This window comes from Gordonia aichiensis NBRC 108223 (genome assembly GCF_000332975.1).
Classification (GTDB): Bacteria; Actinomycetota; Actinomycetes; order Mycobacteriales; family Mycobacteriaceae; genus Gordonia; species Gordonia aichiensis.
This window is the reverse complement of record NZ_BANR01000007.1, coordinates 114,205-171,875: the sequence shown is the minus strand read 5'-3', so window position 1 is coordinate 171,875 and position 57,671 is coordinate 114,205. Positions and strand designations below refer to the sequence as shown.

Genomic DNA, 57,671 nt, shown 5'->3' with positions numbered 1-57,671 from the left:
AGAGTCTGCCCTCGGTCCGCTGCACGCGGGTGCAGAGTCGGCAAGAAGGGCGTAGCGCAACGGTTTTGGGCGAGATTTAACATCGAGAACACCGTCTTCGCGATGTGTGGAAACCCGGCTTGCGTCGGTGACCCAACTCACATTTGGGTGGGTTCTTTCCTCTGATCGTTGGACTTGCCGCAATCGTTTCGTTACCGTCAGTCGAGCACAACGGATCACGAATCGGTCACGAACGGTAACGAGACCGACATCGGGAACGCAGCAACAAGGATTGAGGTGGGCGACTTGGCGGAACGCGGAGCTCCGGGCAGGTCGACGTCGGCGGTCGGCACCGTGACAAGACGACGCGGCGCTGCGTACGACGAGATCCCCGCCGAGGAGATGACCGCGATCATCCCGATCGACGATCTCGACTCCTACGATCCCTGGACCGCCGACGACCAACAGTCGTGGTCTCCGTCGAGCTGGGAGCCGTATTACCGGCCCACCCGCTCCGAACTCACGCAAGACATCCTGATCCCCGAGGGCGGCTTCGAGGCGTACGCCGACGACCCCTTCGACAGTGAGGGCGCGGAGTTCGATTCGTTCGCCGCCGAGGCAGGTCTCACCGACAGCGGCGAGATCGATCTACGCCCCGTCGAGAAGCCGTTCCGCCAGATTTCCGAGCCCGGCCGCACGCGCACCCGTGGTAAGCATCGTGTCGCCGCACCGCCGACCGCCCTGCGCGGTGGCCGTGCCGCACTCATCGCCATGGCCGCCGGCGCAGCGGTCGCCGCGGGAGCCCACGCGGGCACCACCGAAGAAGCGCCAGCACCCACCTCCACGCCCACCAACGCCGCAAATGTCGACGCCGCAGCACCGGCCCCCGATCCGGGGCCGGGTGTCGCAGCGCCCGAGCAGTCCACGCAGGACATGAGCGTCTTCACCTCCCAGCTCGCCGAGGGCGAGCAACTCGTCAAGAACGAGGCTGCACGCAAGGCAGCTGAGAGCGTGCCGTTTTATGTGTCCCCCATCCCGCTCGGCGAGTACCAGTTCACCTCGGGTTTCGCGATGCGCTGGGGCAGCATGCACGGCGGCGTCGACTTCGCCGCTCCGCTCGGTACGCCCATCCACGCGGCCACCGATGGGGTCATCAAAGAAGCCGGACCGGCGTCGGGCTTCGGCAACTGGATTCAGGTCCAGGCGCCTGACGGCACCATCACCGTCTACGGCCACATGTTCTCGTCCGGCGTGCTGGTGCAGAAGGGCATGACCGTCAGGGCAGGACAGCTCATCGGTCTCGTCGGTTCCGACGGCCAGTCGACCGGTCCGCACTGCCACTTCGAGGTCTGGAAGAACGGCACCACCAAGATCGATCCGGCCCCCTGGCTCGCCGAGCACGGCGTCCGGATGTCGGCGTATACGGGCTAGGGACGCTCCAACCGGGTTCCACCCAGCTGCGGGCCGCCCACCCCATGGTCCGGCACGCCCGTACAGCGCACGCCCGAATAGATCAGAGTTTCTCTCCGGGAATCCCGCCTGCCGTCAGCAGCGTGACGCGCCCGGTGTTGCCGCCGTAGTCGATGACCACGCGTTCGGTGGCACCGCTCCCCTCTTTGCCGACGACCTTTCCCATGCCGTACTTGGGATGGTTGTGCCGATCGCCCACGTCGAGATGGATCTGCTTGTTGCGACCGCGATTGGGATCGGTCGAGTACTGCGAGCGGCCAAGCGTGCGCGACGATCCGCCGTCTGAACGTCCGAAAACGCCTCCGCTGGAACCGAATCCGCGCACGCCACGCTTCGGCTCGGTACGTCGCCAATCGATCAGGTGCTGCGGAATCTCTTGCAGGAAGCGTGATTCGGGGTTCGAGACAGGTTGCCCCCACGAGGCACGCGTCATCGACCGGGTCAGGTAGAGCCGCTCCTTGGCGCGCGTGATACCCACATACGCGAGTCGACGCTCCTCGCTCAACTCGGCGGGATCGCCGAGCGCACGCATGTGCGGGAAATGCCCGTCCTCCCAACCGGTCACGAAGACGACCGGGAACTCCAGTCCTTTGGCGGTGTGCAGGGTCATCAGAGTGACGACGCCGTCACCCTCGTCGGGCACCTGGTCGGCGTCGGCGACGAGCGCAACCTTTTCGAGGAACGCCGCGAGCGATCCGGGCTCGGGTTCGCCGTCGGTGCCGCCCGCCTCCTCGTCGATGTCGACGTCGTCGTCGACCTCATCCGCGGCAGCCGCCTCCATGCTGAATTCGGCTGCGACGGAGATCAGTTCGTTGAGGTTGTCGAGTCGCGCGGCGTCCTGCGGGTCGCTGGAGCCCTCCAGTTCGGCGCGGTAGCCGCTGCGATCGATGATTGCTGCCACCAGCTCGCCGATATCGGCACCCTCCTCCGTCGCGTCGGAGACCGTCGCGACGTCGGCCGCCTCATCGTCGGCCTGCCCGAAGGTGGTCAGGAAGTCGCGCCGCAAGCCCTCGATCAGCTCGACGAACCCGCTGATCTGTTTGACCGCACGCGAATTGAGCAACGGCACCTTACCCTCGGCGCCGTCGAGCAGCGCTTGGTAGAAGCTGGCACCGGTGTTCTCGGCATGTACCGCGACGCACGCCTCGGCGCGGTCGCCGATCCCGCGTCGCGGGGTGTTGAGGATGCGGCGCAGGCTCACCGAGTCGTCGGGGTTGGCGACGGTGCGCAGATAGGCCACGACGTCGCGGACCTCCTTCCGCTCATAGAACCTGGTCCCGCCGACCACCTTGTACGGAATCCCGTGCCGCACGAAGACTTCTTCGATCGGTCGCGAACCGGTGTTGGTGCGGTAGAACACGGCGATGTCGGAGTACTTGTACGACTCCGACACCCCGCCGATCGTGTGGTCGGTGAGCCGCTCGATCTCGGTGCCGATGAACATCGACTCGTCACGATCGGAATCCGAGACGTACCCGACGATCAGTTCGCCATCACCGGAATCGGTCCACAGTCGCTTCTCCCGACGGTTCGGGTTACGTGCGATCACCGCATTCGCCGCGGACAGAATGGTTTGCGTCGAACGGTAATTCTGTTCGAGCAGAATGGTTTCGGCGTTCGGGAAGTCGCGCTCGAACTCCTCGATGTTGCGGATCGTCGCGCCTCGGAAGGCGTAGATCGACTGATCCGCATCACCGACGACGCACAACTCCGACGGCTCGACGGTCTGCCTGCCGGCCCCTGGTGCCCCCTGCTCCTCGGCGGCGTCGTCGGATCCGCTGCCGAGTACGAGTTCACGGACCAGCACGTACTGCGCATGGTTGGTGTCCTGGTACTCGTCGACGAGGACGTGACGGAAGCGTCGACGGTAGTACTCGGCGACCTCGGGGTGCCGCTTGAGTAGTCCGACGGTCTCACCGATCAGGTCGTCGAAGTCGAAGGCGTTCGCGGTGCGCAGTCTGCGTTGGTACTCCGCGTAGATCGTCGCGATCGCCTGCTCGGTGGGATCGCCCTCGGCCGTCGCGGCGATCGCCTCGTCGGGCGTGACCAGTTCGTTCTTGTAGTTCGAGATGACCACGGAGACGCCGCGCGGGGCGAACTTCTTCGGGTCGAGGTCGAGATCTTTGATGATCATGCCGAGCAGCCGCTTGGAGTCGTCGGCGTCGTAGATCGAGAAGTTGGAGTTGCGGCCCTCCAGAAGCGCCGACTGGGCACGCAGGATGCGCACACACGTCGAGTGGAACGTGGAGATCCACATGAAGTTGGCCCGCGGGCCCACCAGACCGATCACGCGCTCACGCATCTCGGCCGCGGCCTTGTTGGTGAAGGTGATCGCAAGCACCTGGCCGGGCGCGACGTCGCGCTCGGCGAGTAGGTAGGCGATGCGGCGCGTGAGCACCGCGGTCTTGCCCGACCCCGCGCCCGCGACGATGAGCAGCGGTGATCCGCTGTGCAACACAGCGGCGCGCTGCTGCGGGTTGAGGCCTGCCAGCAGGCGCGCGGTCGCGTCGTCGGGGCGTGCTGCCGGGGCGCCGGCCACGGGGCTGCGGCTACCGGCGTGAGGAGTGGGGCGGGTAGAACTAGTCATCGAGAGTCCAGGTTACCCGGAGCCACCGACACCTCAGCCGCCGAGGAGACGTGCGTCGACGACCTCGCCCACACGCCCGGCCCCCGTGTGCAGCGCGAGCCCCGGAGTCAGCGGCCGGACGTCGAGTTCGGTCCCGTGACCGTCGAGCTGCACATACACGACGTGCAGCCCCGCGGTGACCGGCACCGTGACCGGCGCCCCACCGTCGAGCGAAAGGCGCACCTGCCCAGCCGAATTCGCACAGTACCCCAGTGCGATCGTCCACCGCCACTGGATCAGCGGACCGTCGAGCCGCAGGCGACGCGGAGCGTCGAGTTCCGGTCGCGCGCAGGAACCGCGTCCGGCGGCGATCGATCGACGCGGGGTCACCGCGCCGGGTGTCGCATTGCCCGAGTTGTCGAGGACGACGAGACGGTCGGTGTGGTCGCCGAACTCGGGACGATCCCGGAGCCTGCCGAACGTATGGCTGATCTGGTTCTCGGGGTAGGCCACCGGCAGAAGCACCTCGAGCGGCAGCGCCTGATCGAACATCGTCGTGTCCTTGTTCGCAGCCAGCGCCCGCTTGGCGTTGGCGAGGTAGGCGCCGGTCGGGTCGTCGCTCCACGACGTCGAGTACGCCGCGGTGGAGATGATCGACGACGCGACGGCAAACGCCACGGCCATCACCCCGGCGAGCAGGAGCGGCGACGCTCCCGCCTCGCGCGCATGTCGTGCGCCCGCAGTGTCGACCGCACGCGCCCGCGTCATTTCCCGCGTCGGTGACGCCACCAGCAGTACAAAGGCCAGAGCCATGACGAGCGCGGCGTCGGGCAGGTAGCGCATCGTCTGCGCGAGCTCGAGAGCGGTGTTGGCGCTCGAGCGGTTCCACATGGGCGGGATCTGCACGACCACCACGTACAGACCGACCGCCACGAGGACTCCGAGCGCGCCGACCCGCGTCCGGATCGCCCAGATGGCGAACCCGGCGACCACGACCCAGCCTGCGACGATCATCCAGATCGACGGGAATCCCATCGGCGGGCTTGGCACCCAGCGCTCCCACTCCCACGGCCCGCCGACCAGCGAGGGGATGACTGCTTTGTTGATCGAGCGCCACACCAGTTGCGCGGTCTGCGACAGCGAGTGCGTCCCCGCCGTGGCATCCGAGACCGAGAAGTAGAGGATCACCCACACCACGAAGACCACTGCCAGCGGCGTCCACAGTGCGCGACCGCGTACGAACGCGACGACCAACGGCGTTCGCGGGACGGCCGGTTCCCTGGCGCCATCGGCAGTTAGGCCGGCCCCCTCGTCGAGCCTCTCGGTGTCGCCGTCGACCTTCCCGGTGCCCACGTCAGGCTTTGCGGTGCCGTCGAAGCGCGCGACCAGCACGGCGGCGATGAAGGCCACGGGCAGGATGAACAGCGACTTCTCGAAGAACGCCAGTGCCACCACGAAGATCACCGTCGACCTGATCACGACGAGCCTGCGTGACGAGGCGGGGACACGTCCGGTGCACAGCAGCACGGCGTCGGCGACGATCCACGCCATCGCCGCCTGCATCGGCAGCGAGTTGAGACCCGCGGCCCACCAGATGTATGCGGGCACCGTCAGCGGGGTGAACAGATAGAACGCAAGGGCGGTCAGCGCACCCACCTCGATCGCGGGCCGACGCAGCCCCACCCGCTGACCGGCTGTTCCCAGCACCACGCGGATCATCCGCCACACCGACAGCGACGCGAGTCCCTGGAGGATCACCAGCGTGATCGCGGGAACCACCCAGTTGACCGGTGCCGCGAGCGTGGAGAGACCTGCGACAAGGAACGCAGCAGGCATGAAGTGACCGTCGTGGCTGTGACCGAGGTACTCCCACGACCACACCGGAACTGTCGATGCCCGCCCGATGAGGACGAGATCGTCCCAGTAGAAGTTGCCGGTGGCCACCAGCCACGCCCGGACCACCAGGTGCGCGACGATCAGCACGATCGCCGTCACGACCGTGAGCGAACCGATCCGGCCTGCGAGCGCACCTCGCGGGTGCGGCTCGTCGGAGGTGGGTGACTGCGACGTCACCGTCGGGCTGCTCGGCATGGGATCTAGTAGAACCGTCGCGGGTGGCGCGTGGCAAAATCACCCCGGTGAGCGATGCGAGCAACGATCAGAACCCTGCACCGACATCCGAGTCGTCCTCGGCTGCTCCGGTGCCGTTCGAGGAGACGATCGACCTCGAGTACTACCGCCTCGACCCCTCCATCGACGACCTGTCCGACGAGATCGACGACCTGCGGCTCGAGATCGATCGCCTCGACGCCATCATCCTGGCCGCGATCAAGCGCAGGACCGCGGTGTCGAAGAAGGTGGGCGCGACCCGGATGGCCTCGGGCGGCCCGCGCCTCGTGCATTCCCGTGAGGTCAAGGTCATCGACCGCTTCGCCGCTCTCGGGCAAGAGGGACACACGCTGGCCATGTTGCTGCTCCGCCTCGGCAGGGGGCCACTGGGCCGCTGAGCGAAGGAGCGCACACGTTGTCATGGTGAACCGTCGGTAACGAGACGTCAGTCGGCGTCTCATCGCGACCCGCGCGGGCCCGTGAGCACATAGTGTGAGTACATGGGCACCGACGTCAGCAGCGGCAAGGACATCACAGCGACTCAATCCTGGCAGGCATTGGCGGCTCATCAGCCGCGTCTCGCCGCGCGCCATCTCCGTGAACTGTTCGCCGACAACCCCTCCCGTGGCAGCGACCTCACCATCGACGTCGGCGATCTGCACATCGACTACTCCAAACACCGCATCGACTCCGAGACGATCGAGTTGCTCGTCTCGCTCGCCCGCGAGGCAGATCTCGAACAGCACCGCGACGACATGTTCGCGGGCGTGCACATCAACACGTCCGAAGACCGTGCCGTGCTGCACACCGCGCTCCGACTGCCGTCCGACGCCCAGCTCGTCGTCGACGGTCAGGACGTGGTGCACGACGTCCACGAGGTCCTCGACGCGATGGGCGCCTTCACAGACAAGCTCCGCAGCGGAGAATGGAAGGGCCACACCGGAAAACCCATCACCGACGTCGTCAACATCGGCATCGGCGGTTCCGACCTCGGGCCGGTCATGGTCTACGGCTCGCTGCGCCACTACGTCGACACCGACATCCGCTGCCACTTCGTGTCCAACGTCGACCCGGCCGACATGGTGGCGACCCTCGCCGACCTCGACGCCGAGCAGACCCTGTTCATCGTGGCGTCGAAGACCTTCACGACGCTGGAGACACTGACCAACGCGGCAGCCGCCAAGCGGTGGCTCCTTGACAAGCTCGGTGCCGGCGCGGACGCCGTCGCCAAGCATTTCGCCGCCGTCAGCACCAATGCACAGGCTGTGTCGGACTTCGGGATCGACCCGGTCAACATGTTCGGCTTCTGGGATTGGGTCGGTGGACGCTACTCGGTCGACTCGGCCATCGGGTTGTCGGTGATGGCCGCGATCGGCAAGGAACGTTTCGCCGAGTTCCTCGCCGGATTCCACACCGTCGACACACACTTCCGCACCCAGCCACTGGAGAGCAACGCACCGGTTCTCCTGGCCTTGATCGGATTCTGGTACTCGAACTTCTGGGATGCACAATCGCGAGTGGTGCTCCCCTATTCCAACGACATGGCACGATTCGCGGCCTACCTGCAGCAGTTGACCATGGAGTCCAACGGCAAATCGGTGAAGGCCGACGGCGAGCACGTGACAACCGACACCGGAGAGATCTTCTGGGGCGAGCCGGGAACCAACGGCCAGCACGCCTTCTACCAGCTGCTCCACCAGGGGACACGGATGGTGCCCGCCGATTTCATCGGGTTCGCCAATCCGACCGACGACCTCCCCACCTCGGACGGCACCGGCTCCATGCACGACCTGCTGATGAGCAACTACTTCGCGCAGACCAAGGTACTGGCATTCGGCAAGACCGCCGAGGAGATCGAGGCCGAGGGCGTCAAGGAAAAGGTGGTGCCGCACAAGGTGATGCCGGGCAACCGTCCGTCGACGTCGATCCTCGCACCCGAACTGACGCCGTCGGTGATCGGCCAGCTGATCGCGCTCTACGAGCACCAGGTCTTCGTCGAGGGCACGCTGTGGGGAATCAACTCGTTCGACCAGTGGGGCGTCGAACTCGGTAAAACCCAGGCCAAGGAACTTCTCGGTGTCATCACCGACGTGCAATCCCCTGCACAGCAAGGGGATTCGTCGACGGACGCCCTGGTCCGCTGGTACCGCGCCGAGCGCGGACGCAAGGCCTGAGTCAGCCCCAGCGGTCGTCGTCGAACACCTCGGGAGGGATCTCGTCGCCCGGTTGGACGCCGAGCGCCTCGAGGCGACCCATCAGCGCAGCCGCGACAGCGACGTAGGTGATGAGGTCCTGCGGCTCGTCGGCTCGATCGGTTGCGTCGCCACCGAGGAACTCGAGGACCCGCGGCGGCACGCAGTCGCCCATCGCGAGGTCGCGTGTGCCCGTCGCGGTACGCCAGGCATCGAACCCCGTGACATCGACGGCGTCGGCGATCTCGCCGTCACGGACTGCCGCGCGCACGTCGTCGAGCGTCGCCAGTGGTCCCGACGCCCCGCTCGACGGGTCGAATCCGACAACGGTGTCGGGGGCGAGTTCGTCGTCATCGTCGAGAGTGAAGTAGACGATCCCGCGCCAATCGGCGCCTACAGCGGTGATGTCCTCGCGGCCGAAGATCGACTCGAGCAGCTCACTCACCTCGTCGGAGCGTCGGCGAGAGAAGAGCGAGAACGCGCCATTGGCGACCACTTGGCCCTGTGTGGTACCCACATCGGCTACCTTACGCACGTGAGAACTACCGTATCGCCGCTACGCCTCGGGGCGACGCTGGCCGCTGTCGCGGGACTACTCGGAGTCGCGGCATGCTCGTCGGACTCCGCGGGCACGGGCGAGAGCGCCACGTCGGTCCCCCGTTCGGCCGCGGTGACCGTACCGCCGGGTCAGCAGGCACGGACCGTACCGGGAACCGCACTCGATTTCGGCGCCTCCGCGGTGCTTCCCGCGGACGCCTTCCGCGCCGCGGGGTCGACGGCGATGTACACCGTCACCGGCATCACGCAGGGCAAAGACGTACCCAGCGCGCAGACACGCGGTGGCACAGCCTACTTCGTCTACGTCACGGTGACGTCGCTGGCGGCGCGGCCTGCGCCTGCGCCCGGAGTTCTCGGATTCGCGGGATCCGCGGACGGTCGCACCGCCGCGCTGACGATGCCGCCGTCGACTTCACTCGCCGACTGCGCCAATCCGAAGCCTCCCGAGACCATGCGTCGCGGCGACTCCTACGCCACGTGTCTCGTCGCCTACGCCGATGAGGGCCAGAAGCTCTCGTCGGTCATCTACTGGGCCGACACGACCGGCGACGACGCGCTCAACTACAAGGCGTCACCTGTCGTGTGGCGTAACCCGGCCGAGCCCGCCAGCAGTTCGCCTGCTCCCGCTCCTGCAGGCTGAGGGTGTCCCGCAATAAGCCGGTCGAACCCGTTGAGGGGCCCCGGTCAGATCATCCGGCGGGTCAGGAATCCGGGTAAGTACCTCAACGCTGCCGCGATCGGCACCCACGGCCACGGCGGAACCGGCGCGTACGACTTCTCCGCCTCGATGGCCTTGACCATCGCGGCGACCCCCGACCGTGTATCCGCCATCAGTGAGGTCTTCACCCCACGGTTGATGTCGGTCTCAATGTAGCCGGGCGCGATCACCGACACCGTGATCGGCGAGTTCGCGAACTCTGCCTGCAGCCCCTGCCCTATCGCCGTCACACCGGCCTTCGACGCCGAGTACGCCGTCTGCGCCTTCGGCAGACCACGGATACCGCTGATCGAGCTGACCAGGACCAGGTGGCCATGGTTCTGCGCGCGGAAAATCTCCAACGCGGCCTCGGCCTGCGCCAGCGCGCCGACCAGATTGGTCTGCACCGTCTCGATGTTGGCGTGGGCCTTGCCCGTACCGAGGGGTGCGCCCTTGCCCAGCCCCGCGTTGACAATCACGCGATCGAGTCCACCAAGCTCGTCACGGAGCTTGCCGAAGACGACGGGAACCGCGTCGACATCGGTGACGTCGAGCGGACTCACGGCCACGTGGGCCGCGCTCGGGCGCAATTCGTCTGCGAGCGTCTCGAGGCGATCGAGTCTGCGGGCAGCGAGGCCGAGCGCGCGGCCCTGTGCAGCGAACTCTCGCGCCATGCCTTCGCCGAGCCCCGAGCTCGCACCGGTGATCAGGATCTTCTGTCGGGTCGTCACGCCCGACAACCTACCCCGAGACACGGGAGCGACGAGTCAGCAGCACCACTGCGGTCTGCGCGTCGTCTCCCACGACGCTGTGCGCGTCGCACCAGATTCCGCCGCTCGTCGGCGCGAGCAGTTGCTCGGCCTGTGTCACGTTCAGCTCCATCAGCAGCGCTCCGTCGTCGGCGAGCCAGTCCGGCGCTTCGGCGACGAGCCGTCGGGCGTGGTCGAGGCCGTCAGCACCGGCCAGCAGCGCCCTTGTCGGCTCATGGTCTGTCTCGTGGGGCAGCAGGCCCGCAGCGCCGTCGGGGACATACGGCGGCACGGCCGCGATCACGTCGATCGTGCCGAGTAGGTGCCGCGGCAGCGCCGACAATCCGTCGCCGCGATGGATCACCGCGTCGGTGGGCAGGTTTCGGCGCGCGTACTCCAGCGCTGTCGCATCGACATCGACGACGTGGAGTCGGCACTGCCTCACCGCGGCCGCCACCGACGCCGCAATCGGCGCGACGCCGCAATACGCCTCGACCACAACGGGTTGCTCGCCACTGCGGACGCGCACCGCCTCCACTGCGACGTCCGCGAGCGACAGCGATCGCTGTCGAGGAATGAACACGCCGGGTCCCACGGACAGGTCCACAGCACCGAACCGAACCGCGCCGACCACATGCTCGAGCGGCTCACCGGCGCATCGTCGGGCAGTCATCTCGGCGAGATGTCCGCGATCTCGCGCGGCGTCGAGCAGTATTGCGGCCTCTTCCTCCGCGAACACACATCCCGCCGCGCGCAGTGTTTCCACCAGCGCCGACTGCGCGCACCCGGTTGCCTCCGTCACTTGAGCAGCCGCGACATCCGGCGGTCGGCGAGTACCTTTCCACCGGTCTGACACGTCGGGCAGTACTGGAATGAACGGTCGGTGAAACTCACTTCGCGGATCGTGTCGCCGCAGACCGGACACGGCATGCCCGTACGCGCGTGCACCCGCAGACCGGTTCGCTTCTCCGACTTCAGTTTTGCCACCCCGAGACCTTCGAGGCGTTCGGTGGCGTCGGTCAGCACGCCGCGCATCGCGTCGTAGAGGGTGTCGAGCTGGCCGTCGGACAACGACTTCGACGACGCGAACGGCGAGAGCTTCGCGGTGTGCAGGATCTCGTCGGAGTAGGCGTTGCCGATCCCGGCGATGACCCGTTGATCGGTGAGCACGTTCTTGATCCGCCCCGAGGTGCCGTGCAGAATCCCGGCGAGCTCGTCACGGCTCACCACCATCGCATCCGGGCCGAGTGAGGCGATGCGATCGACGTCGGCGACATCACGGACCACCCACACCGCCAGCCGCTTCTGGGTACCCGCCTCGGTGACATCGAACCCCTCGCCGGGAAGACCGCAGTGCACCCGCAGCGCGATCGGACTCTTGCCGCCGGGGCGCAGCGGACGTGGCGAGAGGTCCTCGCTCCATCGCAGCCACCCGGCGCGTGAGAGGTGGATGACCAGGCTGATCGTCGGCTCGTCGACCTGTTCTGCGCTTCCGGGGATGGTGGTGATCACCAGGTACTTGCCGATCCGGGTGGCCGAGTCGACGATGCGCCCGACCAACGCGGTGTAGGGCGGATCTGCGGTCTTGAGCACCGACAGGGAGGCGACGTCGATGCGTCGGATCGGAAATCCTGCCGCGTGATCGTCGACGTAGTCGGCGATGGCGGCGACCTCGGGCAGTTCGGGCATACCTCCAGTGTGCTCTAGTAAACGGATGATCTCCGCACATTCCGACGCCGAGCTCGCTGCTCGGATCGCGGACGGGGCAGGCGAGATCCTCGTCGGCGTGCGCTCGGGTCAGCTACTGGCCGGTCGGCAGCTCGGCGACGTCGGCGATGCGATGGCACAGGCGTGGATCGCGCAGGTCCTGCGACGCCACCGCGGTTCCGACGCCGTCCTCTCGGAGGAAGCCGACGACGTGGGCGACCGCGCCAGCGCCGACCGCGTCTGGATCATCGATCCGCTCGACGGCACCCGTGAGTTCGCGTCGGGAACCTCCGACTGGGCCGTACACGTCGCACTCACCGAGGGCGGCGCACCAACCGCAGCCGCTGTGTCCCTGCCCGCAACCGGCGAACTGTTCCGCACCGACACCGTCGAGCGGACAACCGGGCCGCTATCGGGCCGGATGGCGATATCGCGGTGGGGCGGCACCTATGAGGTCGCCGTCGTATCGCGTGCGCTGGGGCTGGCGCCGGTCGAGATCGGCTCCGCGGGCGCCAAGGCGATGGCCGTGGTCCGCGGCGACGTCGACGCCTACGTGCACTCCGGCGGCCAGTACGAATGGGACAACTGTGCGCCGGTCGGCGTCGCACTCGCCGCAGGCCTGCACTGCAGCCGGCTCGACGGCTCGCCCATCGTCTACAACCGACCGCACCCGTACATGCCCGACTTCGTGATCTGCCGCTCCGAGATCGCCGACGACCTGCTCGGTGCACTCGCCCTCGTCTGGTGAACTCTGCACGAGCGTGATGTGAGCATCAGCGTGATGCGCACTGCGCCGGGACAGCGCGCTCAGCGACCCTTGCGGAGCAGGTAGATGTCCATGATCCAGCCGATCCGTGCACGGGCAGCAGCGCGTTCGGCGGCGATCTGCTCGCCCACCTCGCCCACCCGACCGCTGATCAGGATCTCGTCGGGAGTACCGAGGTAGGCGCCCCACCAGATGTGGTCGTCGGGATCGGCGGTGGCACGGAACGCGAGGTCGGCGTCGAGCATGACAATCTGATTGGCGTCGGCGCCCGCGGGGGTGTCGGCGAGTCGACGCCCCGTGGTGATGTGGATCGGTTCGCCGATCCTGTTGGCGACGATCCGGTGCGCGGCGGTCAGCGCGCTGGCACTCGTCACACCTGGGATGACCTCGACGTCGAGTGTGAGATCGGACCGCTCCGACAGGTCGTCGACGATGCGCAACGTGCTGTCGTAGAGCGCGGGATCGCCCCAGACGAGAAACGCCGCGACTCCTCCGTCGGGGAGCTCGTCGCGCAGCGCGGTCGCTATGAGGTCCGCGCGGGCGGCGTGCCAGCGGCGGACCTCGGCGTCGTAGTCGACGGGGTTGCGGTCACGTGGCGGGTCGGCGAGCTCGATGAGTCGGTGTGATGAATCGGCATGGCGCGCAAGGATGTCCTTGCGTGCATCGAGGAGTCCGGTCTTGGCAGTGCCTTTCTCCAGCGCGACGAAAACGTCAACGTCGGCCATGGCCTCGATCGCCTGCAGCGTGATCTGCCGAGGATCGCCGGGGCCGATTCCGATGACCCGCAACGCTATTCGCATCGTCGACTCAGATCTTCACACGTCGCAGTCCGTGTTTGCGCGCTGTCATGTCGAGGATGAACTGGCGCGGCAGCAGCCGACGCAGCGCGAACACCAGTCCAGCAGAGTTTCCCTCGGCGTAGAACGGCTTCGGATGTTCTGCCAGTGCGGCGTCGACGATCACCCGCGCCATCTCCGAGCCCGAGATGCCCTCGTCCTCGTTGTGCCGGGTCGCGGCGGCGAGCGTCTCGTACTCGGCACGGTAGGGCGAGTCGTCGCCGATGTAGATGCTGCGCCGGTCACCGATTCCGGTCGCGATGGTGCCCGGCTCCACGCTGATCATGCGAATTCCATAGGGTGCGACCTCGCGGCGGGTGGCGAAGGCGAACGCCTTGAGGGCTGATTTCGTTGCCGCATAGTTCGATCGGAATGCGACGGGAAAACTCGACAGCATCGATCCGACCATGACCACGGTTCCCCGGCGCCGTTGGCGCATCCCTGGGAGCACGGCCTTGGTCAGCGCGATGGGTCCGAATACGTTGACACGGAACAGATCCTCGACAGCAGTGATGGGGGTGTCCTCGAGCGCACCCGCCTGCGATTCGCCCGCATTGTTGATCAGGATGTCGACGTCGCCCACCTCGCGTGCACACTCGGCGGCACTGTCGTAGTCGGCATTGTCGAGCCGGACGTATGTCACCCCGGCTACGGGGTCGGCCACGCTGTCGGGGTGGCGGCTGGTCCCGTACACACGATGGCCGGCCGATGCGAACTGCCGGGCGACCTCTTCGCCGATGCCACTGGTGGCGCCGGTGACGAGGACGGTGAGCGGAGAGGATGCTGTGGTCACGACTTCACCGTATCGCCTGCCCGCGCGATCGCGCCGAAGCGGGCGACCCCGAATCGTCGAAACAACACGGCAATGCACCCCGGCCGACCGCGGCGCGAGGTGCATTGCCATTGCGGTGGCGCGCTGTCGTAGACTCCACACGTCGCCTCAGTAGCTCAGGGGATAGAGCATTCCTCTCCTAAAGGAAGGGTCGCAGGTTCGAATCCTGCCTGGGGCACTGTGATCACCCTGCTGCCCTCCGGTTGGTGTGACGCGCCTGTCTCCTCAGCAGAGCGACGTCGACGCGTCGACGAACACGGCCACTTCCTTGTCGGTCGCAGCCCTGTGTAGTTGGGCCTGCAGGAGCGCAGCGGCGTACTTCTTCGCGTTCTCGCGGCCGCTACTCTCCCCTACTCGGCAGACCGCGTCGCCCAGTGATGCCGCGGCGCTCGGGTCGATCTCCAGACCACCTTCCCTCAGCTTCCGCTCGAACGCGGACTGCTGCGCAGGCTGCGGAGGTGCGACGGACTCCACCGACCCATCCGTGGGCAGTTCGGCCGGCCGCGTCGCCTGCGGTGGTGCGCTCGGCTCCGGGGCCGCGGGCGTCGTGGACACGCTCGACGGACTCGCAGACTTCGCCACCGAGCTCGACGCCGCTGAACTCGACGCCGCTGAACTCGACGCCGCCACGGCCGAGCTGTCGCCGGAGGCGGCGCTGTCGTCGGTTCCGCAAGCGGCCATCAGACCGGCGCAGGCCAGCCCCAGCATCGCCGCGGATACACGATGACGGCGGGCACGATGTTGCTCAGACACGGAAGAACCCCCTGTTCAGTGCGTTCCACACGGCGTCCTGCCAGTACGGCCAGTCGTGGAGACCCTGGACCGGGAAATCGGTCATCGTCGGCACGCGGTTGACCATGGTCTGGACGTCGAAGACATGCGTCAGCGCCGACGACAGCAGTTCGAGCGGGGCGCCCTGCAATATCAACGCCGGGTTGGCCAGCAACGCCTGCGGAGTCGCGGTGTAACCGGGAATCCCACTGCCGGTGTAGATGAAGGTGCGAATCCCGCGAAGCTTGTTCACCTGGACAAAGGGATCGTTGTCGAGCCATCGGGTACTCCACGGCGGACCCCACATCGCGTCGACGTTCATCGCCGGTGTGCCGCCGTCGAGCATCGGGAAGATCATGGCAGCGCGGATCGCCTCCCGCATGCCGGGCGCCGACAGGTTGAGCAGACCCGATAGCGAGCCCGCCGCGTCGAAGTCGCGGTGATTGTTGGCCGCAGTGATCAACGCGGAGCTGCCACTCATCGACAGCCCCATGATGGCGTAATGCCCTGAGGGACCGCGCAATCCACGCTGATCCATCGCCGCGACCAGACTCCTGTTGATCACGCAGCCCCACTTGTAGGTGTAGCCCTGGTTGCTGAAGTTGTCGGGCGCATTCCAGTCGGTGTAGAAGCTCATGTAACCCCCGACCGGCTGCACGACGTTGACGCCGTGGTCGGCGAGCTTCGCGACGTTGGTGTTGTGCTCCCAGCCGCTGACATCGTTGGTCGCGCGCAGGCCGTCGAGCAGGACGACGGTCTTCTTGTTCTGCGGACGCGTCCACGCGCGCACCTTCACCGTCCCCGCAGGCCCCCCTGGACTCTGCGTGGGCATACCGCACGAGTTGACCCACCACGTCTGAGCCGCAGGCGCCGCGTGCGCCGTACCCTCCCCGACCGCGATGACACCACCGATGGTCATGACCGCAACTGCCGACACACCCAGCCGACGTCCGATACGTCTCAGCGTTGACCCCGGCCACCCACGGCGCGAAGCTCCCACCTACATCACTCCTCGAACCTGGTTTCAACACCGAGAATCCACGCACCAGGCAACGCGGACCACGAAGAGTTGATCGAACGATCAAGTTCAGTCGTTACCGCGGCGAACAGAGTGAACTGAGAGCGAGGAACTACGAAAAGTACTGCACATCAACAGAAGTCACCGACGTGAGGCTCATCACATACGAACTCCCAGGTGGTTCCACGACCACGCAGGAAGGGACATTTCGACATGAACAGACCCTGAGAGCTGAGCCCGACACAGCCTGAGAGATCACGCCCGATTCTCACAGGCGGTTCGACCGTGTTGCGTGGGATCCAGAGGTGCAGAAATGCCCCCGAGGATCCCACGCAACTGAGCCTGTGGATGGATTTTCGACGACCCTTCTTGGTTCCGACATCCTGAAGCGGTGCAGTCAGGCAAGGGGTGGGTCGCGCTTGCGCGGCGGCAGGAGAATATCGTCACACGCGCGCAGCTCGCGGCTGCGGGAGTGGACAAGCGGTCCGTGCGGCGACGGATAGCGCTCGGTGAGTGGCAGGCTCTCGGTCCGAGAGTCGTGATGCTCGCACCGGGAGCCCCGACGGAGCTCCAACGCATTCGAATCGGTGCACTGTATTCGTGTGGTCCGACGTCTCTCGCGGGTCGCGCGGCGCTGGAGGCGCACGGCCTGAAGGGCTGGGCCGAGGGGCCTGTCGTGTTCTTCGTGGGGGCGGGTGATCGCAGTGCCCGGACCCCGCCGGAGGGAATCACCTACGTCCGTACGCGCCATGACCTGACCGCGCTGTCGGTGGAACGTGCGGGGACAGAGACGTTGCGGGTCGAGCCCGCAGCCCTCACGCTCGCTTCCGCGCTCGCCGCGGGATCGTGGGGCGAGCATCGATCGTCACGTTCGGCCGGAGGTCTCGTCGCCGCGGTCGTGCAGCAACGGTTGAGCACAGCGGAGTCGCTGCTCGCGTGGTGCGACAAGCTCCCGCGACTTCGTCACAAGCCTCTGCTGCGCGGATTCCTCGACGACATCGCGGGCGGGTCCGAGTCGATGGCCGAGATCGACCTCGTCCGGACATGCCGCGACTTCTCGTTGCAGCCGCCGGTGCGTCAGCGCCGTCGCTCCGACAGCACGGGCCGGACAAGGTACACCGACGCCGAATGGGATCTACCAGACGGATCGACGCTGGTGCTCGAGGTCGACGGGGCCTTTCATCGCACCCACACGTCGTGGGAGAGCGATCTGCGTCGCCAGCGGAGGTTGGCCGCACCGAGTCGGCGTGAACTCCGGTGCACCGCCGTCGAGTTGCGCACGGAGCCCGAAGAGGTGGTGCGCGACCTCATCGACGCCGGGGTGCCACAACTCTGAACGGACGCTCAGTTGTGTGGGATCCAGGGGTGCAGAAACGCCCCCGAGGATCCCACGCAACTCGAGCTCAGGTGAGCTGCGACCGCAGATTGCCGTCGGTCTGCTTGATCGCCTGCCCGACGAACGGCTCCAGGATGGCCCCGAGCGCGCGGCCGCCGAGTCCGCCGGGCAGCTTGTATTCGAACTCGACCTGCACCTCGGTGCCACCCTCCGTGTCGGCGAAGCGCCAGGTGGTGTTCGCCGGGAAACCGTCGACGGAGACGAGCCTGATCAGCTCGCCCTCGACCCACTCCTGGGTTTCCACGGTGGACTTCAACGTCTTCGGACCGACGTTCATCTCGGCAGCGAACGTGGCACCGAGCCCCGACGTGTGCTCGGTCACGGGATCGAACCGGGTGATCCCGAACATGTACTGCGGCACGTTGGCGTAGGTGTTCACGTAGTCGAAGACGGTCTGACGTGGCACGTCGATGGTGGCCGTGTGGCTGACCCCGGGCATCTGCACTCCTCGTGTTGTTCCGCCATACGGCGGTGGACGCAACTACGGTCAATGTTCCATTACCCGGTGTCGACGTCAGCGCCCGGGGTAAGTGACCGGGAGTGCTCGCACGCCAGGTGCCCGCGATCAGTCCCCGAGATCCATCGAGATGCGACGGAGCAGGTCGACGAGCACAGAGCGCTCCTGCGCGCTCAGCGGCGCGACAACGTCGGCGTCATCTGCGAGTCGGTTGGGTAGCTCGGCGTCGACCAACTCCCTGCCCGCATCGGTGAGCTCGAGCAGCACCACGCGCCCGTCGCGCTCGGACCTGCGCCGCGCGATCAGTCCGCGACGCGAGAGCGTCTCACTGATCTTGGTGATCGACGCCCCGCTCAGCATCGTCGTCGACACCACCTCGCTGGCACGAAGCGGGCGGCCGGACCTGGCCAGCGCACCCAGGACGTCGAACTCCGACCGCCCGATGCCGTGCGCCTCGAGTTTTCGGTCGAGACGATGATTCGACACCGTCGCTATCCGCTGGATACGGCCGAGAATCCCGATCGGCGCGACGTCGAGGTCGGGATACGACTGCGCCCACTCGGCCTCGATCCTGTCGACCAGGTCGCGACCCGGCCGGGCGTCGGCGCTGCTGTTCACGTGACGATGATAACCATCGCGCGAAACTATTTCACTACTAAAATAGTGTTAAAGTATTGGCATGCAGCGCTCTCTCGTCACCCCCTACATCCGAACCAGCGGCGCAGCCCTGCAGCACGCCGTGACACCGACGACCTGGCGCGAGGCATTGCGGGTCGACTTCAGCCGTGCCGGGGTGGCGGCGCCGCTCCGCGTGGGCGTGGCCGTGGGCGTGGTCCTCGTCGTTGGCGCGCTGCTCGGCCAGCGAGATCTCGCAGGACTTGCCGCGCTCGGCGCGCTCGTGTCGGCCTTCTGCCGCCCAGACCCCTACCCCGTCCGTGCTCCGCGACTCGTCGCCCTCGCGGTCGGAATCACCGCGGCAATCGCACTGGGCTCGACGATGGGCGTCTACGCGAATTCGATCGTCGTCGAGATCATCGTCACCGCACTGCTGGCCGGGATCGCCTGCTACTTCGTGTCGGCGTTGCGCATCGTCGGCCCGGGCGCAGTGATCTTTGTGTTTGCAGCAACCGGCGCCGCAGGCTTCGCCCACAGCCCCGCCGATATCGGCCGCGCAGTCCTGGCCTCGGTCATCGGAGCGGTGATCGGAATCGTCATCGCGCTGGCCCCGTGGCTGGCCAACACAGCTATGGCGCTCCTACGCGGCACGCGTACGGGTTCGTCGTCGACTTCGGTCACCGCACGACGTGAATCACTGTGGGTCAGCCTCGCGGGAGGACATTCACCGGCCAACCGCCGCCATCTCGCCCTCACCGCATTCCGCATCGCCGTTGCCGCGACGATCGCCGCGGTCATCGCCGTCGCGGTGCACCTCGACCATCCGATGTGGGCAGCGATGGGCGCAGTGGCGGCGATGCAGGGCGTCGAGTATCACCTCACCGTCCGACGCGGCGTACAGCGACTGCTCGGCAACCTCGGCGGCGCGCTGATCGCCGGACTCCTGCTCTCGATCCCGCTCGGCTACTGGGGCGCGGTCGCGGGCATCATCATCTTCCAGGTGCTCGCGGAGATCCTGTCGACCGTCAACTACGCCCTCTGCTCGCTGGCCGTGACACCGATGGCCCTGCTGCTGACCGGACTCAGCGCGGGCCTGAGTCCCGAAGCGGCAGTCGACCGAGTTCTCGACACCGCCATCGGCATCGTCGTCGGAATCGTGGTGGCGGCACTGACGATCCGCGGACACGAGATGGCAACGCTACACAGCGCACCCGAGCGCGTAGCGACCGTACCGGTATCGGCCGAATCCACTGCCCACGACGATGCAGCACCCGAGTCGAGCACCGCCGGGTATCGTTCGCGTAGCTAGCAGCCCACCGGAGTTCGCACCAGTGTGAAGCGTGTTTTCACGGGCGTCACACGAAGGCAATGACCTGGGTACGTCGTGCTCTTAGCGTCGTATCGCTTGATCAACGACACTCACTCTTCGGGGCCACCCGGCCACGGCGGACGCAGACGCGTCGCAACCGGAGAGCCGACCCAGGAGTTTATGTATGAGTGGCAGCATGTCCCGCCGTCAGGCCATCGAGGCCGTGACCACATACGAGATGGAATGCGACGGCTTCCCCGAGCCCCTGGCAGACACCTTCGGCCGCAATGTCTTCACGCTCTCGGCGATGAAGACGCGCCTGCCCAAGCACGTCTTCAAGGCTGTCGCAGCAACCATCGACAAGGGCGTTCCACTCGACCCGACCCTCGCCGACTACGTCGCCGCCGCGATGAAGGACTGGGCCATCGAGAAGGGGGCGTCGCACTACGCGCACGTCTTCTATCCGTTGACCGGCTTCACCGCGGAGAAGCACGACTCGTTCCTCGAACCCGACGGCGCGGACGGCTCGCTCGCCGAGTTCGCGGGCAAGACGCTGTTGCAGGGTGAGCCCGACGCGTCGAGCTTCCCCAACGGCGGCCTGCGCGGCACCTTCGAGGCCCGCGGCTACACCGGGTGGGATGTGACCAGCCCGGCGTACATTCTGGAGAACCCAAACGGCAACACCCTGTGCATCCCGACGATCTTCATCTCGTGGACCGGCGAGGCCCTCGACAAGAAGGTGCCGCTGCTGCGCAGCCAACAGGCGATGAGCAAGCAGGCGATGCGCGTGCTGAAACTGTTCGGCCACGAGGACGTCGACACCGTCGTCTCCTACGCGGGCCCCGAGCAGGAGTACTTCCTGATCGACCGCCACTTCTACTTCGCCCGCCCCGACCTCATGACGACGAACCGCACGCTCTTCGGCGCCAAGCCGTCCAAGGGGCAGGAGTTCGACGACCACTACTTCGGCGCCATCCCCGACCGCGTGCTCGCATTCATGATCGAGCTCGATCGCGAGCTGTTCAAGCAGGCCATCCCGGCCAAGACACGACACAACGAGGTCGCGCCCGGTCAGTTCGAGATCGCCCCGGTCTTCGAGCGTTCCAACATCGCCCACGACCACCAGCAACTCATGATGACGACGATCAAGAAGGTCGCCGAGCGCTACGGCATGGTCGCACTCCTACACGAGAAGCCGTTCGCAGGCGTCAACGGCTCGGGCAAGCACGTCAACTTCTCGATGGGCAACTCGAACCAGGGCAACCTGCTCAACCCCGGCGACACCCCGCACGAGAACGAGCAGTTCCTGGTGTTCTGTGCAGCGATCATCCGCGGCGTACACAAGTTCGGCGGACTGTTGCGCGCCTCGATCGCCTCGGCGTCGAACGACCACCGTCTCGGAGCGAACGAGGCTCCCCCGGCGATCATCTCGATCTTCCTCGGCGAACAGCTCGCCGACATCTTCGACCAGATCGCCAAGGGCGGCGCGAAGGAGAGCAAGTCGACGGGCGTCATCGAACTCGGCGTCGACACCCTCCCGCCGTTCAAGGCCGACGCCGGCGATCGCAACCGCACCAGCCCGTTTGCGTTCACCGGCAACCGATTCGAGTTCCGCGCGCCCGGTTCCAACCAGTCGATCGCCGATCCGATGATCGCGATCAACGCGATGCTCGCCGATTCGCTCGAGTACGTCGCCGACTTCCTCGAGAAGGAGAAGGAGGCGGGCACCGAATTCCACGGCGCCGTCCAGAAGCTCCTCGAGGAGATCATCACCGAGCACGGCAAGGTGGTCTTCAATGGCAACGGCTACTCCGACGAATGGCAGGAGGAGGCGGAGTCGCGCGGACTGCTCAACCTGCGCACCACCGTCGACGCGATGGCACAGTACGACCTTCCGGAGATCAAGGAGGTGTTCAGCAAGTACGGCATCCTGTCCGAGCGCGAGCTCGAAGCCCGTAAAGAGGTTGTGCTCGAACAGTATTCGCTGGCACTCCTCGTCGAGGCGAAGGAGACCCTCGAGATCGCCAAGACGATGATCCTGCCCGCAGCCACCCGCTACATGGGGGAACTGGCGAGCACCGCGGCAAGCCTCAAGGCCGCCGGAATCGACATGGAGACCCCGGTGCTGGCCACCATGACCGGCAAGGTGAGCGAACTCAACGCCGCGATGGACGCGCTCGAGGCGGCCATCGACGGCTTCCACGGCGACACCGTCGAGGCGGAGTCGGAGTACGCGCTCGGCTCGCTGATCCCCGCGATGACCGGCGTGCGAGAGGTGTCGGACGCGCTCGAGAGCGTCGTCGCCGACGATCTGTGGCCGCTTCCGACCTACAACGAGATGCTGACCATCCTCTGACCCGAGAGAGCTCGCGTGTGCCCGCCAGGACCCGGTCCCGGCGGGCACACGTGCGTTCACACGCACTTTCTCGAGCCGATCGGCCAGAACCGAGCGGTATCTTTGTCCACATGGACGAGCCTGGAGTCGGTGTGGGTCGGCTATTGCTCGCACTCGATGCAACCCTGGCGTCGCTGGCCGCGGCACCGCGCGGCCTCGACGTCACGATCAGCTCTGTCGCCCTCATCGATCCCGATGATCTACACCTTCCGCCGCATGCCTCGGCACGCGACGCCGACCTGTTCCTGATGGTCGGCGTCGACCCCGCCGATGTCGTCGTATGGCTCGACAAGCCCGGAGTGCGGTTGCCGGTCGCCGTGATGCTCAAATCCCCTCCACCCGAGGTTGTCTCGCGGCTCGACGAACTCTCGGTCGCCGTCATCGACGTCGATCCGCACGCCCGATGGGAACGCATCTACCGATTGGTCCTGCGCGTGCTCGACGCGGCTGCGGCTGCTCCCGGCGCCGAATCGATGCAGGCGGGCAGCATCGGCGATCTTTTCGAACTCGCCGGAGAAGTGGCCCGCCGCACCGGTGGCCTGGTGAGCATCGAGGACGCGCGCTCACACGTCCTGGCCTACAGCAGCGCGGGCGACGAAGCCGACGAACTACGCCGACTGTCGATACTCGGGCGCGAGGGGCCCGCGGAGATGCTCGCCTGGCTGCGCCAGTGGGGCGTGCTCGACGCTCTGCGCACCACCGACGCACCCGTGCCGGTCGCCGAACGCCACGAGCTGGGTTTGCGACCCCGCCTGGCCATCTCGATCCGCACCCCGCACGGGGACGGCAGCGGCGAGTTCCTGGGGGCGATCTGGTTACAGCAGGGGCGAGAACCCTTTGCCGACAATACTTCCGACATCCTCCGCGGTGCGGCCGCGGTCGCCGCCCGGATCATCGCGCGACGCCGTAGCGCGGGCAGCGGACACGACGACCTGGTGCGCAGGCTGCTCGGCGCGCGGGGCGACACGATCGACGCGACGTTTCTGGGCACGCAGCTGGGGATGAGGCCTGACGCGGACATGCACGTGGTGGCGTTCGGTGGATTGAACAGCGATTCGTCGAATGCCTCCGGAACAGGATGGTCGAAAGCCTTCGGGACAGGACCGACGCCCGCGATGGTGTCGGCATTGACGTTGCACGCCAGCGCATTCAGTCCCCTGTCGGTGACGACGACACTCGGCCCGCGCGCCTACGTGGTTCTTCCCGACGCCGAGCAGGAGCCGACTGTGGCGTGGGCGGGCTCTGCGGTTGCCGCGGCCCGCCGACAGTTCGGCGTCGACGCACGGGCCGTCGTCGCGGGTCCCGATGCGGGCCTCGCGTCGGTACACGCTCTCCGGACCCAAGGCGATCGTGTTCTCGATGCTGCGCAACGGGAATCGGATCTGATCGAACCCGTCACAACGGTCGCCGCGTCGACGACGGGAGTACTGCTCGGCGAGATCGTGGCACTGATCGAGGACAATCCCGAATTGATCGACGCGCGCGTTCTCGACCTCGCGCAGCGCGACGAGGAGTCCGGCAGCGACCTGACGAAATCATTGCGCGCCTATCTCGACCATTTCGGCGACGTGCGGGCCGCGGCCGACGCCCTGCACGTCCACCCGAACACACTGCGTTACCGCATCCGCCGGGTGCACGAACTCACCGGCATCGACCTCGATGATCCGGCGACAAGGCTGGTTGTCGCACTGACGTTGCGGGTACCCCGCTGAGGACGCACGTGCCGAGCGGGTCGGTCGCGATCACTCCCGCAATGTCGCCTGAAATGCGATGCGGTCACCGCGGAACAGCGACCAGACCACCTCGACCGGGTCGCCGTGCTGATCGAGAGATCTTCTGCGCAGCAACAGCATCGGCATGGCGGTGGTCGTCTCCAACAGCCGCGCCTGGCGTGGACTGGGAAGCGCTGTCTCGATGCGCTCTTCCGCACTGGCGAATGTCACCCCCTCGGCACGGATCGCCGTGTACAGCGATGTCTCCGGGTCGAAGGTCTCGTAGAAGTGCCCGAACCGTTCCTTGGGCAGGAACGTGCTCTCCAGTCCGAGCCGCTGCCCGTCGGCGAGCAGCACCCGTTCGAGGTGCATCACGGTCGACCCCGGTGCCAGTCCCAAACCGGCACAGACCGAGTCGTCGGCCACGACGTCGTCGAAGTCGATTCTGATACGGCTGGGCACCCGACCGAACTGCCGCGCACCTTCGGTATAGGACTTCAGCGACAGCGGTTGCACCATCTTCGGTGCCGACACCACGGTGCCCCGGCCGCGTCGTTCGATGCGCCCTTCGACAAGCAGTTCCTGCAATGCCTGACGCACGGTCTCCCTGGCAACCGAGAAGCGCTCGGACAACACACGTTCGGAGGGCATCGCGTCGCCCTCCTCGAGGTCGGCCAGCACGCTCTCGAGTTCGGCACGCACGCGAAGATATTTGGGCTGAACGTCGTCGAGCTCGTGCGCGCGTGTCTGCATGCGATTCATGCTACCCAATCCGGTCTAGACCAAAAGTTAACCCAGTGTTCTCAGAATCGTCGCTGTTTGGTCTAGACCAATGAGTCAGACTGGTCTGCATGAAGTTGATCATCGTCGGAGGCGGAATCCTCGGCACATCTCATGCACTTGCAGCCATCGAGCGGGGGCACGAGGTGGTCCTCATCGAACGGGAGCGTGAAGCGCGCGGCGCCACGGTCCGCAATTTCGGTCTCGTCTGGGTCTCCGGCCGCTCCCCCGGCGAGCTCGCCGCGGCACAACGCTCACGAGACCTCTGGGAGAAGATCGGCACCGACGTCCCGGGAATCGGGTTCCGGCCGTGCGGCTCGATCACCCTGGTGCGCACCGAAGCCGAGTTGGCCGTGGCGGAAGAGACTGTGGCACGGACAGATTCGACGGAGCGCGAGTTCACGCTCCTCGATCCCGCCGCGGTCCGCGCACTCAATCCCGCGCTGCGCGGCACCTACGTCGCAGGGCTGCACTGCGGGCGTGACGGAGCCGTCGAATCCCGAGTTGCATTGCCGGCACTGCGCGCCTTCCTCGCCGCCACCGGACGTTTCGAGTTCGTCGGGGGACGCGAGGTACGGGCCGTCGACTCGACGTCCGGGTCGGTACGGGTCACCGACGACCGAGGCGTTGTCCACCACGGAGATCAGGCGATCGTCTGTCCCGGCGCGGCGCATGCGGGACTGCTGCGCGAGCTGGTCGGCGCCGAACCGCCGGTGCGGCGCGTACGACTGCAGATGATGCAGACCGCCCCGCTCGACGAGAAGCTCACCACAGCCATCGCCGACGGCGACAGCTTCCGCTACTACCCCGCCTTCGCCGGTAACGCACTCGACCACCTCGGTGCCGTACAGCCCCAAACACCGGTGGCAGCAACCCATCACATGCAGTTGCTCTGCGTACAACGACTCGACGGCGGCCTCACCATCGGCGATACCCATGTCTACGACCGGACCGTCGACGGCGACGACGCCGACGTCTTCGGGTTCGACGTCACCGAGGATCCCTACCAGCACCTCATTGGCGTCGTCGAAAACCTGCTCGGTCGGTCGCTGCCCCCCATCGCTCGACGATGGGCGGGCGTGTACTCGCAGTGCCTCGACTCCTCGCACCTGGTGTATCGCGAGCAGGTCGCACCCGGCGTGTGGGCTGTCACCGGCCCCGGCGGCCGCGGGATGACACTCGGCCCGGCGATCGGCGAACAGACCGCAGACCTCCTCAACCTCTGACCCGGCACCATCGACTTCTCGAAGGAGAAAACCTTGTCCGACAACCAGATCACGCTCGCAGCACTCGACATGGCCGGTACGACCGTGGCTGATGGCGGTACAGTACTGGCCGCATTCGATGCCGCCGCCGCAGCTGTCGGCCTCCCCACCGAGGGCCCCGACCACGACGAGATCCGACGCTACGTCGTCGACACGATGGGGCAGTCGAAGATCGTCGTCTTCCGTCACCTCGTCGACGGTGACGAGGCGCGTGCGCAGGCCGCGAACACAGCCTTCGAGAAGGCATACGACGCCGCAATCATCGACGGTGGTGTGCGCCCCATCGACGGTGCTGCCGAGGCCATCACGGCGCTGCGCGACGCCGGAATCAAGGTGGCGCTGACGACCGGATTCAGCGCGGCAACCCAGAAGCTGCTGATCGATTCACTGGGCTGGCACGACATCGCCGACCTCATCGTCGCGCCGTCGGACACTCTGCGCGGACGCCCGTATCCCGACATGATCCTCTCCGCGCTGATCACCCTGCGTGTCAACGACGTCCGTGAGGTCGCGGTCCTCGGCGACACCGCCAACGACATCACCAGCGGAGTACGCGCCGGTGCGGGAATCGTCGCGGGTGTGCTCACCGGAGCACATGACGAAGGCACCCTCCGCGGCGCGGGAACGACCGACGTCGTACCCGACATCAGAGCTGCCGCAGCACTATTCCTCAACTGATCACCGGCCCGACACCTCCGGGCGACACGCCATCCACCTATCTCCGCTGTGCTGCATCGGCGCAGCACTGCACATCCTGTTCACACGCCACTCCACAAGGGGTTCCCTCATGCGCTTTTCCGCTCTCGCCCGTTCGTCGACGCGGGCCATCGCTCTCGCCGCAACGGTGGCCGCGATGACACTGACCGCAGCCTGCGGCGGCACCGGATCGTCGGATACGTCCGGCGGCAACTCACTGACCGTCTACACCGCCGACGGCCTCGGCTCTTGGTACAAAAGCGAATTCGCAAAGTTCACCGACCAGACGGGCATCTCGGTCAACATCGTGGAGGCCGGATCGGGTGAGGTGGTCTCACGTGTCCAGAAGGAGCAGTCCAATCCCCAGGCCGACCTGCTGGTGACGCTGCCCCCGTTCATCCAGAAGGCCGACGCCGACGGGCTGCTCGTCGCGAACGGCGCCGACACTTCCGGCGTCGACCCGTCGGCGATCGGACCCGGCGGAAACTATGTCGCCATCGTCGACAACTACCTGTCGTTCATCCGTAACCCGTCTGCACAGCCGGCTCCCGCGTCGTGGAACGACCTGCTCGACTCGCGCTTCAAGGGCAAGATCCAGTACTCGACGCCAGGCCAGGCAGGTGACGGCACCGCCGTTCTGCTCCTGTTGCAGCACCTGATGGGCAAGCAGGGAGCGCTCGACTACCTCGCCAAGCTGCAGTCGAACAACGTCGGTCCGTCGAGTTCGACGGGCAAGCTGCAGCCCAAGGTCAGCAACGGCGAACTCCTCGTCGCCAACGGTGACGTGCAGATGAATCTGGCGTCGATCCGTGATGACGGGTCGAAGTTCGATCTCTTCTTCCCCGCCATGCCCGATGGATCGCGCACCACGGTCTCGCTGCCCTACTACGCGGGTATCACCAAGGGCGCACCGCATGCGGACCAGGCCAAGAAGCTGCTGACCTTCCTGCTGTCCAAGGAGGTGCAGACCACGGTCGGTCCCGACGCGCTCGGCGTCTCGGTCCGCACCGACGTCACCGCACCCACCACGTCACCGAGTCCGGCCAAGACCGTTGACGGCGTGACGATCTGGCGACCCGAGTGGAAGTCGGTTCTCGAATCACTCGATTCCGACGTCGCCGCGTACCAGAAGGCGACGGGCAGCTGACATGGCGCGTAATCCGTTGACACGTAAGACCGTCACCGCCGAGAGCACCGGCTCTTCCGGCGTCACCGCGGCCCCCGCACAGCCGGCCATCGCATTCGACAGGGTGTCGGTCTCCTACGGACGTGGCAAGAATGTCACGGATGCGTTGCGCGACTTCACCTTGCGGGTACCACGCGGCGAGACCGTCGCACTCCTGGGGCCGAGCGGTTCTGGCAAGTCGACGGCGCTCAAGGCGCTCGCCGGGTTCGTCCGTCCCACCGCGGGCCGGGTCCGGTTGTCCGGCGACGACATCACCGATTTACCCCCGGCTCGTCGCGGTATCGGAGTGGTGGTGCAGTCCTATGCGCTGTTCCCGCACATGCGGGTGCGCGACAACGTCGCCTTCGGGTTGCGGGCTCGGCGGATACCCAAGCGCGAGATCGGTGATCGCGTCGACGAAGCGTTGTCCATGGTGAGTATGTCCGACTACGCGGCACGTCTCCCGCGTGAACTCTCCGGTGGCCAGCAACAGCGCGTGGCGATCGCACGCGCACTGGCGATCCGCCCCGACGTTCTGCTGCTCGACGAGCCGCTCGCGGCCCTCGACGCCGCACTACGCCAGTCCATGGTCGGCGAGCTGCAGCATCTACGTGATGCACTGCCCGACACGACGATGCTCTACGTCACCCACGACCAGACCGAGGCGTTGGCGCTCGCGGACCGCATCGGAGTGATGCGGGACGCGCGACTCGTCGACCTCGGCACCACCGAGGAGTTGTGGAACCGACCACCGTCGGGCTTCACGGCGTCGTTTCTCGGCGGAGCGAATCTGCTGCCCTGCCGTGTCGGCCGTGTCTCGGGGGCCACAGCCCTCGTCGAGGTCGGTGACAAGATGTTGTCGGCCACCGCTCCCGACCCGATATCTCGCTGGACGCCCGGGCTTCCCGCACACCTGTGCATCCGGCCGCACGAGATCGAGGTCACCGCGATGGGAGCGCACCGATCCCTGCGGGCACGGGTCACCTCGTCGGTCTGGCGGGGCGCGACGACGCGCGTGACGCTGTCGGTCGACGGCCTGCCCGATCAGCTCATCGACGCCGACGTCGCCGGGCGCGCCGATCATCCCGTCGACGAGGTCGTCGGGATCCGGTTGCCCGACCCGGCGGGCACACTCGTCGACACCGCGGGAGGGCCACGATGACCACAACCCTCGCCGAACCCGCACCCCCGACCGACCCGCCACGGAATCGGACGCCGGGACGGATCACCGCGACGGCCTGGGCTGTACCGCCGCTGGTGGTCATCGTGGTCATCGCCGTCTATCCGCTGATCCGCATGCTCGCGGAATCGGCCGGCGGACAGGGCCAGAGCACCTGGGGCGCAGTACTGAGCAGCGAGGTGTTCCTGCGTTCGCTTGGCACCACCGCATGGATCGCGGTGGCCTCGACGATCGGCTGCGTCGTGCTCGGTACGTTCTTGTCGGTGGTGCTGGCCTTCGTACCGTTCCCCGGTTCACGTTTGGTGGCGCGCATGATCGACACCGTGCTGGCGCTGCCCTCGTTCCTGATCACCCTCGCATTCACTTTTCTGTACGGTTCTGCGGGAGCGGTCAATTCGGCCATCGCCGCGGTCACCGGTGAACGCCCACTGCACTTCCTCACGACGCCGTGGGGTGTGATCCTCGCAGAGATCACCTTCTTCACGCCGTTCGTCGTACGCCCACTGCTGGCGGCGTTCGCGGTGATGTCGACCGATCAACTCAATGTCGCCGCATCGCTGGGTGCCTCACCTCTGCGCGTACTGCGCTCGGTGATCATGCCCGAAGCGTGGCCTGCGCTCGCCGCAGGCGGCAGCCTGGTCCTGCTGTTGACGCTCAACGAATTCGGCATCGTCGCGTTCACCGGAGCGAAGGACGTCACCACCCTCCCCGTCCTCATCTACACCCGTGGGATCGTCACCTTCGACCTACCGGGAGCGGCGGTGCTCGCGACAGTGCAGGTCGCGTTGTCGCTGGTGCTCTACGGCGCCTATCGCCTGTTGTTCGCCCGCCTGACCACTCGTCGAGAGAAGATCTGATGTTGTTGTGGACCCGCACCAGTCGGATGATCACCTGGATCGTCTTCGCCGTCGTCGTCCTGATGGTGTTCGTCGCCCCGATCGCCACCGTGGTGATCGCCGGTTTCGCGGGGTCGTGGACCGGCCCGCTGCCGTCGAATCTCGGCTTCACGCACTTCGGCGACGCACTCTCGGGAGAGAATCTGGCATCGCTCTCGGTCAGCTTGCAGACGGCGTTCATCGCGGGTGCCATCGCGTTGGTCCTCGGCACCTGGGCTGCCCTCTCGTCGCGAAAGGCACCGGCACCGGTGCGCCGCTTCACCGACGCGGTCTTCCACCTGCCGATCGCAGTACCCTCGGTCGCCGTCGGACTGGGTCTGCTGATCAGCTTCAACGCCAGACCGCTGCTGCTCGGCGGAACACGGTGGATCGTGATCGTGGCACACACGGTACTGGTCCTCGCATTCGCGTTCAGCGCCGTCACCGCTGCGCTCGAACGTCTCGACCCCGCCTACGCGCAGGCTGCGGAATCGTTGGGTGCCAGCCCGTTCCGGGTACTGACCCGGGTTACCCTGCCAATGCTGACACCTGCCCTGGGCGCAGCGGCCGGTCTCGCGATCGCGCTGTCGATGGGAGAACTGGGCGCCACGGTGATGGTGTATCCGGCGACGTGGAAAACCCTTCCTGTCACCATCTTCGGGCTCTCCGATCGCGGGCAGGTGTTCTCGGCCGCGGCGTGCACGACGGTGTTGTTGGCGACGACGCTGGTGGCGCTCATCGTCCTCGGCAGGATTCGTACCCGCTCGGCGGCTCGCTGAATGGTGATGGCCGGCGAGCGTCACCGACGGTCGTCGGCCATCACGCCCGCTGCCCACATCGCCGCGGCGATCTCGACACGGTTGCGCGCCTGCAGACGACGGGCGACGTTGGTGACATGGGTCTTGACCGTACCCAGCGAGATGACCAGCCGCTCGGCCAATTCGGCATTCGTCGCACCACCGGCGACCAACACGGCGATCTCGCGCTCACGTTCGGTGAGGGTGGCGACGAGTTCGGCAGCCGCCTCGTCGACACGGCCGCGTGCACTGTGCCGCGCAAGGAGATCCACCGTGAGCTCGGGGCTCACCAGCGCATCTCCCGCCGCTGCCGCACGCACAGCGGCAACGAGCAGCGACGGTCCGGAGTCCTTCAGCAGGAATCCCGAAGCCCCGGCCGCCAGCGCCGCGTCCACGTAGGCCGGATCGCCGAACGTCGTCACGATGACGACCTGTGTCCCGGCGTCGGCATGCCGAACGCGTCTGCAGACCTCGATCCCGTCGAGCGTCGGCATCCGGATGTCGAGCAACGCGACGTCGGGGCGCTCGGCACCGATCGTCGACAACGCCGACACACCGTCGCCCGCCTCTCCGACCACCTCGATGTCGGGCTGGGCGCTGAGGATCATCGAGAATCCGGTGCGGACCATCTCCTGGTCGTCGGCGACCACCACACGGATGCTCATCGGCGCTCTCCTCGTCCGACATCGTCCCGCGACGCACCCACACCACGCGGTTGTAGCGCGTTGGGGGCTGTGGCCTGCGGTATGGACGCGGTGACCGTCCAGCCGTCGGCGTCAGGTCCCGCCTCCAGCGAACCACCCACTGCGGCAAGGCGTTCACGTAGTCCCGCGAGGCCGCTGCCCGAGCCGGCCAGCCTGGTGTCATGCCCGACACGGGCCGACGACGAATTGTGCACGCGCACCACGAGGCTCGACGCCGAAACCGCGCCATCGGGTCCGATATCGATCGACACCGACGACGCCGTACTCGCATGCCTGCGGATGTTGGTCAACGATTCGGCGAGCACCCTGTGCACCACGAGCCGCACCGTGTCCGACGCCAGCGCAAGAGCATGCTCGTCGATCGCCTTGTCGACTGAACACTCTGTGGTGGAGTCGAATTCGTCGACAAGCCGCGGGATCGAGCCGGAGTCCGCTCCACCGGGCGCGGTGATCGGCCGATCCATCTCGGCGGGATCGCGCAGCGTCTGCACCATCGCCCGGATATCGGTGAGCGCACGACGGGCGCTGCCCTCGATCTTTGCCAGGATCTCGGTGTCGCCCGCACCTGCCATCTGACCCGCCTGCGCCAGAACTGCGATGCCTGCGACCTCGTGAGCTATCACGTCATGGAGTTCCATGGCCATTCTCGCCCTTTCAGATTCCCGGGTGCTCGCGACCGCGTGGGTCACCCTCGCGTGCGATGCGCGCGTGCGTAGGCCTACAGCGACCGCGACCGCCAGCGCCACGACGGTCGCCACCAGGAAGACGGGGTCATAGGGCTCGTCGGTATCGACCGGCAGCGACGGGATGACCGCGAGCAGTATCGACGCGCCGATCACGACGCCGTCGGCCACCGAACCCGCGACGGTGATGGCCTGATAGACGATCCACACGACCACCCAGATCGCCCCAGCGGGCCACACCGCGCCGCCCTTCCAACCCGGGAGTGCGGGAAGGAGCAGACCGACCAGTATCGCAGCGCCGAACGCGGCCAGACCCGCGGCGACGTACCGTGGTCGGCCCCCCGACTCGATCACCGCATACGAGCTCACACACCCCACCAGCCCGACCAGCACGACCACCGCTGCGCCGACGACTTCAGCGACTCCGAACCCGCGGAACTGCTCAATCGCGAGCAGCGAGCCGAGCACCGCCGGAATGCCGATGGCGACGTACCGTGCCGTTCGCCGGGATCGAGTGGTGAGCATCAGGCCGTATCCTACTGAGCCGCAGTGGGCGTCGCGTGGATCACGGTCGGCGGCGTCGTGTCGGACGCGGCGGGGCCGGCGTTCTCGAGAGTCGGCACCGCGTGCGATCCGCGTCCGCTGTCACGGCGCATCGGCGGGATGGTCCGCCATGTCACCGCTCGCACGCACCATTCGAGCGGTCCGTTGACGAAGTGGTTGAGCCAGAGCCGACTCGCGAACGATTGCACGATGATCACCGCGACGCCGATGAGCACGGCGGGCCAGACCGACCATGCGCCCCGGAGATCGACGACGAGGGTCGTGGCCAACAGCACAGCACTCGCGGTCACGTAGTTCGTCAGTGCCATCCGGCCGAGCGGAGTGAACACCGCGGACAGGACCGCACGCACGTGGCGCGACTGCCAGAGCGCGGCGAGCACACAGGTGTAGGCGATCGCCATGGCCAGGCCTGCACGCGTGCCGTCGATCGTGAAGCGGGGGTCGGTATTCGGGTCGCTGACGTACTGCCTGAATGCCAGAGCCGACGACGCCGCGATCGCCACGACGAGAGCGGGCCAGATCCAGCGCGACCCTCGGTCGACGGCCGCAGCCGCCCCGACACCGGCCACCCCCATACCGAGCAACATCAATCCGGGCAGCGAATCGAGGCCACCACCGACGAAGCCGAACGAGACACCGGTCAGAACCGCGCCGACGACAAGCGAGATCCACGGCGACAACCACACTGCGCAGGGCACGAGTACCGCCCCGACGATCGCGGACTCCCGCAAGATGTCCCCGCTGTAGAGAAGTGAATGCAGCACACCGATCGCGCCGAGCGCGACCATGCGCAACAGCAGGGCCGACCAACCCGCCCGACCGCGGCGTCGAGCGCCGTCGGCGATGAACCACATCGTTGCGCCGAAGAGGATCGCGAAGATCGGTACGAATCGACACTGGACGCCGAAGTCGAGAAACATCCGTCCGTCCATGTAGTGCGACGACGCCACATGATCATCGCCGACTCTCGTGATGTCGCAGGCGTTCACGCCGATGATGCCCAGCAGCGCGACGCCGCGGAGCATGTCCAGGAACTCATATCGTTGCTTCATGCGATTCATGGTCGGCGAGGCGCCCCCTCACCGGCCTCAGCCGAAAGTCGGATCTCGCGTGCACGGAGTCGACCGTTCGGCCACGGCGTCAGACCGCCCTCCGCTTGTCCGTTCGAACGACTCGACCCAGCATTTCTTGGCAGATTGGCCATAGAATTCGTCCTGTTGTCGCGTTGAACTGGGACAATGGATGCGATCACCACACCCCCACGCCCGATCAACGAGCCGGTGCACACCTACGCCCCCGGCACCCCCGAACGCACACGAGTCGTGAACGAACTCGCCAGGCAGGCATCCGGTGAGCCGACCGAGCTGCCACACGTCATCGGTGGGTCCGCGCACATCGGCGACGGCGACCGCGTCGACGTCGTGCAACCGCATGCCCATCGCGAGGTCCTGGGCACGATGACCAACGCCACCCACGACGATGCGCGCGCCGCCGTCGACGCCGCGCTCGCGGCGCGAGACTCGTGGGCCCACACAACCTTCGACGAACGCGCGGCGATCCTCCTGCGCGCAGCCGATCTACTGAGCGGTCCGTGGCGAGAGAGGATCGCTGCAGCGACGATGCTCGGACAGTCCAAGTCCGTGCAACAGGCCGAGATAGACGCCCCATGCGAACTCGTCGACTTCTGGCGATTCAACGTCGACTTCGCGCGCGAAATCCTCGCCGAGCAACCCGCCTCGTCGGCCGGGGTGTGGAACCGGCTCGACCATCGCCCGCTCGACGGCTTCGTCTACGCCATCACCCCCTTCAACTTCACCGCCATCGCAGGGAATCTCCCGACAGCGCCGATGCTGATGGGCAACACCGTGGTCTGGAAACCCTCGCCCACCCAGGCCTACTCGGCCTACCTGACGATGACGCTCCTGGAAGCAGCCGGACTGCCCGCGGGTGTGATCAACCTGGTCAACGGTGACGGACGTGCCGTGTCCGACGTCGCACTCTCCGACGAGAATCTCGCGGGCATCCACTTCACCGGCTCCACCGGCACCTTCCAGCACCTGTGGCGGCAGGTCGGCACACACATCGACCGGTACCGCAACTACCCGCGACTCGTCGGCGAGACCGGTGGCAAGGACTTTGTCGTCGCGCACGCCTCCGCCGATCCCGACGTGCTGCGCGCCGCACTCATCCGCGGCGCATTCGAGTATCAGGGACAGAAGTGTTCGGCGGCGTCACGCGCATATATCGCGCGGTCGGTATGGGACGTCATGGGAGACGACTTTCTCAGCGAGGCAGCAGATCTGCGCTACGGAGACGTGCGTGACCTGTCCAACTTCGGCGGCGCAGTGATCGACCGGAGGGCCTTCGACAAGCAGGTCGCGGCGATCGATCGCGCGAAAACCGTCGCATCGATGACCGTCGCGGTCGGCGGCCACTGCGATGACACCGACGGCTACTTCGTACGCCCGACGGTCCTGCTCGGCGACGACCCGTCCGACGAGGCCTTCTCGACGGAGTACTTCGGGCCGATCCTGTCGGTCCACGTCTACGACGACGCGGATTTCGATTCCATGCTGCGCCTGGTGGATTCGACCGCGCGCTATGCACTCACCGGATCCATCATCGCGAACGACATCGCCGCGGTGACCACGGCATCGGACGGGCTGCGCAACGCCGCGGGCAACTTCTACATCAACGACAAGCCGACCGGTGCGGTTGTCGGTCAGCAACCGTTCGGTGGTGCACGAGCGTCGGGCACCAACGACAAGGCGGGGTCGAAGGCCAACCTGATGCGCTGGACGTCGACGCGCACCATCAAGGAAACCTTTGTACCGCCGACGGATTCGTCGTATCCGCACATGACGACAGAGGCAGGTGAGTAGACGATGAGTACACTCTTCGATTCCGTTCTGCGCCCGGTGATCACGCGCGCAGCAGCCAGCGATCGGATCAAGGCGACGTCACAACGACTGCCGATCACCGAGCGCGTTGTCGATCGTTTCGTCGCGGGTGAGAACGAGTCCGATGTACTCGGCGCGATCACGACCGCGCTAGACAGCGGACTGTCGGTGACCGTCGACCACCTCGGCGAGGACACCACAGCGGAGTCGCAGGCGTCTGCGACGGTGGCGGCATATATGTCTCTCATCCAGCAGATGTCGGCGTTCACCACCCCACCGGGAACACTCGAGGTGTCGCTGAAACTGACTGCTCTCGGACAGTGTCTTCCCCGGCACGGGCGCAAGATAGCCGAGGAGAACGCGCACACCATCTGTGGCGCCGCCGCAGCCGCAGGCGTGCTGGTGACCGTCGACGCCGAGGATCACGGGACGGTCGACGAACGGCTGGACATCGTTCGCACTCTCCGCGCCGACTATCCCGACCTGGGGACGGTTCTACAGGCATATCTGCGCCGTACCGAGGACGATTGCCGCGAGTTCGCGGCGTCCGGCGCTCGCATCCGGCTGTGTAAGGGCGCCTACGCCGAGCCGGCCTCGGTCGCCTATCCCGACCGCAGCATGATCGATGAAGCATATCTGCGCTGCCTGCGAATCCTGATGAAGGGCAACGGTTATCCCATGGTCGCCAGCCATGATCCGACGATGATCGACGCCACTCAGCTCATGGCCGTCGAGTTCGGCCGAGACTCGGGCAGTTGGGAACACCAGATGCTCTACGGCATCCGTACCGACGAGCAACGACGCCTCGCGGCACGCGGTTCAGCGGTCCGTGTGTACATCCCCTACGGCCAGGAGTGGTACGGCTACTTTGTTCGACGCCTCGCCGAGAAGCCCGCGAACCTGGGCTTCTTCCTACGCGCGCTGACGTCGGGGTAACACGAACGGGTCACCGTAACGGTTGTGCGCGCTTGACCTGCTCTGCCGCGCGGTCGGCGTCGAGTTCGACGTCGCTGACGATTGTCGCGGCACCCAGCCGTAGGGTTCCCGACGTCAACGGTTGCGCTCGCAGACCGCCACGACCGATCAGTGCCTTGCGGACACCGTCGCCTGCCATCGCGTCCATCCACGAGCACGGGTGCGCCGGACGTCCGCCGCGGAAACGCACCAGGCCGTCGCCAGTGTCGATGCCGAACTCCCGCCCCCGCAGCGGGTCGAGTTCGAGGCCCCGCACCACCACATTCCGTCGCGCGACGATCGGGTCGGCCCCACCCGCTGCCGCCTCCCACGCCTCCAGCGCCAGGAACGTCACAGCGGCCTCGGTGTGCGCACGTACACCGAAGAACCGATCACCGCGAATCCCCTTGTCGGCCACGACCTCAACCGCCTCGGGACTATCGGTTACCACGTCGGCCGCTGGGCCGTCCTTGGGTCGCCCGAAGTAGGCGTGGGCAGGCGAGACGACGAATGTCACGATCTCGACGTCGTACCTGAATTCCATGTCCTCCAGGCTAGCGACGTGAATTCTCTCAGCAACCGAACAGCTCGTACACACGGACCGGGCGATCTCGCTTCCTACGCTGTGTGATCGGGCGACCGTCGCCCGTCGTGTGGTGACGAACCCACGACTGCACAGGCATTGCGGCAGCGAGGTACAGGGTGAACAGAAGGCAGTTCCTGACGGGGGCGTTGAGCGCGGGTGCGCTGACGGTTGTCGCGGCAGCCTGCTCATCCGAGCCGGCGCCAACCAGCCGTGCTCGAGGAGCAACCGCGATCACGCAGGTCTTCGGCGATGGTCAGAAGCTGATCGCGGTCGCGGTGGAGTACGACATCGACATCGAGTCGACTTCGCTCAGCACATCGTCGTATTCGGTGCCCGGTCGCACGATCACCAGGGTGTACACGAATAGCGCACCAGCGGTTATCGCCACGCCTGTGGTCGGCCGCTACGTGATCGTCGAGATGTCATCCGCAGATGCAAACGCGTTGCTCTGGGGAGACCCTCAATCGACCACCCGGTCGTCAAAGTCCACCGCACCACAGAACCAGACACAGTCCGGGCCACCCCAGGGATCGAGCGCGAAACCCGTCATCCGGTCTGCCGCGGCAACGGTGAGACAAACCCGTGCGATTCGCACGGTCTCGGGTACCACGTATCCCGCAGCGGGTACTGCAATGAGGACCAGCGCGAGTGTCGACCCGCTTGTCGACCTCTTCGAACAGAAGTCGTTCTCCGACCCGGAGAATGGCCAGGTACTGAAGTACAACCTGTTTGTTCCACGGAACTACTCGCCGACACGTAGCTACCCGCTCGTGCTGTTCATGCATGACGCCAGTGTCGTGGGGGCCGATGTGAAAGGCCCGCTGGTCCAGGGGCTCGGGGCCGTCTGTTGGGCTTCTCCGGACGATCAAGCACGACACGAATGTTTCGTTCTCGCACCCCAGTACGATTCCGTTGTGTTGTCGGACGACTACATACCAGGGCCGTTGTTCGACACGACCGTTAACCTCGTCCACGAACTGACCCGCCGCTACTCGATCGATCCGAAACGCCTACACGCCACGGGCCAATCAATGGGGGCCATGATGACCCTCGGGATGAACATCAAGCATCCCGACCTCTTCGCGAGCTCGTACGTCGTCGCAGGGCAATGGCCTGCCGAGCAGTCGGCTCCACTGGCGCGCAAGCGTTTCTGGGTCACAGTGTCACAGGGAGACACGAAGGCCTACCCCACCGAGAACTCGATCATGAGCGCGCTCGAGCAGCAGGGGGCACAGGTGACCCGCGCCACGTGGGACGGCCGAGCATCACAACAGCAGTTCTCGACCCAGGTGTCCGAAGTCACCGAGCACAACACATCGATCAACTATGTCTCGTTCCTCGCGGGCACCGTACCCGCGACCGGTGGTGGGGCATCCGAGCACATGGGCACCTGGCGCGTTGCCTACAGCATCCCGGGTATCCGTGACTGGGTGCTCACGAGCTGAGATGGCGCACGGGCCACTACCGTTGAGCGCGCTCAGATTTCGGCACATAGTGCAACCCTCGGAACACCGCGCTGCTGGCGAACACCGATGCGTCGAGCTCGACACCGCGGTGCCGAGCCATGCGCAGTGCCAGACGCAGCAGCATCTTGACGTCCCGCGGCGTGATGTCGGGGAAGCCGCCGACGAGGTCGTCGAGCAGATCCTCGCCGAGGATGACGTCGTTTCCGGCGGCGAGGATCTGCCAGACCTGCCGCGCATCCTTGGGGCCGGGTGGCGCGTAGGAGATGATCGCCGCGCACCGCGCGAGGATTGCCTCGTCGACACCGTCGATGCGGTTGGTGGTGAGGAACAGCAGGCCGTCGAAGTACTCCAGGGTGCGCAGGAACTCGGCGACAATCGCGTTCTGGGCCAGGTCGAGTCCCCGCTCCATGACGAAGACGTCCGCCTCGTCGAGCAGGAGCACGGCGTCCCATCTCTTCGCGCGATCGAAGATCACCTCGAGGTTCTTCCGCACCAATTCTGCTGTGATGCCCAGTGATCCGGAGTGGATCGAGTAGAGCGGGCGTCCAGTGACCTCCGCATACACCTCGGCGGTCAGCGTCTTTCCCACGCCCGGCCGCCCCTTGGCGAGAATCACGTTGCCTGCCGACTTCCCGTCGATGATGTCCCCGGTGAACACCGAGATGTCGGTGGTGAGGATGTTCAACAGTTCGCGCTGATCATCGGGCAGGACGAGTTTGTCCTGCAGGTGGACGTCGTAGACGTACTCGGTGAGGTCGGCGGTGTTGACGTCGAGGAAGTCCTGCGCACCGAGGTCGAATACGCGGACCGCCGTGATCACCGGCACCGGACCGAAATCGTCTCCGCCGTACCGACCGTCGAAGAGGACCGACGCGGCAACCATTCGGAGCGGTGCGATCTCGTCGGGCGCGACGTCGTGCACCACCTTGCGGTTCTCACGCGAGTTCGACGAGCGGTAGTCGTCGGTACGAATAACCCTGCCGCTGAACGTGTACTGCTGTCCGAAGCCGGTGTCGATGATGTGCTGGTACCGGTCTCGTCGCGCCTGGTACTCGGCTCTGAGATCGGGGCTTTCCTTGTAGGCACCGCCCGCGAGCAGGACATCGGCCGGAGCCTTGCCGACTACCTCGGTGTCGTCGAAGTAGAGGACTCGGGGCTTGCGCGAAGGTCGTTTCACGGTGGCGTTGTCGGCTTCCATCGTGAACTTGATCCGGGGACCATGGGTGCGGTCGCCGTGTTCGAGCACGATATCCATGACAAGGTAGGGATGGAGATATCCGTCAGACTCGCGGACATACAGCCAACCGTCGATCATCTCGTGCCGGAGAAAAGTACGGAAGATCTCGACGGCGGCGTCGAGGTGCGGGATGCGCGGGAAGTCGCCCGAGCGCGCCGCCACGATCGCTCCGACCGCCCGCGAGAACGACTCCTCCCCCGCCGCGTCGGCCGTGTCGATCAGGTCCCGCAGGGCGTCATCGCTGAGATCGCGATCGGTGATGGCGATCTCAGGCGACCGCCATGAGGTCGCCTGACCGCGGACCCGCGCCAGGTCGTCCGACGACGTGTTGGCGACAAGTGTTGTCGGGGCTACCAGCATGGTCATCCTCCCGTGTTCGTCGATCGGGCGCCCGACGCGCCGGACGCCCGATCTCTGAGCGGCTGAACTCAGGCCTCGGGATCGAGGACGAAGTCGTACTTCACGGCGACCCCACCCTCAACCGGCTGCGGGTCGAGCATCAGTTCGGGCTTGACGGCCGAGGCGATGTCGTCGTCGTTGTGCGGGTCGCCCGGGAAGTACAACTGGGTGGTGATCAACTGATAACCAGGGGCGCTCACCTTGAAGTGCAGGTGCGCAGGCCGCCACGCGTGCCACCCGGCGGCCTCGATGAGCTGACCGCACGCGCCGTCGGTGGGGATCTGGTACGGCGCAGGCTGCAGGCTGTGGATCTCGAATCGGCCCTGGTCGTCGGCGATCCAGGTGCCACGCAGATTCCACTCCGGCAGGCCCGGTGCGAACTGCGAGTAGAAGCCGAGATCATCTGCGTGCCAGAGTTCGAGCGTGGCGCCCGACAGCGGCGTGCCGTCGACGGCGCGCACCTGTCCGGAGAACACCATCGGGGTTCCCGGCTCGTCCTCGCGCATCGGAATCGTCCCATTCCAGGGCAATTCGGGCGATCCCTCGATGTAGTACGGGCCCTCGATGGTGCCCTTGCTGCCCTCGCGGTGCTCGTTGGCGACCTCCTCAACCGAGTGCTCGAGCCAGACGTCGAGGAACAGGGGCCACTCGCCGTCTTCGCCCACGCGGATCAGCCATGCCTTGAGAGCGTTGTATTCCTCGTAGCTCACGCGGTCTTCGAGGATGATGTCGTTGAGCGCCTTCACTGCTTTGCTGGCCAGGTAGTTGACACGCTCGGTGTCGACGACGCCCGCCCGTGATCCGCTGGTGGTCATGCGTTCCCGGAATCGGGCCGAGGCATTGGCGCCCGACTCGGCGGCCTTCGCCGTGACCTCTTCGTTGAAACTGGCGTCGACGGTGTTCGTCATGATGGGTACTCCTTCTTGCTGGGCTGGAAAACTGTGTGGCTGAAGGCTGCGCTGCTGGTCCGGTCAGCCCGCGGCGATATCTGAGGGGTGGGTGGCCAGTGGCGTCACCCGGATCGTCATGTAGGGGAACAACGGGAGCCCGGACAGGATGGCGTGCAGCTCGTCATTGTCGGCGACGTCGAAGATGGAGATGTTGGAGTACTCGCCGACGATCCGCCAGATGTGCGGCCAGATCCCCTTGCGTTGCAGCTCTTGCGAATACGCCTTCTCGCGCGCAATCGTATCGGCCCGGACATCGGGGTCGAGGTCGTGCGGGATGTCGACGTCCATACGTACGTGGAAGAGCATCGTTCGGTCTCTCCTGTCAGCGGTCGAGTCGGTAGTGGGCGAGCTTGTCGGCGTCGATCTCGACGCCGATGCCCGGCGCTTCGGAGCGGTGCAGCACGCCGTCGGAGATTCGCAGCGGTTCGGCCAACAGGTCGTCGCTCATGTCGAGGAAGTTCGACAGCTCCCCCGCCTGTCGCGAGGTCAACTCGAAAGCGGTGCCGAAGGCGAGTGTGCATGCGGTACCGACCTGTCCGTCGATCTGGTTTCCCATCACCACCTCGAGGCCGAGCCCTTCTGCGAGGTGGTGGGCGCGTCGCGATCGCGTGAAACCCATTCGTGCCGTTTTGATGCTGATGGCCGTTGCCGATCCGCCGAGCACCTCGCGCGTGATGTCGGCGGGCTCTGGCACGGACTCGTCGGCGATGAACGGGACGTCGAGACGTTCGACGAGCCAGCGCCGGCCCTGCACATCGTCTGCGGGGCAGAGCTCTTCGGCGAAGAGCAGCCCCAGATCAGCCATCTCCGTCATGGCGCGCATCGACTCCGATGCCGACCATCCTCTGTTTCCGTCCACGTACAGGTCGATGGAGTCGCCGAAGCTCTCCCGCAGTGCGCGTACGACCGCGGTGTCCAACGAAGCCGGGTGTCGGCCGACCTTCACCTTGAACGTGCTGATGCCGTAGGTGTCCCGCATACGGGCGGCCTCGGCGACCATCACCGACGGCTCGTCGAATCCGAGCATATGACTCACGCGCATCCGGTCTGTGTAACCGCCGAGCAGGTCGGCGACCGGGTAGCCGAGTATTTTGCCGAGCGCGTCCCACACGGCCATGTCGATCGCCGACTTCGCTGTCGGGTTGCCGACCGTACGGGCGAGCCGCTCGCCGATGACCTCGCGCTCGAGCAAGGTCAGACCAACGAGCTGTGGTGCGAATACCTTGTCGATGACAGCGACGATGCCGTCCTGGGTCTCGCCGTAGGTGAATGGTCGGGGCGGTGCCTCGGCGACGCCGACGACGCCGTCGTCGGTATGCACCCGCACGAGCACGTGCTCGGCTGCGTGGACCTCGCCGGAGGCAAAGCGCAGCGGCTTGGTGTACGGGATCGCGAACGGAATCGCCTCGATCGCAGTGATTTTCATGTGTGTCCTTATGTCGAGAGTTCGGTGAGCGGGGACGGCAGGAGATCAGCAACTCCGAAGGCGTCGGCGATCACCTCGGACACCGAGGCCACGAGCGGATTGGCGTCGTCCGAACGCCACGCGAGCGCGACCTCGATGGAACCCGCGTCTGCGATGTCGCGGATGACCACGCCTGCCGATTGCAGCGCACGCACCGAACCGGGAAGCACCGCGACGCCGAGTCCCGCGGCGACGAGCGCGAGCAGGACAGGTGTTCCCGAAGCGTCGTGTGCACGTTGCGGAACGAAATCCGCAGTCCGGCAGGCGCGTAGCACGGCGTCGTTGACGGCGGAATCACGACTGTCGTACATGACGAACGGCTCGCTCCGCAGGTCCTGCAGCGCCACAACCGGTTCGGATGCCAGGCGGTGGTCACTGGACACGGCGAGCACGAGTGGTTCGACGTCGATGGTGCGTACCTCGATACCGTCACCGGCGACCGGGGGGCGGAGCAGCCCCAGATCGATGTCACCGGCTACGAGAGCGTCGCGCTGCGTCGGGGTCAGCATGTCGGCCGAGATGGCGAGCTCGACGTCGGGCAACTGCTGTTTGAGTGCGCGGGCGATCCTCGGCAGATGGGAGAAGGCCCCGATGCCGGTCAACCCGAGCCGCACCACACCGCTGCGGCCCGCAGCGATGCGCCGGACCTCGTCGACGCAGCCGTCGACGTCGGCGAGAATCCGACTCGCCTCGGCCCGGAAATACTCGCCGGCAGGTGTCAGCGAGACCTGCCGGGTCGTCCTGGTCAGCAGTGTGACGTCGAGTTCGGCTTCGAGTTGCCGGATCGCGTACGACAGCGCGGGTTGGGCAACGTGCAACGAGGCCGCGGCCTGTCCGAAGTGGCACGTGTCGGCGACGGCCGCGAAGTAGCGGAGGTGACGCAGTTCCATCGTCGACGCTCCTTCCGTACCCGATACCTGCGATGCATGGCGAGCGATGTCCGCATCACTGTGTCGATCCAGATGTGATCACTGCCACGTTCACTCACCACGGTAGAAGCCGAATACATACATGACAAGGACTCAGATTCGGTTGATTGATCACTTTTGTCGATCAATACGACGCTGAGTCAGGACTGGCAATTGCCCTAGTGTGACCGAGCGCACGTCCTGCGAGAGTCGACGTACAGCCCACATCAGGAGGACAACGATGACACTCGCAGATCATCCGGCATCGACGACGAGTACCGACGACCACGTGCGCGGCATTCTCGCCGACGCCATCGTCGACGACCGCGATGCCGGTGTGTACCGCGCGAATCGCCGGATCTTCACCGACGAGGAGATCTTCGAGCTGGAGATGCGCCACATCTTCGAGGGCAACTGGATCTACCTCGCGCACGAGAGTCAGGTGGCACGGCCGGGCGACTACTTCACCACCTACATCGGAAGGCAACCCGTCGTCATCACCCGCAGCAAGGACGGCGAACTGCACTGCCTCATCAACGCGTGCGCGCACCGTGGGGCGATGATCTGCCGACGCAAAACCGACAACCGGATGACACTGACGTGCCCGTTCCACGGCTGGACCTTCCGCAACGATGGCACGCTGCTGAAGGTCAAGGACCCCGACGGCGCGGGCTATCCGGACACCTTCGACGTCGAGGGCTCACACAATCTGACCGCGGTGGCCCGGTTCGAGAGTTACCGCGGCTTTCTCTTCGGCAGCCTCAACGACGACGTTCTGCCACTGTCGGAGCACCTCGGCGACACGCGAGCAGTGATCGACATGCTCGTCGACCAGTCCCCCGAAGGCCTCGAGGTGCTTCGGGGATCGTCAACCTACACCTACGACGGCAACTGGAAGGTGCAGGCGGAGAACGGCGCAGACGGCTACCACGTGACGGCCACGCACTGGAACTACGCCGCGACCACGTCGCGCCGCAACACCGGGGAGTCGAAGAACGACACCAAGGCGCTCGATGCGGGCGGCTGGGGCAAATCCGGTGGCGGTTACTGGTCGTTCCCGCACGGCCACCTGTGCTTGTGGACCTGGGCGGCCAACCCACAGGACCGGCCCCTCTGGGACAAGATGGACGACCTCAAACGCGAATTCGGCGACGCCAAGGGCGAATTCATGGTCAAGGGATCACGCAACCTGTGCCTGTACCCGAATGTCTATCTGATGGATCAGTTCTCGACCCAGATCCGGCACTTCCGGCCAATCGCCCCGGACAAGACCGAGGTCACCATCTATTGCATCGCCCCGAAGGGTGAGAGCGACGACGCCCGAGCGCATCGAATTCGCCAGTACGAGGACTTCTTCAATGCCTCGGGTATGGCCACTCCCGACGACCTCGAGGAGTTCCGATCCTGCCAACTGACCTTCCGCGCCACCGCGGCACCGTGGAATGACATGAGTCGTGGTGCACAGCATTGGCTTTCAGGACCCGACCCGGTGGCCGAGAGCCTCGGCATGACCGGGGTCGTCTCCGCCGGGGTGAAGAACGAGGACGAGGGCTTGTACCCGATCCAGCACGGGTACTGGCTAAAGACCATGCGCGCGGCCATCGACAACGATGCCGACGACACGCATTCCGTTGCGCAGCAGTAACGACCGCCACCGAGCCAGAAGGACTGTGACATGACCACATCAGCGACGTCGGCGGCCGACATCAGTGCCGCCGACCTCACCCCCGACACGGACAAGCTCATCACGCAGAACATGATCGAGCAGTTCCTCTACCGCGAAGCCCGCTACCTCGACGACCGCGAGTTCGAGAAGTGGCTCGACTGCTACGCCGACGACGTCGAGTACTGGATGCCCGCATGGGACGACGATGACCGACTCGTCGAGAATCCGCAGCGCGAGATCTCGCTCATCTACTACGCCAACAAGGGCGGTCTCGAGGACCGCGTCTTCCGTATCCGGACCGAACGGTCGTCGGCCACCTCGATTCCCGAGCCCCGGACGTCACACAACATCACCAACGTCGAGGTCATCGAGCGTCGCGGCGACCTCGTGGATGTCCGATTCAATTGGCACACCATGTATTTCCGCTATCACACGATCGACCCGTACTACGGAACCTCGTTCTACACCATCGACTTCTCCGGAGAGTCGCCACTGATCCGCCGAAAGACTGTGGTGCTCAAGAACGACTACATCCACCACGTGGTGGACGTCTACCACTTCTGAAGGCGATACCGATGACACTCACCCCGGACACACACATCCCGGGCACCCACACCCCGGACACACCGTCGCCGAGCCGGCCGCTGCGGGGCCGACGCATCAGGTGGCTCTGACATTCGAGGACGGGGTCACGCGATTCATCACCTGCCGCGAGGATCAGACGGTGGCCGACGCCTCGTACCGGCAGCGCATCAACATCCCGCTCGACTGCCGCGACGGTGCATGCGGAACGTGCAAGGCATTCTGTGAGTCCGGCGACTACGACGGCGGCACCTACATCGACGACGCGCTCTCGGAATCGGAATGCGCGGACGGGTTCGCATTGCCGTGCTGTATGAAGCCCCAGTCGGATCTGGTGCTCCAGATAGCTGCGACCTCCGACATCGCCAAGACCGCTGCCGGCGAGTTCACCGGCACCATCGTCGATCTGGAGCGGCTCTCGTCGTCGACGATGCGCCTGACCATCGCGATCCCCAACCGTGCGGATCTGGCCTTTCTGCCCGGCCAGTACGTGAACATCGCGGTGCCGGGGACACAGTCCCCCGACAGTACACACACCGGCGGCTCGGACGCCACGGTGCGTCGGTCCTACTCGTTTGCCAACGGTCCGCACGACGAGCAGCTGGTCTTCCTCATCAAGCTGACGCCGGGCGGTGTGATGTCGGACTACCTCACCGAACGAGCGACACGCGGCGACGAGATCACCTTCACCGGCCCGCACGGGTCGTTCTTCCTCCGCGAATCGGCACGACCGGTTCTGCTTCTCGCAGGCGGAACCGGATTGGCGCCGATCCTGTCGATGCTCCGGAAGATGCTCGACGACAACACGTCCCGCAAGGTACACCTCATCTACGGAGTGTCGACCGACACCGATCTGGTGGCCCTCGACGACATCGAGTTCTACGCGCGCGAACTGTCGGGGTTCACCTGGGATCACTGTGTGTCCGACCCGAAGACCACCGCGACCAACAACGGTTACGTGATGAGTCTCATCCGCCCGGAGCACCTCTACGACGGCGACGTCGCCATCTACCTGTGCGGCCCACCACCGATGGTCGAATCCGTGCGCACACACGTCGCCGATGCGGGCATCGAACCGGTCGGCTTCTACTACGAGAAGTTCGCACTTGCCGTGCCCGCGCCGACCATCCCGGCGGAACCGGTTGTCCGCGAAACGGATTCCATGCCGATGGATTCCTCGTTACGCCTGACGCCTGCGCGCGAGCACGAGATCATCGAGGCCGCAGATGCTCGCGCCGTCGCCGGGCAGGAGGTGCTCGCACCCACCGAACTGACAGCCCTATCCGGGCAGGGCACATCGGTCGACGACGCCGGAGCGATCAGACGTGTCGCAGGCCAACAGGTCTGGCCCGGTGCGCAGGCATCGCCAACACTGCCGACGCTCACCTCCGGCGGCGCCACACCGCTCGACCCCGACGGCGTCACACTGCTCGCCTCCGGCGACTCCCGCTCGATCGCAGGACAATCCGTCTTCCCGCGGCGAGACGACAGCACCGACGTGGTCTCGCCACGGGTGACGGCCACCGACGCCGAACCGGCCCCGGTAGCCGCTTCAGGGCCGCCTACGCCGGCGACCGTGACGACCCAGGGCTACGAAATCGGTGAGGAACACCCAGGCATCCACGAGTCCGACGCGCTGTTCGAGGCGCGAGCAGCACTGGAACTGGGGGCGCTCGAGCTCACATTCGGCAGGATGACGAGTCGGCAACTCGCAGGTTACCGACTCCTCGCCGAGGCAACGGTGCCCTACGTCGAGGGCGAGAAGTTTGTCGACGCAGTCGAATACACCGAAACCAACGCGGCCTTCCACGACTACCTGTTCGGGCAGACCGGTAACGAGCATCTGCTCGCGGCCTACCAGGCCCTCGGGGTGAAGGGCCGTATGGGTGAGGTGCTGCGCAACGCCACGTGGTGCCATCCGCTGTGCGCGCAGGACCATCTCGACATCGTCGAGGCGTTCGCCTCGGGAGATCGCGACAGAGCGCGCGGTCTGATCGCCGTGCACGCCGACCGCTCCAAGCAGACGATGCGTCGTGCCATGGCCGACGAACTGACCCGTCGGCGGCCACGATTCGTCACTCCGGGCCGCTTCGCGGGCAAGGTGGTGGTCGTAACCGGCGCCGCGCAGGGCATCGGCGAGCACACCGCACGCCGGATCGGGGCGGAAGGTGGCGCGGTGGTCTGCGCCGACCGCGCCGAACTCGTCCACGACGTCGCGAACTCTCTCGCAGAGGACGGCATTCGTGCGGCCGGGGCCGTCGCCGACATGGAGACCTACGACGGCGCACGCACCGCCGTCGACAGCGCGATCGACGCGTTCGGGCGCGTGGACATCCTGATCAACAACGTCGGCGGAGCCATCAACTTCAAACCATTCACCGAGTTCGACGACGCCGAGATCCGTGCCGAGATCGATCGGTCGCTCATGACAACGTTGTTCGCATGCCGGGCTGCGTTGCCACCCATGGTCGCCGCAGGACACGGGGTGATCGTCAACGTCTCCTCCGCGGCCACCCGGGGGATACATCGCATCCCCTACTCGGCGGCCAAGGGCGGGGTCAACGCGATCACGGCATCGCTGGCGATGGAATACGCCGAGTACGGAATACGCGTGGCGGCAACAGCTCCAGGAGGAACTCAGGCTCCCCCGCGTCGGATCTCGCGTGGCACACCGACACCGCAGACCGACGTCGAACAACAGTGGTTCGACGCCCACATCGCACAGACCGAGGAGTCGTCGCTGATGAAGCGGTACGGCACTCTCGACGAGCAGGTCGCCGCCATCTGCTTCCTCGCATCCGACGAGGCGTCCTACATCACCGGAACGGTGCTCCCGGTCGCAGGCGGCGACCAGGGCTAGACATCGATGTTCCGCCGCGACCGCTCACCGCAGCGAATAGGATGGGCGAGGTGATCATCGAGGCCAGTTGCGTCGGCCGTGATCGGGAGATCGCCGAGATCCTCGCCCATGCTGCCGGAGGTGATCCCGCCCGGGGGCAACGCGTACTCGTCGTTGCCGGGCCCACCGGAATCGGTAAGAGCACAGTGCTGCGCCATGCCGTCCGACACGCCCAGCAGCAGGCCATCTCGCTGCGCGTGGTCGACGACGCCGATCGTCTCGACGCCGATGAGCTCGCCCGGGCGATGACAGACGATTCCGATCACCTGATCGTGCTCGGCGCGACCCGACGAACTCCGGAGATCGAGGCGCTGCTCGCCGATACGCTGCAACTCACCGGAATCGACCGGGCCGCTGTCGAGGAGCTGGGTTCTGCCCGCGGTTACGCCATGCATCCCACGGCCATTGAGCGACTCCTCGCACATACGGGCGGCAACCCCCGTGACGTCGTGGCTCTCTTCGATGAACTGCCCGCTGCCACGTGGGCACACGCGAACGCGGCACTGCCCGCACCACGCCACGTTCGAGATGCCGTCATCAAGGCCCTCGCCGGGTGTCGGGAGGACGTCCGACGTCTCATCGAGGCGGTCTGCATCCTCGACGAATCGGAACCGACAAGCACGGCAGTCGAATTGGCGGGCAGCCCGGACGCACTGGCGGCGATCGACGGCGCCCTCTCGAGCGGCCTCCTCGTCACCGACTTCGCACTCACCCCCGCCGATGCGCGACCCCGGCCCGTGACACCGACGATCCGTGCCGCGGTGATCGACACGATGGGACTACGCCGGGTAGCCGACCTGCATCGACGCGCAGCAGAACTGACTCCCGATGTTGCCCAACGGCTTCGACACCTTGTAGCGGCCACACCCACGACTGACGCCGCACTCGCCGACGAGGTAGCAGCGACCGCGGAGTCACTCGGCGCCGACGGCGCGTGGGCTCAGGCTGCCGAACTGTACCGACAGGCCGGACGGCTGACCGCCGACCCGATCACGCACGACGAACGCATCACGCTGTCGGTCGATGCGCTCCTTGCCGCAGGCGACTGCGTGGCCGCAGGTGCGTTGGTTCCGTCCGTGGAGATCTTGCGCGAGACTCCGCTTCGCGACGCAACCCTCGCCTATCTGGCCATCTTGCGGGGACGCTCCACCGAGGCGCAGGTTCGGCTGGAGCGTGCGTGGAGCATCGTGAACGCCGAGCGCGACCCCGAGGTCGCTGCCGTGATCGCGCAGCGCTGGGTACTTCATGACCTGGTTCGTTGCCGCGGAACCGAACTCGTCGACTGGTCGGATCGAGCCATCGCACTCGCCGGAGACACCTCGCCAGCGGGAATCGAGGCGGCGTGTATTCGCGGACTCGGGCTCGCCTGGTCCGGTCGCCCGGACGTGGCAAGTGCGACATACGAGTCGCTGGCGCAGCGCGTACGTTTCGGCGCGCAGGCCCAGCGCGTGACGATGGCGCGTGGTTGGCTGCGGCTGGGACTCGGCGATGTCGTCGCCGCACGCAGTCTCCTGGAGAGCGCGGTCTCGATGGCAGGACTCGGCGGGTCGAGTCGCATCTCGCTGTGGTCACTGAGTTGGCTTGCGCGCACACACTTTGTGACCGGTGAGTGGGACGCCGCGCTCCGCTTCGTCGACGAGGGCAGGCATCTGGCACAGACGAGCGGGATAGACCTCGTCACCGGACTACTCAATTGGACTGCCGCACAGATCCACTCACTCCGCGGTGACTGGCAGTCGGCGGACGCCGCCCTCAATGGGGCCGCATCGGTCGTCGGCGACTACGAGATGATCCGAGTGCCCCAGATGCTGACCAGGGCACACCTGGCCGAGGCGAGGGCCGACTACGCCGGTGTGATCCGAACGCTCGAACCACTACGGGATCTGGCCGAGCACACACCCGCCCTCGTCGAACCAGGGTGGTGGCCGTGGGTGGACGTTCTCGCGAACGCACTCGTGCTCAGCGGTCGCCACGACGACGCCGACGCACTGCTGACTCCCCACGAAGAGCGCGCGGCACAACGCGGTCACGGCCCGGCACAGGCACGTCTGCGCTACGCGAGAGGACGCTTTCTGGGCACGATCGGCGACATCCACGGCGCGCGTGTGGCTTTCGAGGAAGCACTCGGACTGATCAGCGGACTCCCACTGCGTTACGACGCCGCGCGGATCCACTTCGCCTACGGCCAGACCCTCCGCAGGTCGGGCAAGCGCCGAGAAGCCGACACCGTGATGGCGGTCGCACGGGAGATCTTCGCGTCGCTCGACGCGACCACCTACGTCGAGCGGTGCGACCGCGAGTTGAAGGCAGGCGGCCTCCACACGTCCCGGCCCGAGAGCAGCGACGTCGTCCTCACCCCACAGGAGGAGTCGGTGGCGGCGCTGGTCGCGCAAGGCTTGTCGAACCGTGAAGTGGCCGCAGAACTCTACATCTCGCCGAAGACCGTGCAGTATCACCTCACCCGCACCTACGCGAAGCTCGGGATCCGCTCACGCGCCGAGCTCGCCGCGCTCCGGCGGTAGGACTCGGCAGCGGCGAAGCCCTACGCCGTGGTCCGCGCCCGCAGCGGTGCGCCGGTCTTGGCCTCGACGTCGGAGAAGTCGACGCCGGGCGCGAGCTCGACGACGTCGAATCCCTCACCCGCGACGTCGAATACACCGAGGTCGGTGATGATCCGACTGACCACGGCACGTCCGGTCAGCGGTAGTGAACAGTCGGCGACGAGCTTCGGAGCGCCCTTCTTGGTGACGTGCTCCATGAGTACGATCACCTGGGCGGCGCCATTGACGAGATCCATTGCGCCCCCGATTCCCTTCACCATCGCTCCCGGGACCATCCAGTTCGCGAGGTCGCCGTTCATCGCGACCTGCATCCCGCCGAGCACGGCGACGTCGACGTGGCCACCGCGAATCATCGCGAAGCTGGTGGCCGAGTCGAAGAACGATGCGCCGGGCAGTGTCGACACGGTCTGCTTGCCCGCGTTGATGAGGTCGGGATCGACGTCCTCGTCGTAGGGGAACGGCCCGACACCGAGGATTCCGTTCTCCGCGTGCAGGGTGATGCCCGAGTCGTCGGGCATCTGGTCGGGAATCAGCGTGGGCAGTCCGATCCCGAGGTTGACGTAGTCGCCTGGTCGCAGCTCTTGTGCTGCGCGCGCGGCCATCTCGTTCCTGGTCCAGCTCATGATGCCATCTCTCCTGCGCCGACCGCCGCGGGATGCGGGCGGGTTGTACGGTGTTCGATTCCCTTGTCCTGCGCCTGCTGCGGAGTCAGTTCGACGACGCGCTGCACGAAGATCCCGGGGAGGTGCACCTCGTCGGGATCGAGTTCTCCCACCTCGACGACGCGTTCGGCCTCGACGATCGTGACGCGCCCGGCCATCCCCGCCGGCGGGTTGAAGTTCCGTGCGGCGGCGTGGAAGCAGCAGTTACCCGCGGTGTCCACGACAGCGGCCCTGATGAGTGCGTAGTCGGTGATGATCGACTCCTCGAGCACCATCTGCTTGCCGTGAAAGGTGCGTACCTCCTTGGGTTCTGATGCGAGCGCGACCGATCCGTCGGAGTTGTAGCGCCACGGTAGGCCACCCTCTTCGACGGGGGTGCCCACGCCTGTGGGCGTGTAGAACGCCCCGATACCGCTGCCGCCTGCGCGCATTCGCTCGGCGAGCGTGCCCTGAGGCGTGAGTTCGACGGTCACCTCACCGGCGAGGAACTGGCGGCCGAACTCCTTGTTCTCGCCGATGTAGGACGCGATGACCTTGTCGATCCGACGGGCTTCGAGCAGCAGACCGAGGCCTGCGCCGTCGACACCGCAATTGTTGGAGACGATGGTCAGTCCGCTCGCGCCCTGGGCGAGCAGCGCGTCGATGAGGAACTTGGGGATACCCGAGAGTCCGAAGCCGCCGACTGCGAGGCTCGCACCGTCGGGGATGTCGGCGACAGCGTCGGCGGCCGAATCGGCCACCTTGCTGTACCGCGCCGGATTGGTGGTGCTGGTCATGAGTGCTCCAGGTGTTTGATGAGGAGTGGGGTGATCTGTTGTGGCTGTTGCGCATTGGCGAGATGTGCGGCGTCCGCGACAACCTCGAGACGCGAGTCGGGCACGGCCTCGACGATCTCGGCGAGGCGGTCGGGCGGCGTCGCCGGGTCGTCGGCACCGGCCACCGCGAGAGTCGACGCCTTGATCGCGCTGAGATCGCCACGTACGTCTGCGCGTGCCAATGCCTCACAGCACCCGGCGTACCCCTCTGCCGGTGTATCGGCGATCATCGCCCGGTACCACGCGACCGTGTCGATATTGCGTTCGTCGGCAAGGTAGTCCGCGGTGAACCAGCGACCGATGATCGCGTCGGCGATCGCCGCGACCCCGTCCGCCCGCACGGTCGCAGCCCGGTCGAGCCATGGTGCAGGGGGCGCGAAACACGCTGAGGTGCACAGGAGTGCGAGGTTGTCGACGCGCTCGGGGTTGCGAATCGCCACCCGCATCGCGGTCAGCCCACCCAGCGACAGTCCGACGACGTGCGCCGATGCGATGTCGTGGCGATCGAGAGCGGAGACAAGGTCGTCGGCGAGATCGTCGATCGTGTAAGGGCCAGGAGGAACCGGCGACGCGCCGTGACCACGAGTGTCGTAGCGCAGCACCTGAAATCGCTCCTCGAGTGCCGTGAGTTGCGCGTCCCACATCCGATACGTCGAGCCCAGCGAGTTCGACAGGACCACCACGGGCGCACCGGGCCTGCCGGAGAGGTGCGTGGCGACGTCGACGGCGCTCATCGGGTTGCCTCGAAGATCGCGGCGATCCCCTGTCCGCCACCGATGCACATGGTCTCCAGTACGTACCGGGCGTCACGACGCCGCGCCTCGTGCGCGGCCGTCGCCAGGATACGACCGCCGGTGGCTCCGATCGGATGGCCCAGCGAGATACCCGAGCCGTTGGGGTTGAGCCGCTCGTCCTCGGCGTCGACCTTCCACTCGGCGAGCACCGCGAGCACCTGGGCCGCGAATGCTTCATTCAGTTCGATGAGGTCGATGTCGTCGAGCGTGAGATCGGCCCGCTCGAGCGCTGCCGCGGTGGCGCCGACGGGGCCGATTCCCATTGTCTCCGGGGCACATCCGGTGACGGCCCACGAACGCAGGGTGAGCATCGGATCGAGGCCACGACGCTCCGCTTCGGCACGCGTGGTGACGACACACATCGCTGCGCCGTCATTCTGACCGGAGGCGTTACCCGCCGTGACCGTCGACTCGGAGTCGATCCGCTGACGGATGGGACGGAGGCCTGCAAGGGATTCCACGCTGGCGTCGGCACGCGGATGCTCGTCCGCATCGACCGTCACGTCGGGCTTGCCGCGTCGTCCCGGCACCGTCACGGCGACAAGTTCGTCGTCGAATCGTCCCTCGCGCTGCGCAGCCACAGCGCGATGATGCGACCGGACCGCCAGTTCGTCCTGTTCGTCGCGCCCGATTCCGTACTCACGACGCAGGTTCTCGGCGGTCTCGATCATTCCGCCGGGCACGGGATGCGAGTCGCCACCCGCGGTCAGACGTCCACGTTCGAGTCGGTCCATCAGTTCGACGCCGCCTGCCCGTATGCCGGTCCGCAGGCCGAGTGCGTAGTGCTCGACGTTCGACATCGATTCCGCACCGCCGGCGACCACCAGGCTCGCGCCTCCCGTCGCAACCTGTGCGGCGCCATTGAGTATCGCCTGCAACCCCGAGCCACAGCGTCGGTCGACCTGCATCCCGGGCACCCCCACGCCCAACCCGGCGTCGAGTGCGGCGATCCTGCCCAGTGCCGGGGCTTCGCCGTTGGAGTACCCCTGACCCAGGATCACGTCGTCGATGTCACCCTCGCCGAGACCGGTCCTCGTCGTCAGTTCGCGCAGCAGCCCGGTGGCGAGGTCGGCAACCGACAGCGACGCGAGTGCGCCTCCCATCCGGCCGACCGGGGTGCGCAACGGAGAGCAGATCACGACATCTGTGGGAGCGTTCATACGACCAACCCTAAGAACCCCCGGCGATATTGAGAAGTATTCATTTGGGATCGACTAAGACTCGGTCAGTATCAATCCGCCGTACACTGCGGTGATGGAACTTCGCCACCTCCGCTACTTCCGTGCGGTCGCCGAAGAGCTGCACTTCGGGCGTGCCGCCGAACGCCTGCACATCGCGCAGCCGCCGCTGTCCCAGCAGATCCGACAGCTCGAGAACGAGCTCGGCTTTCCGCTCCTCGTCCGCACCACCCGCACGGTGGAACTGACAGCAGCCGGGCAGGCGTACCTCGAACGCACGGTGGCGATCCTTGACGCCGTCGACCACGCGGGCACGCACGCACGGCGGATCGCCGAGGGCAGGCAGGGGCGACTCGCGATCGGCTGCGTGGGGTCGGCCACCTACTCGCTACTCCCCCGCTTCGTGCGTGCGCTGCGCGAGGAGCTACCGGGCGTCGACGTCAGTGTGCGCGGCGAGATGCTCGCGCCGGCTCAGATCGCGGCACTCCTGGCGGGCGACATCGATCTCGCGCTGCTGAGACCGCCGATCACCGCGCCCGAGGTCATCGTCACCCCCGTACGCCGGGACAGACTGCTCGTGGCCCTCCCCGACAGTCACGAACGGGCAGGCCGACCCGACGTCGCGCTCGCCGATCTTCACGACGACGACTTCATCTCCCATGCAGGCCAGGGGCGTTCGGTGATGCACACCCAGTTGGCCACGCTGTGTGCCGCTGCAGGCTTCGTACCGCAGATCCGACACGAGGTGCAGGAGACGTCGACGCTCGTCACCCTCGTCGCGGCAGGTCTCGGGGTCGCGGTGGTTCCCGAACCGACCGCGGCTCTCGGGGTCGCGGGCGTGCGTTACCTACCGATGACTCCCGAACCCGATCCCGTCGACCTGGCCGCGGCGCGCCTGGTGACGGCCGATGCCCCGATCGTCGACCGAGCGCTGCACGTGCTCCACGACGTCGCAGACGACTGGTCGCCGGCCACCTGATCGGTCAGCGCCCGGCGGCCTCGACGCGTGCACGAATGGCGTCGACGAACACGGTCTTGATGTCGCCGGCGGTCTTCGCCACGTAGGACGTGCCCCCGGTGGCGTCGGCGATCTGCCTGAGCGAGTCGGTGTCGGCGTCGTCGGAGATGCCGATGGTCAGAACCAGCACGGGGCGCGCCGGGTCCTCGAGCTGCTTGAGCCGCGACAGCAACTGCTGGAGGCTGATGCTGTTCGGGTCCTCGTTCTGGCCATCGGTGAGGATGATGACGCTGTTGGAATAGCTCGGATCGTAGCTGTCCTGAACCTTCTTGAACGCCGCCAGCGTCGTGTCGTAGAGGCCGGTGCCGCCACCGAGTTCCGACGGTGCCAGACCCGACGTCACGGCGGCGGCGAGTTCGTCGCGGTGGGTTCCCCCGCCCGCAGCCGATGCGTCGAGCCGTCGAATCGGCGAGAGTTCTTTCCAGTCCTGTCCCGGGCCGCCCTTGTCGACGCCGAACGCCCACCCACCGATCTCGGTGTTGTTGGGGAACAGTTTCAGTCCTGTCAGTGACGCGTCGATCGTCAACTGAGCTCGCGTCTCGTCGCCGTCCCTCTCGGCCATGGACCCCGACGTGTCCTCGACGACCAGTGTGCGAATCGGGACGCCGAGTACCTGCCACTGGCGCAGTGCCTTGTCGACCTGTGACGGGTCCTTGAGTTGCAGCACCGTCAAACCCTTGTTGTCACCGGGCTTTCGGAATCCGGCATCGGTGACTGACGAAGCGCCGTCGCCGGCGGTGATCGCATCGGCGAGTTCTTTGCCCGCCGCTGTTGCCGTCTCCGCGCGCGACGACGGCGCGGTGTTGACGAGTGGATAGTCGAGCATCACTGTGCCGTCGTCGGGGATCGACGACGTGAGTTTCGATCCGGGATGCGTCCGGGTGAACAGCGTGAGTTGCTGCTCTGTGGTGACGACCGGTGTCGTGGACGTGTTCGCGAGGTTGAGTCGGGTGCCCTCGTTGTCGTTGGCAAGACGCGCGTTGTTCTGCTGCACCGCAAGGACTGTCATCGCGTCGATCAGATCGTCGTTGCCGAGTGTGCCCGCGTCGACCTCGGCGAGCGCTCCGACGATCGGTGCGTCTCCGGTGCTGGTGTCGATCGGGTTGCCCGCGCGCAGCCCGTCGAGCTTCATCACCTCAACCCAGTTCGACAGGTGACCGATTTTGGTGCCCGCCACGACCGTCGGCGTCGCGGCGATCGACGGCGACACGGTGTCGAGGTCGCGACGGACCTGGGCGATCACTCGACGTGCCTGCTGTGAGGAGTCGGGAACCCACAGGTCGGGAGCTTTGTCGCCGCTGGTGAGCAGGCCTGGGACGTCGGCCCCGGCCACCGCAGTGACGGTGTAGTCATAACAGGAGTCCGACGAGAGCTTCGACGTCGCGTCGGCGACCGCATCCCTGATCGAGGGGTCGGCGGCAACACTGACCGCCGTGCGATCGCCGCAGCCACCGACGATCCCCGACTTCCAGATCGCGATGCCACCGACGATCGCGACCACCACCAGTAGCGCGACCGCGCTCCACAGCCACAGTCCACGCCGACCGCTGCGCACCTCACGATGCTCGAATCCGAACCCGTCGCCCGACCCGCTCTTCCGCGTGGACCTGCTGCCGCGCTGGACTGCCTGACGACCCGAGTCGGACTGCGCGGCTTGACGACCCGTATCCGGCCGACCTGCCGAGGAGGCGGGCTGAGAGGGCGAGGGTTGTGATTGCTTGGACGGAGATCGAGTGGACCGAGATTGCGCGGGTGACCGAGGCGGCACGGGCTGTGACGGCGTGGGCT

51 protein-coding genes and 1 tRNA gene are annotated in these 57,671 nt (G+C 66.3%); 25 read left to right on the top strand and 27 right to left on the bottom strand.

Annotation, left to right across the window (positions count from 1 at the left end):
- The first annotated feature begins 276 nt into the window (after positions 1 to 276).
- Positions 277 to 1,410, top strand: coding sequence for a M23 family metallopeptidase (locus GOACH_RS10995; protein WP_040518413.1), 1,134 nt, complete (start codon positions 277 to 279; stop codon positions 1,408 to 1,410).
- Between the two features lie 82 nt (positions 1,411 to 1,492).
- Here the strand turns inward: GOACH_RS10995 and GOACH_RS10990 are convergent, their stop codons facing one another.
- Entirely contained in the window at positions 1,493 to 4,036 is a 2,544-nt protein-coding gene (locus GOACH_RS10990) for a UvrD-helicase domain-containing protein (RefSeq protein ID WP_005174520.1), read from the bottom strand.
- A 33-nt stretch (positions 4,037 to 4,069) separates the two neighbouring features.
- Positions 4,070 to 6,106 (bottom strand): hypothetical protein, encoded by a 2,037-nt coding sequence (locus GOACH_RS10985; RefSeq protein WP_245551875.1) that lies wholly within the window; start codon positions 6,104 to 6,106, stop codon positions 4,070 to 4,072.
- 47 nt (positions 6,107 to 6,153) lie between these two features.
- Between GOACH_RS10985 and GOACH_RS10980 the strand changes: the two genes are divergently transcribed.
- Together GOACH_RS10980 and pgi are read left to right on the top strand one after the other, a co-directional pair.
- On the top strand, positions 6,154 to 6,522 hold the full coding sequence (locus GOACH_RS10980; RefSeq protein WP_373279085.1) for a chorismate mutase: 369 nt from the start codon (positions 6,154 to 6,156) through the stop codon (positions 6,520 to 6,522).
- Positions 6,523 to 6,624: 102 nt separating this feature from the next.
- On the top strand, positions 6,625 to 8,298 hold the full coding sequence (gene pgi, locus GOACH_RS10975; protein ID WP_005174514.1) for a glucose-6-phosphate isomerase: 1,674 nt from the start codon (positions 6,625 to 6,627) through the stop codon (positions 8,296 to 8,298).
- A gap of 1 nt (position 8,299) precedes the next feature.
- Here the strand turns inward: pgi and GOACH_RS10970 are convergent, their stop codons facing one another.
- The gene (locus GOACH_RS10970) at positions 8,300 to 8,833 is read right to left on the bottom strand and encodes a hypothetical protein (RefSeq protein ID WP_005174512.1); all 534 of its coding nucleotides are present in this window, start codon (positions 8,831 to 8,833) and stop codon (positions 8,300 to 8,302) included.
- 18 nt (positions 8,834 to 8,851) lie between these two features.
- Here GOACH_RS10970 and GOACH_RS10965 point away from each other — a divergent pair, with 18 nt between their 5' ends.
- On the top strand, positions 8,852 to 9,514 hold the full coding sequence (locus GOACH_RS10965; protein ID WP_005174511.1) for a hypothetical protein: 663 nt from the start codon (positions 8,852 to 8,854) through the stop codon (positions 9,512 to 9,514).
- A gap of 44 nt (positions 9,515 to 9,558) precedes the next feature.
- Here the strand turns inward: GOACH_RS10965 and GOACH_RS10960 are convergent, their stop codons facing one another.
- Genes GOACH_RS10960 through GOACH_RS10950 form a run of 3 tightly spaced genes read right to left on the bottom strand, consistent with a single transcriptional unit; the run spans position 9,559 to position 12,009 of the window.
- On the bottom strand, positions 9,559 to 10,302 hold the full coding sequence (locus tag GOACH_RS10960) for an SDR family oxidoreductase (protein WP_005174509.1): 744 nt from the start codon (positions 10,300 to 10,302) through the stop codon (positions 9,559 to 9,561).
- 10 nt (positions 10,303 to 10,312) lie between these two features.
- On the bottom strand, positions 10,313 to 11,122 hold the full coding sequence (locus tag GOACH_RS10955; protein ID WP_005174507.1) for a class I SAM-dependent methyltransferase: 810 nt from the start codon (positions 11,120 to 11,122) through the stop codon (positions 10,313 to 10,315).
- Positions 11,119 to 12,009, bottom strand: coding sequence for a DNA-formamidopyrimidine glycosylase family protein (locus tag GOACH_RS10950; protein ID WP_005174505.1), 891 nt, complete (start codon positions 12,007 to 12,009; stop codon positions 11,119 to 11,121). Before GOACH_RS10950 ends, GOACH_RS10955 begins: the two co-directional genes overlap by 4 nt.
- 25 nt (positions 12,010 to 12,034) lie before the next feature.
- Between GOACH_RS10950 and GOACH_RS10945 the strand changes: the two genes are divergently transcribed.
- Positions 12,035 to 12,775 carry a 3'(2'),5'-bisphosphate nucleotidase CysQ gene (locus GOACH_RS10945; RefSeq protein WP_005174504.1) on the top strand — a complete coding sequence of 247 codons (741 nt, stop codon included), beginning with the start codon at positions 12,035 to 12,037 and terminating at the stop codon, positions 12,773 to 12,775.
- Between the two features lie 59 nt (positions 12,776 to 12,834).
- On the opposite strand, the gene cobF is transcribed toward GOACH_RS10945, so the two are convergent.
- Positions 12,835 to 13,593 (bottom strand): precorrin-6A synthase (deacetylating), encoded by a 759-nt coding sequence (cobF, locus tag GOACH_RS10940; RefSeq protein ID WP_040518368.1) that lies wholly within the window; start codon positions 13,591 to 13,593, stop codon positions 12,835 to 12,837.
- A 7-nt stretch (positions 13,594 to 13,600) separates the two neighbouring features.
- Positions 13,601 to 14,422: an SDR family oxidoreductase gene (locus tag GOACH_RS10935; protein ID WP_005174500.1), complete on the bottom strand. Its 822-nt coding sequence runs from the start codon at positions 14,420 to 14,422 to the stop codon at positions 13,601 to 13,603.
- Positions 14,423 to 14,566: 144 nt separating this feature from the next.
- Between GOACH_RS10935 and GOACH_RS10930 the strand changes: the two genes are divergently transcribed.
- Positions 14,567 to 14,639, top strand: a tRNA-Arg gene (locus tag GOACH_RS10930).
- A 47-nt stretch (positions 14,640 to 14,686) separates the two neighbouring features.
- On the opposite strand, the gene GOACH_RS10925 is transcribed toward GOACH_RS10930, so the two are convergent.
- On the bottom strand, positions 14,687 to 14,935 hold the full coding sequence (locus GOACH_RS10925; protein ID WP_005174499.1) for a hypothetical protein: 249 nt from the start codon (positions 14,933 to 14,935) through the stop codon (positions 14,687 to 14,689).
- 10 nt (positions 14,936 to 14,945) lie between these two features.
- Here GOACH_RS10925 and GOACH_RS23990 point away from each other — a divergent pair, with 10 nt between their 5' ends.
- The gene (locus tag GOACH_RS23990) at positions 14,946 to 15,188 is read left to right on the top strand and encodes a hypothetical protein (RefSeq protein WP_005174498.1); all 243 of its coding nucleotides are present in this window, start codon (positions 14,946 to 14,948) and stop codon (positions 15,186 to 15,188) included.
- Positions 15,189 to 15,206: 18 nt separating this feature from the next.
- Here GOACH_RS23990 and GOACH_RS10915 read toward each other — a convergent pair whose 3' ends face one another.
- Positions 15,207 to 16,151 (bottom strand): alpha/beta hydrolase, encoded by a 945-nt coding sequence (locus GOACH_RS10915; protein WP_005174497.1) that lies wholly within the window; start codon positions 16,149 to 16,151, stop codon positions 15,207 to 15,209.
- 490 nt (positions 16,152 to 16,641) lie between these two features.
- Here GOACH_RS10915 and GOACH_RS10910 point away from each other — a divergent pair, with 490 nt between their 5' ends.
- The gene (locus GOACH_RS10910; protein WP_005174490.1) at positions 16,642 to 17,586 is read left to right on the top strand and encodes a putative endonuclease domain-containing protein; all 945 of its coding nucleotides are present in this window, start codon (positions 16,642 to 16,644) and stop codon (positions 17,584 to 17,586) included.
- Between the two features lie 67 nt (positions 17,587 to 17,653).
- Here the strand turns inward: GOACH_RS10910 and GOACH_RS10905 are convergent, their stop codons facing one another.
- Together GOACH_RS10905 and GOACH_RS10900 are read right to left on the bottom strand one after the other, a co-directional pair.
- Positions 17,654 to 18,085 (bottom strand): SRPBCC family protein, encoded by a 432-nt coding sequence (locus GOACH_RS10905; protein WP_005174489.1) that lies wholly within the window; start codon positions 18,083 to 18,085, stop codon positions 17,654 to 17,656.
- A 126-nt stretch (positions 18,086 to 18,211) separates the two neighbouring features.
- Positions 18,212 to 18,721, bottom strand: coding sequence for a MarR family winged helix-turn-helix transcriptional regulator (locus tag GOACH_RS10900; protein WP_005174488.1), 510 nt, complete (start codon positions 18,719 to 18,721; stop codon positions 18,212 to 18,214).
- A gap of 61 nt (positions 18,722 to 18,782) precedes the next feature.
- On the opposite strand from GOACH_RS10900, the gene GOACH_RS10895 reads away from it, so the two are divergent.
- The 3 genes from GOACH_RS10895 (at position 18,783) to GOACH_RS10885 (ending at position 24,134) form a co-directional block, all read left to right on the top strand.
- A complete protein-coding gene (locus GOACH_RS10895; RefSeq protein WP_005174487.1) occupies positions 18,783 to 20,027 on the top strand; it encodes an FUSC family protein in 1,245 nt (414 codons plus the stop codon).
- 184 nt (positions 20,028 to 20,211) lie between these two features.
- Positions 20,212 to 22,383, top strand: a complete 2,172-nt coding sequence (locus GOACH_RS10890; RefSeq protein WP_005174485.1) for a glutamine synthetase III family protein — start codon at positions 20,212 to 20,214, stop codon at positions 22,381 to 22,383.
- 110 nt (positions 22,384 to 22,493) lie between these two features.
- Positions 22,494 to 24,134 (top strand): PucR family transcriptional regulator, encoded by a 1,641-nt coding sequence (locus tag GOACH_RS10885; protein ID WP_040518366.1) that lies wholly within the window; start codon positions 22,494 to 22,496, stop codon positions 24,132 to 24,134.
- 30 nt (positions 24,135 to 24,164) lie between these two features.
- On the opposite strand, the gene GOACH_RS10880 is transcribed toward GOACH_RS10885, so the two are convergent.
- Entirely contained in the window at positions 24,165 to 24,887 is a 723-nt protein-coding gene (locus GOACH_RS10880; protein WP_005174481.1) for a GntR family transcriptional regulator, read from the bottom strand.
- A 98-nt stretch (positions 24,888 to 24,985) separates the two neighbouring features.
- On the opposite strand from GOACH_RS10880, the gene GOACH_RS10875 reads away from it, so the two are divergent.
- The 6 genes from GOACH_RS10875 (at position 24,986) to GOACH_RS10850 (ending at position 30,874) form a co-directional block, all read left to right on the top strand.
- Complete coding sequence (locus tag GOACH_RS10875) at positions 24,986 to 26,140, top strand: TIGR03364 family FAD-dependent oxidoreductase (RefSeq protein ID WP_005174479.1); 1,155 nt, start codon at positions 24,986 to 24,988, stop codon at positions 26,138 to 26,140.
- A gap of 33 nt (positions 26,141 to 26,173) precedes the next feature.
- The gene (locus GOACH_RS10870; protein WP_005174477.1) at positions 26,174 to 26,857 is read left to right on the top strand and encodes a phosphonatase-like hydrolase; all 684 of its coding nucleotides are present in this window, start codon (positions 26,174 to 26,176) and stop codon (positions 26,855 to 26,857) included.
- 109 nt (positions 26,858 to 26,966) lie between these two features.
- Complete coding sequence (locus GOACH_RS10865; RefSeq protein ID WP_040518364.1) at positions 26,967 to 28,022, top strand: 2-aminoethylphosphonate ABC transporter substrate-binding protein; 1,056 nt, start codon at positions 26,967 to 26,969, stop codon at positions 28,020 to 28,022.
- Between the two features lies 1 nt (position 28,023).
- Positions 28,024 to 29,202 carry an ABC transporter ATP-binding protein gene (locus tag GOACH_RS10860; protein WP_005174468.1) on the top strand — a complete coding sequence of 393 codons (1,179 nt, stop codon included), beginning with the start codon at positions 28,024 to 28,026 and terminating at the stop codon, positions 29,200 to 29,202.
- Positions 29,199 to 30,077 carry a 2-aminoethylphosphonate ABC transporter permease subunit gene (locus GOACH_RS10855; RefSeq protein WP_005174466.1) on the top strand — a complete coding sequence of 293 codons (879 nt, stop codon included), beginning with the start codon at positions 29,199 to 29,201 and terminating at the stop codon, positions 30,075 to 30,077. The genes GOACH_RS10860 and GOACH_RS10855 overlap by 4 nt, the downstream gene beginning before the upstream one ends.
- On the top strand, positions 30,077 to 30,874 hold the full coding sequence (locus GOACH_RS10850; RefSeq protein WP_005174464.1) for an ABC transporter permease: 798 nt from the start codon (positions 30,077 to 30,079) through the stop codon (positions 30,872 to 30,874). Before GOACH_RS10855 ends, GOACH_RS10850 begins: the two co-directional genes overlap by 1 nt.
- Before the next feature lie 20 nt (positions 30,875 to 30,894).
- On the opposite strand, the gene GOACH_RS10845 is transcribed toward GOACH_RS10850, so the two are convergent.
- Genes GOACH_RS10845 through GOACH_RS10835 form a run of 3 tightly spaced genes read right to left on the bottom strand, consistent with a single transcriptional unit; the run spans position 30,895 to position 33,895 of the window.
- Complete coding sequence (locus tag GOACH_RS10845; RefSeq protein WP_005174462.1) at positions 30,895 to 31,557, bottom strand: response regulator; 663 nt, start codon at positions 31,555 to 31,557, stop codon at positions 30,895 to 30,897.
- Positions 31,554 to 32,804, bottom strand: a complete 1,251-nt coding sequence (locus GOACH_RS10840; protein ID WP_005174460.1) for a sensor histidine kinase — start codon at positions 32,802 to 32,804, stop codon at positions 31,554 to 31,556. Before GOACH_RS10840 ends, GOACH_RS10845 begins: the two co-directional genes overlap by 4 nt.
- Positions 32,805 to 32,815: 11 nt before the next feature.
- Positions 32,816 to 33,895 (bottom strand): DUF418 domain-containing protein, encoded by a 1,080-nt coding sequence (locus GOACH_RS10835; RefSeq protein ID WP_157227662.1) that lies wholly within the window; start codon positions 33,893 to 33,895, stop codon positions 32,816 to 32,818.
- 186 nt (positions 33,896 to 34,081) lie between these two features.
- On the opposite strand from GOACH_RS10835, the gene pruA reads away from it, so the two are divergent.
- Both pruA and GOACH_RS10825 read left to right on the top strand, forming a co-directional pair.
- Positions 34,082 to 35,725 (top strand): L-glutamate gamma-semialdehyde dehydrogenase, encoded by a 1,644-nt coding sequence (gene pruA, locus GOACH_RS10830; RefSeq protein ID WP_005174456.1) that lies wholly within the window; start codon positions 34,082 to 34,084, stop codon positions 35,723 to 35,725.
- A 3-nt stretch (positions 35,726 to 35,728) separates the two neighbouring features.
- Positions 35,729 to 36,679 carry a proline dehydrogenase family protein gene (locus GOACH_RS10825; protein ID WP_005174453.1) on the top strand — a complete coding sequence of 317 codons (951 nt, stop codon included), beginning with the start codon at positions 35,729 to 35,731 and terminating at the stop codon, positions 36,677 to 36,679.
- A gap of 10 nt (positions 36,680 to 36,689) precedes the next feature.
- On the opposite strand, the gene GOACH_RS10820 is transcribed toward GOACH_RS10825, so the two are convergent.
- Entirely contained in the window at positions 36,690 to 37,241 is a 552-nt protein-coding gene (locus tag GOACH_RS10820) for a hypothetical protein (RefSeq protein WP_005174450.1), read from the bottom strand.
- Between the two features lie 158 nt (positions 37,242 to 37,399).
- Here GOACH_RS10820 and GOACH_RS10815 point away from each other — a divergent pair, with 158 nt between their 5' ends.
- Positions 37,400 to 38,728, top strand: coding sequence for a hypothetical protein (locus GOACH_RS10815; RefSeq protein ID WP_005174448.1), 1,329 nt, complete (start codon positions 37,400 to 37,402; stop codon positions 38,726 to 38,728).
- A 16-nt stretch (positions 38,729 to 38,744) separates the two neighbouring features.
- Here GOACH_RS10815 and GOACH_RS10810 read toward each other — a convergent pair whose 3' ends face one another.
- From GOACH_RS10810 to GOACH_RS10790, 5 genes are all read right to left on the bottom strand, one after another.
- Positions 38,745 to 40,346, bottom strand: coding sequence for an AAA family ATPase (locus tag GOACH_RS10810; protein WP_005174447.1), 1,602 nt, complete (start codon positions 40,344 to 40,346; stop codon positions 38,745 to 38,747).
- A 68-nt stretch (positions 40,347 to 40,414) separates the two neighbouring features.
- Positions 40,415 to 41,293 carry a catechol 1,2-dioxygenase gene (gene catA, locus GOACH_RS10805; RefSeq protein WP_005174445.1) on the bottom strand — a complete coding sequence of 293 codons (879 nt, stop codon included), beginning with the start codon at positions 41,291 to 41,293 and terminating at the stop codon, positions 40,415 to 40,417.
- A gap of 63 nt (positions 41,294 to 41,356) precedes the next feature.
- Positions 41,357 to 41,641 carry a muconolactone Delta-isomerase gene (gene catC / locus GOACH_RS10800; protein ID WP_005174442.1) on the bottom strand — a complete coding sequence of 95 codons (285 nt, stop codon included), beginning with the start codon at positions 41,639 to 41,641 and terminating at the stop codon, positions 41,357 to 41,359.
- A gap of 16 nt (positions 41,642 to 41,657) precedes the next feature.
- Positions 41,658 to 42,761 carry a mandelate racemase/muconate lactonizing enzyme family protein gene (locus GOACH_RS10795; protein WP_005174438.1) on the bottom strand — a complete coding sequence of 368 codons (1,104 nt, stop codon included), beginning with the start codon at positions 42,759 to 42,761 and terminating at the stop codon, positions 41,658 to 41,660.
- Between the two features lie 8 nt (positions 42,762 to 42,769).
- Positions 42,770 to 43,690 carry a LysR family transcriptional regulator gene (locus GOACH_RS10790; protein WP_005174435.1) on the bottom strand — a complete coding sequence of 307 codons (921 nt, stop codon included), beginning with the start codon at positions 43,688 to 43,690 and terminating at the stop codon, positions 42,770 to 42,772.
- A gap of 259 nt (positions 43,691 to 43,949) precedes the next feature.
- Here GOACH_RS10790 and benA point away from each other — a divergent pair, with 259 nt between their 5' ends.
- The 4 genes from benA (at position 43,950) to GOACH_RS10770 (ending at position 51,377) form a co-directional block, all read left to right on the top strand.
- Entirely contained in the window at positions 43,950 to 45,353 is a 1,404-nt protein-coding gene (gene benA, locus GOACH_RS10785) for a benzoate 1,2-dioxygenase large subunit (RefSeq protein WP_005174433.1), read from the top strand.
- A gap of 30 nt (positions 45,354 to 45,383) precedes the next feature.
- Positions 45,384 to 45,938 (top strand): benzoate 1,2-dioxygenase small subunit, encoded by a 555-nt coding sequence (gene benB / locus GOACH_RS10780; RefSeq protein ID WP_005174432.1) that lies wholly within the window; start codon positions 45,384 to 45,386, stop codon positions 45,936 to 45,938.
- A 100-nt stretch (positions 45,939 to 46,038) separates the two neighbouring features.
- A complete protein-coding gene (gene benC, locus GOACH_RS10775; RefSeq protein WP_005174431.1) occupies positions 46,039 to 48,816 on the top strand; it encodes a benzoate 1,2-dioxygenase electron transfer component BenC in 2,778 nt (925 codons plus the stop codon).
- A 41-nt stretch (positions 48,817 to 48,857) separates the two neighbouring features.
- On the top strand, positions 48,858 to 51,377 hold the full coding sequence (locus GOACH_RS10770) for a helix-turn-helix transcriptional regulator (RefSeq protein ID WP_005174429.1): 2,520 nt from the start codon (positions 48,858 to 48,860) through the stop codon (positions 51,375 to 51,377).
- A 20-nt stretch (positions 51,378 to 51,397) separates the two neighbouring features.
- On the opposite strand, the gene GOACH_RS10765 is transcribed toward GOACH_RS10770, so the two are convergent.
- From GOACH_RS10765 to GOACH_RS10750, 4 genes are read right to left on the bottom strand one after another with little or no spacing between them, the layout of a single operon-like run.
- The gene (locus GOACH_RS10765) at positions 51,398 to 52,039 is read right to left on the bottom strand and encodes a 3-oxoacid CoA-transferase subunit B (RefSeq protein WP_005174427.1); all 642 of its coding nucleotides are present in this window, start codon (positions 52,037 to 52,039) and stop codon (positions 51,398 to 51,400) included.
- Positions 52,036 to 52,854: a CoA transferase subunit A gene (locus GOACH_RS10760; protein ID WP_005174425.1), complete on the bottom strand. Its 819-nt coding sequence runs from the start codon at positions 52,852 to 52,854 to the stop codon at positions 52,036 to 52,038. The genes GOACH_RS10765 and GOACH_RS10760 overlap by 4 nt, the downstream gene beginning before the upstream one ends.
- Positions 52,851 to 53,627 carry a 3-oxoadipate enol-lactonase gene (gene pcaD, locus GOACH_RS10755; RefSeq protein WP_005174423.1) on the bottom strand — a complete coding sequence of 259 codons (777 nt, stop codon included), beginning with the start codon at positions 53,625 to 53,627 and terminating at the stop codon, positions 52,851 to 52,853. Before pcaD ends, GOACH_RS10760 begins: the two co-directional genes overlap by 4 nt.
- Positions 53,624 to 54,847 (bottom strand): acetyl-CoA C-acetyltransferase, encoded by a 1,224-nt coding sequence (locus tag GOACH_RS10750; protein WP_005174421.1) that lies wholly within the window; start codon positions 54,845 to 54,847, stop codon positions 53,624 to 53,626. Before GOACH_RS10750 ends, pcaD begins: the two co-directional genes overlap by 4 nt.
- Before the next feature lie 94 nt (positions 54,848 to 54,941).
- On the opposite strand from GOACH_RS10750, the gene GOACH_RS10745 reads away from it, so the two are divergent.
- A complete protein-coding gene (locus GOACH_RS10745) occupies positions 54,942 to 55,844 on the top strand; it encodes a LysR substrate-binding domain-containing protein (RefSeq protein WP_005174419.1) in 903 nt (300 codons plus the stop codon).
- A gap of 4 nt (positions 55,845 to 55,848) precedes the next feature.
- On the opposite strand, the gene GOACH_RS10740 is transcribed toward GOACH_RS10745, so the two are convergent.
- Positions 55,849 to 57,438 (bottom strand): VWA domain-containing protein, encoded by a 1,590-nt coding sequence (locus GOACH_RS10740; protein ID WP_005174416.1) that lies wholly within the window; start codon positions 57,436 to 57,438, stop codon positions 55,849 to 55,851.
- Positions 57,439 to 57,671 lie beyond the last annotated feature (233 nt).

Bases quoted from the DNA above. Each gene is read 5' to 3' on its own strand.
- GOACH_RS10990 (WP_005174520.1), bottom strand. From the start codon at position 4,036: ATGACTAGTTCTACCCGCCCCACTCCTCACGCCGGTAGCCGCAGCCCC.
- GOACH_RS10985 (WP_245551875.1), bottom strand. From the start codon at position 6,106: ATGCCGAGCAGCCCGACGGTGACGTCGCAGTCACCCACCTCCGACGAG.
- pgi (WP_005174514.1), top strand. From the start codon at position 6,625: ATGGGCACCGACGTCAGCAGCGGCAAGGACATCACAGCGACTCAATCC.
- GOACH_RS10950 (WP_005174505.1), bottom strand. From the start codon at position 12,009: ATGCCCGAACTGCCCGAGGTCGCCGCCATCGCCGACTACGTCGACGAT.
- GOACH_RS10945 (WP_005174504.1), top strand. From the start codon at position 12,035: ATGATCTCCGCACATTCCGACGCCGAGCTCGCTGCTCGGATCGCGGAC.
- cobF (WP_040518368.1), bottom strand. From the start codon at position 13,593: ATGCGAATAGCGTTGCGGGTCATCGGAATCGGCCCCGGCGATCCTCGG.
- GOACH_RS10915 (WP_005174497.1), bottom strand. From the start codon at position 16,151: ATGACCATCGGTGGTGTCATCGCGGTCGGGGAGGGTACGGCGCACGCG.
- GOACH_RS10905 (WP_005174489.1), bottom strand. From the start codon at position 18,085: ATGCCCGGGGTCAGCCACACGGCCACCATCGACGTGCCACGTCAGACC.
- GOACH_RS10895 (WP_005174487.1), top strand. From the start codon at position 18,783: ATGCAGCGCTCTCTCGTCACCCCCTACATCCGAACCAGCGGCGCAGCC.
- GOACH_RS10890 (WP_005174485.1), top strand. From the start codon at position 20,212: ATGAGTGGCAGCATGTCCCGCCGTCAGGCCATCGAGGCCGTGACCACA.
- GOACH_RS10885 (WP_040518366.1), top strand. From the start codon at position 22,494: ATGGACGAGCCTGGAGTCGGTGTGGGTCGGCTATTGCTCGCACTCGAT.
- GOACH_RS10880 (WP_005174481.1), bottom strand. From the start codon at position 24,887: ATGCAGACACGCGCGCACGAGCTCGACGACGTTCAGCCCAAATATCTT.
- GOACH_RS10875 (WP_005174479.1), top strand. From the start codon at position 24,986: ATGAAGTTGATCATCGTCGGAGGCGGAATCCTCGGCACATCTCATGCA.
- GOACH_RS10865 (WP_040518364.1), top strand. From the start codon at position 26,967: ATGCGCTTTTCCGCTCTCGCCCGTTCGTCGACGCGGGCCATCGCTCTC.
- GOACH_RS10860 (WP_005174468.1), top strand. From the start codon at position 28,024: ATGGCGCGTAATCCGTTGACACGTAAGACCGTCACCGCCGAGAGCACC.
- GOACH_RS10855 (WP_005174466.1), top strand. From the start codon at position 29,199: ATGACCACAACCCTCGCCGAACCCGCACCCCCGACCGACCCGCCACGG.
- GOACH_RS10850 (WP_005174464.1), top strand. From the start codon at position 30,077: ATGTTGTTGTGGACCCGCACCAGTCGGATGATCACCTGGATCGTCTTC.
- GOACH_RS10845 (WP_005174462.1), bottom strand. From the start codon at position 31,557: ATGAGCATCCGTGTGGTGGTCGCCGACGACCAGGAGATGGTCCGCACC.
- GOACH_RS10840 (WP_005174460.1), bottom strand. From the start codon at position 32,804: ATGCTCACCACTCGATCCCGGCGAACGGCACGGTACGTCGCCATCGGC.
- GOACH_RS10835 (WP_157227662.1), bottom strand. From the start codon at position 33,895: ATGAAGCAACGATATGAGTTCCTGGACATGCTCCGCGGCGTCGCGCTG.
- pruA (WP_005174456.1), top strand. From the start codon at position 34,082: ATGGATGCGATCACCACACCCCCACGCCCGATCAACGAGCCGGTGCAC.
- GOACH_RS10825 (WP_005174453.1), top strand. From the start codon at position 35,729: ATGAGTACACTCTTCGATTCCGTTCTGCGCCCGGTGATCACGCGCGCA.
- GOACH_RS10820 (WP_005174450.1), bottom strand. From the start codon at position 37,241: ATGGAATTCAGGTACGACGTCGAGATCGTGACATTCGTCGTCTCGCCT.
- GOACH_RS10810 (WP_005174447.1), bottom strand. From the start codon at position 40,346: ATGCTGGTAGCCCCGACAACACTTGTCGCCAACACGTCGTCGGACGAC.
- catA (WP_005174445.1), bottom strand. From the start codon at position 41,293: ATGACGAACACCGTCGACGCCAGTTTCAACGAAGAGGTCACGGCGAAG.
- catC (WP_005174442.1), bottom strand. From the start codon at position 41,641: ATGCTCTTCCACGTACGTATGGACGTCGACATCCCGCACGACCTCGAC.
- GOACH_RS10795 (WP_005174438.1), bottom strand. From the start codon at position 42,761: ATGAAAATCACTGCGATCGAGGCGATTCCGTTCGCGATCCCGTACACC.
- GOACH_RS10790 (WP_005174435.1), bottom strand. From the start codon at position 43,690: ATGGAACTGCGTCACCTCCGCTACTTCGCGGCCGTCGCCGACACGTGC.
- benA (WP_005174433.1), top strand. From the start codon at position 43,950: ATGACACTCGCAGATCATCCGGCATCGACGACGAGTACCGACGACCAC.
- benB (WP_005174432.1), top strand. From the start codon at position 45,384: ATGACCACATCAGCGACGTCGGCGGCCGACATCAGTGCCGCCGACCTC.
- GOACH_RS10770 (WP_005174429.1), top strand. From the start codon at position 48,858: ATGGGCGAGGTGATCATCGAGGCCAGTTGCGTCGGCCGTGATCGGGAG.
- GOACH_RS10765 (WP_005174427.1), bottom strand. From the start codon at position 52,039: ATGAGCTGGACCAGGAACGAGATGGCCGCGCGCGCAGCACAAGAGCTG.
- GOACH_RS10760 (WP_005174425.1), bottom strand. From the start codon at position 52,854: ATGACCAGCACCACCAATCCGGCGCGGTACAGCAAGGTGGCCGATTCG.
- pcaD (WP_005174423.1), bottom strand. From the start codon at position 53,627: ATGAGCGCCGTCGACGTCGCCACGCACCTCTCCGGCAGGCCCGGTGCG.
- GOACH_RS10750 (WP_005174421.1), bottom strand. From the start codon at position 54,847: ATGAACGCTCCCACAGATGTCGTGATCTGCTCTCCGTTGCGCACCCCG.
- GOACH_RS10745 (WP_005174419.1), top strand. From the start codon at position 54,942: ATGGAACTTCGCCACCTCCGCTACTTCCGTGCGGTCGCCGAAGAGCTG.